Annotated in this window: 45 protein-coding genes, 9 tRNA genes and 1 rRNA gene (1 of these 55 running past the window's edge); 10 read left to right on the top strand and 45 right to left on the bottom strand. The window is 42.2% G+C overall.

Going from position 1 to position 57671, the window contains the following annotated elements:
• Window positions 1-9510, top strand: the end of a protein-coding gene (locus MPH60_RS25790) for a carboxypeptidase regulatory-like domain-containing protein (protein ID WP_241615879.1). It extends 11826 nt beyond the left edge of the window; only the last 9510 of its 21336 coding nucleotides appear in the window; the start codon falls outside the window, past its left edge; it ends in the stop codon at window positions 9508-9510.
• 210 nt (window positions 9511-9720) lie between these two features.
• Here the strand turns inward: MPH60_RS25790 and MPH60_RS25785 are convergent, their stop codons facing one another.
• From MPH60_RS25785 to MPH60_RS25745, 9 genes are all read right to left on the bottom strand, one after another.
• Complete coding sequence (locus MPH60_RS25785) at window positions 9721-10794, bottom strand: ABC transporter substrate-binding protein (RefSeq protein WP_241594186.1); 1074 nt, start codon at window positions 10792-10794, stop codon at window positions 9721-9723.
• Window positions 10791-11594 carry an ABC transporter permease gene (locus MPH60_RS25780; protein ID WP_241594184.1) on the bottom strand — a complete coding sequence of 268 codons (804 nt, stop codon included), beginning with the start codon at window positions 11592-11594 and terminating at the stop codon, window positions 10791-10793. Before MPH60_RS25780 ends, MPH60_RS25785 begins: the two co-directional genes overlap by 4 nt.
• A gap of 1 nt (window position 11595) precedes the next feature.
• Window positions 11596-12399 (bottom strand): ABC transporter permease, encoded by an 804-nt coding sequence (locus tag MPH60_RS25775; protein WP_101225717.1) that lies wholly within the window; start codon window positions 12397-12399, stop codon window positions 11596-11598.
• Window positions 12389-13498, bottom strand: coding sequence for an ABC transporter ATP-binding protein (locus MPH60_RS25770; protein WP_241594180.1), 1110 nt, complete (start codon window positions 13496-13498; stop codon window positions 12389-12391). The genes MPH60_RS25775 and MPH60_RS25770 overlap by 11 nt, the downstream gene beginning before the upstream one ends.
• Before the next feature lie 62 nt (window positions 13499-13560).
• Window positions 13561-14103, bottom strand: coding sequence for a helix-turn-helix domain-containing protein (locus MPH60_RS25765; RefSeq protein WP_241594178.1), 543 nt, complete (start codon window positions 14101-14103; stop codon window positions 13561-13563).
• A 169-nt stretch (window positions 14104-14272) separates the two neighbouring features.
• Window positions 14273-15658 (bottom strand): protoporphyrinogen oxidase, encoded by a 1386-nt coding sequence (locus tag MPH60_RS25760; RefSeq protein ID WP_241594176.1) that lies wholly within the window; start codon window positions 15656-15658, stop codon window positions 14273-14275.
• 169 nt (window positions 15659-15827) lie between these two features.
• On the bottom strand, window positions 15828-16340 hold the full coding sequence (locus MPH60_RS25755; protein ID WP_241594174.1) for a GNAT family N-acetyltransferase: 513 nt from the start codon (window positions 16338-16340) through the stop codon (window positions 15828-15830).
• 118 nt (window positions 16341-16458) lie between these two features.
• On the bottom strand, window positions 16459-18492 hold the full coding sequence (locus tag MPH60_RS25750; protein ID WP_241594173.1) for a Na+/H+ antiporter: 2034 nt from the start codon (window positions 18490-18492) through the stop codon (window positions 16459-16461).
• A 268-nt stretch (window positions 18493-18760) separates the two neighbouring features.
• Window positions 18761-19651 (bottom strand): diacylglycerol/lipid kinase family protein, encoded by an 891-nt coding sequence (locus MPH60_RS25745; RefSeq protein WP_241594168.1) that lies wholly within the window; start codon window positions 19649-19651, stop codon window positions 18761-18763.
• A 478-nt stretch (window positions 19652-20129) separates the two neighbouring features.
• On the opposite strand from MPH60_RS25745, the gene yhfH (MPH60_RS25740) reads away from it, so the two are divergent.
• Genes yhfH (MPH60_RS25740) through yhfH (MPH60_RS25720) form a run of 5 tightly spaced genes read left to right on the top strand, consistent with a single transcriptional unit; the run spans window position 20130 to window position 20948 of the window.
• Window positions 20130-20264: a protein YhfH gene (yhfH, locus tag MPH60_RS25740; RefSeq protein ID WP_137017534.1), complete on the top strand. Its 135-nt coding sequence runs from the start codon at window positions 20130-20132 to the stop codon at window positions 20262-20264.
• A gap of 43 nt (window positions 20265-20307) precedes the next feature.
• Window positions 20308-20445 carry a protein YhfH gene (gene yhfH, locus MPH60_RS25735; protein WP_241594166.1) on the top strand — a complete coding sequence of 46 codons (138 nt, stop codon included), beginning with the start codon at window positions 20308-20310 and terminating at the stop codon, window positions 20443-20445.
• Window positions 20446-20474: 29 nt separating this feature from the next.
• Window positions 20475-20612 (top strand): protein YhfH, encoded by a 138-nt coding sequence (gene yhfH / locus MPH60_RS25730; RefSeq protein ID WP_082196596.1) that lies wholly within the window; start codon window positions 20475-20477, stop codon window positions 20610-20612.
• A gap of 29 nt (window positions 20613-20641) precedes the next feature.
• Window positions 20642-20779: a protein YhfH gene (yhfH, locus tag MPH60_RS25725; protein WP_133352737.1), complete on the top strand. Its 138-nt coding sequence runs from the start codon at window positions 20642-20644 to the stop codon at window positions 20777-20779.
• Window positions 20780-20807: 28 nt separating this feature from the next.
• Complete coding sequence (gene yhfH / locus MPH60_RS25720; RefSeq protein WP_072274044.1) at window positions 20808-20948, top strand: protein YhfH; 141 nt, start codon at window positions 20808-20810, stop codon at window positions 20946-20948.
• Window positions 20949-21075: 127 nt separating this feature from the next.
• Here the strand turns inward: yhfH (MPH60_RS25720) and MPH60_RS25715 are convergent, their stop codons facing one another.
• The 16 genes from MPH60_RS25715 to MPH60_RS25640 all read right to left on the bottom strand — a co-directional run bounded on the left by MPH60_RS25715 (window position 21076) and on the right by MPH60_RS25640 (window position 40783).
• A complete protein-coding gene (locus tag MPH60_RS25715; protein ID WP_241594164.1) occupies window positions 21076-22710 on the bottom strand; it encodes a PucR family transcriptional regulator in 1635 nt (544 codons plus the stop codon).
• Between the two features lie 157 nt (window positions 22711-22867).
• Complete coding sequence (locus MPH60_RS25710; RefSeq protein WP_034304894.1) at window positions 22868-23086, bottom strand: hypothetical protein; 219 nt, start codon at window positions 23084-23086, stop codon at window positions 22868-22870.
• Window positions 23087-23102: 16 nt separating this feature from the next.
• Window positions 23103-24587, bottom strand: a complete 1485-nt coding sequence (locus tag MPH60_RS25705; protein ID WP_241594161.1) for an NCS1 family transporter — start codon at window positions 24585-24587, stop codon at window positions 23103-23105.
• Between the two features lie 42 nt (window positions 24588-24629).
• A complete protein-coding gene (gene hydA / locus MPH60_RS25700; protein WP_241594159.1) occupies window positions 24630-26048 on the bottom strand; it encodes a dihydropyrimidinase in 1419 nt (472 codons plus the stop codon).
• Window positions 26049-26062: 14 nt separating this feature from the next.
• The gene (gene preA / locus MPH60_RS25695) at window positions 26063-27349 is read right to left on the bottom strand and encodes an NAD-dependent dihydropyrimidine dehydrogenase subunit PreA (RefSeq protein ID WP_241594157.1); all 1287 of its coding nucleotides are present in this window, start codon (window positions 27347-27349) and stop codon (window positions 26063-26065) included.
• 26 nt (window positions 27350-27375) lie between these two features.
• Window positions 27376-28734 (bottom strand): NAD(P)-dependent oxidoreductase, encoded by a 1359-nt coding sequence (locus tag MPH60_RS25690; RefSeq protein WP_405390647.1) that lies wholly within the window; start codon window positions 28732-28734, stop codon window positions 27376-27378.
• 699 nt (window positions 28735-29433) lie between these two features.
• Window positions 29434-30699, bottom strand: coding sequence for a GTPase HflX (gene hflX, locus MPH60_RS25685; RefSeq protein WP_241594154.1), 1266 nt, complete (start codon window positions 30697-30699; stop codon window positions 29434-29436).
• A gap of 270 nt (window positions 30700-30969) precedes the next feature.
• Window positions 30970-33093, bottom strand: coding sequence for a heavy metal translocating P-type ATPase (locus MPH60_RS25680; RefSeq protein WP_241594152.1), 2124 nt, complete (start codon window positions 33091-33093; stop codon window positions 30970-30972).
• Window positions 33086-33457, bottom strand: a complete 372-nt coding sequence (locus tag MPH60_RS25675; RefSeq protein ID WP_241594151.1) for an ArsR/SmtB family transcription factor — start codon at window positions 33455-33457, stop codon at window positions 33086-33088. The genes MPH60_RS25680 and MPH60_RS25675 overlap by 8 nt, the downstream gene beginning before the upstream one ends.
• Before the next feature lie 473 nt (window positions 33458-33930).
• Window positions 33931-34131: a cold-shock protein gene (locus MPH60_RS25670; protein WP_034304915.1), complete on the bottom strand. Its 201-nt coding sequence runs from the start codon at window positions 34129-34131 to the stop codon at window positions 33931-33933.
• Window positions 34132-34450: 319 nt separating this feature from the next.
• On the bottom strand, window positions 34451-36145 hold the full coding sequence (locus MPH60_RS25665) for a methyl-accepting chemotaxis protein (RefSeq protein WP_241594147.1): 1695 nt from the start codon (window positions 36143-36145) through the stop codon (window positions 34451-34453).
• Between the two features lie 13 nt (window positions 36146-36158).
• Entirely contained in the window at window positions 36159-37328 is a 1170-nt protein-coding gene (locus tag MPH60_RS25660; RefSeq protein ID WP_241594145.1) for an ATP-grasp domain-containing protein, read from the bottom strand.
• 231 nt (window positions 37329-37559) lie between these two features.
• Complete coding sequence (locus tag MPH60_RS25655) at window positions 37560-38060, bottom strand: VanZ family protein (RefSeq protein ID WP_241594143.1); 501 nt, start codon at window positions 38058-38060, stop codon at window positions 37560-37562.
• Window positions 38057-38920, bottom strand: a complete 864-nt coding sequence (locus tag MPH60_RS25650; RefSeq protein WP_241594141.1) for a M15 family metallopeptidase — start codon at window positions 38918-38920, stop codon at window positions 38057-38059. Before MPH60_RS25650 ends, MPH60_RS25655 begins: the two co-directional genes overlap by 4 nt.
• An 83-nt stretch (window positions 38921-39003) precedes the next feature.
• A complete protein-coding gene (locus tag MPH60_RS25645; RefSeq protein ID WP_241594139.1) occupies window positions 39004-40092 on the bottom strand; it encodes a HAMP domain-containing sensor histidine kinase in 1089 nt (362 codons plus the stop codon).
• Entirely contained in the window at window positions 40085-40783 is a 699-nt protein-coding gene (locus MPH60_RS25640; protein ID WP_241594137.1) for a response regulator transcription factor, read from the bottom strand. The genes MPH60_RS25645 and MPH60_RS25640 overlap by 8 nt, the downstream gene beginning before the upstream one ends.
• A gap of 381 nt (window positions 40784-41164) precedes the next feature.
• Between MPH60_RS25640 and MPH60_RS25635 the strand changes: the two genes are divergently transcribed.
• The 3 genes from MPH60_RS25635 to MPH60_RS25625 are packed head-to-tail and all read left to right on the top strand — an operon-like array spanning window position 41165 to window position 44639.
• On the top strand, window positions 41165-42910 hold the full coding sequence (locus MPH60_RS25635; protein WP_405390409.1) for an ABC transporter ATP-binding protein: 1746 nt from the start codon (window positions 41165-41167) through the stop codon (window positions 42908-42910).
• Between the two features lie 23 nt (window positions 42911-42933).
• Window positions 42934-43608 carry a response regulator transcription factor gene (locus tag MPH60_RS25630; RefSeq protein ID WP_241594134.1) on the top strand — a complete coding sequence of 225 codons (675 nt, stop codon included), beginning with the start codon at window positions 42934-42936 and terminating at the stop codon, window positions 43606-43608.
• A complete protein-coding gene (locus MPH60_RS25625; protein ID WP_241594132.1) occupies window positions 43605-44639 on the top strand; it encodes a sensor histidine kinase in 1035 nt (344 codons plus the stop codon). Before MPH60_RS25630 ends, MPH60_RS25625 begins: the two co-directional genes overlap by 4 nt.
• Before the next feature lie 382 nt (window positions 44640-45021).
• Here MPH60_RS25625 and MPH60_RS25620 read toward each other — a convergent pair whose 3' ends face one another.
• The 9 genes from MPH60_RS25620 to sigW all read right to left on the bottom strand — a co-directional run bounded on the left by MPH60_RS25620 (window position 45022) and on the right by sigW (window position 54864).
• Window positions 45022-45882: a CPBP family intramembrane glutamic endopeptidase gene (locus MPH60_RS25620; protein WP_241594131.1), complete on the bottom strand. Its 861-nt coding sequence runs from the start codon at window positions 45880-45882 to the stop codon at window positions 45022-45024.
• Window positions 45883-45965: 83 nt separating this feature from the next.
• Window positions 45966-46514 carry a hypothetical protein gene (locus MPH60_RS25615; protein ID WP_241594130.1) on the bottom strand — a complete coding sequence of 183 codons (549 nt, stop codon included), beginning with the start codon at window positions 46512-46514 and terminating at the stop codon, window positions 45966-45968.
• A 356-nt stretch (window positions 46515-46870) separates the two neighbouring features.
• On the bottom strand, window positions 46871-47242 hold the full coding sequence (locus tag MPH60_RS25610) for an iron chaperone (protein ID WP_241594129.1): 372 nt from the start codon (window positions 47240-47242) through the stop codon (window positions 46871-46873).
• 352 nt (window positions 47243-47594) lie between these two features.
• On the bottom strand, window positions 47595-49397 hold the full coding sequence (gene glmS, locus MPH60_RS25605) for a glutamine--fructose-6-phosphate transaminase (isomerizing) (RefSeq protein WP_241594128.1): 1803 nt from the start codon (window positions 49395-49397) through the stop codon (window positions 47595-47597).
• A gap of 467 nt (window positions 49398-49864) precedes the next feature.
• Entirely contained in the window at window positions 49865-51214 is a 1350-nt protein-coding gene (gene glmM / locus MPH60_RS25600) for a phosphoglucosamine mutase (protein ID WP_101225662.1), read from the bottom strand.
• A 56-nt stretch (window positions 51215-51270) separates the two neighbouring features.
• Complete coding sequence (locus MPH60_RS25595) at window positions 51271-52635, bottom strand: CdaR family protein (protein WP_241594126.1); 1365 nt, start codon at window positions 52633-52635, stop codon at window positions 51271-51273.
• Window positions 52628-53452: a diadenylate cyclase CdaA gene (cdaA, locus tag MPH60_RS25590; protein WP_137020543.1), complete on the bottom strand. Its 825-nt coding sequence runs from the start codon at window positions 53450-53452 to the stop codon at window positions 52628-52630. Before cdaA ends, MPH60_RS25595 begins: the two co-directional genes overlap by 8 nt.
• A 208-nt stretch (window positions 53453-53660) precedes the next feature.
• A complete protein-coding gene (locus MPH60_RS25585; RefSeq protein ID WP_241594122.1) occupies window positions 53661-54284 on the bottom strand; it encodes an anti-sigma factor family protein in 624 nt (207 codons plus the stop codon).
• 16 nt (window positions 54285-54300) lie between these two features.
• Complete coding sequence (sigW, locus tag MPH60_RS25580) at window positions 54301-54864, bottom strand: RNA polymerase sigma factor SigW (protein ID WP_048685727.1); 564 nt, start codon at window positions 54862-54864, stop codon at window positions 54301-54303.
• Window positions 54865-55036: 172 nt separating this feature from the next.
• Between sigW and MPH60_RS25575 the strand changes: the two genes are divergently transcribed.
• Entirely contained in the window at window positions 55037-55222 is a 186-nt protein-coding gene (locus tag MPH60_RS25575) for an aspartyl-phosphate phosphatase Spo0E family protein (RefSeq protein WP_241594120.1), read from the top strand.
• Window positions 55223-55359: 137 nt separating this feature from the next.
• On the opposite strand, the gene rocF is transcribed toward MPH60_RS25575, so the two are convergent.
• From rocF to rrf, 11 genes are all read right to left on the bottom strand, one after another.
• Window positions 55360-56262, bottom strand: a complete 903-nt coding sequence (rocF, locus tag MPH60_RS25570) for an arginase (protein WP_241594119.1) — start codon at window positions 56260-56262, stop codon at window positions 55360-55362.
• Between the two features lie 209 nt (window positions 56263-56471).
• Window positions 56472-56547: transfer RNA gene (locus MPH60_RS25565), tRNA-Ala, on the bottom strand.
• 21 nt (window positions 56548-56568) lie between these two features.
• Window positions 56569-56640, bottom strand: a tRNA-Gly gene (locus MPH60_RS25560).
• Window positions 56641-56643: 3 nt separating this feature from the next.
• Window positions 56644-56718 (bottom strand) — tRNA-Gln (locus tag MPH60_RS25555).
• 104 nt (window positions 56719-56822) lie between these two features.
• Window positions 56823-56906: transfer RNA gene (locus tag MPH60_RS25550), tRNA-Tyr, on the bottom strand.
• Between the two features lie 18 nt (window positions 56907-56924).
• Window positions 56925-57000, bottom strand: a tRNA-Thr gene (locus MPH60_RS25545).
• Between the two features lie 15 nt (window positions 57001-57015).
• Window positions 57016-57091, bottom strand: a tRNA-Val gene (locus tag MPH60_RS25540).
• A 17-nt stretch (window positions 57092-57108) separates the two neighbouring features.
• Window positions 57109-57183, bottom strand: a tRNA-Glu gene (locus MPH60_RS25535).
• 31 nt (window positions 57184-57214) lie between these two features.
• Window positions 57215-57287: transfer RNA gene (locus MPH60_RS25530), tRNA-Thr, on the bottom strand.
• Window positions 57288-57290: 3 nt separating this feature from the next.
• A tRNA-Asn gene (locus tag MPH60_RS25525) sits at window positions 57291-57365 on the bottom strand.
• Window positions 57366-57410: 45 nt separating this feature from the next.
• Window positions 57411-57526: ribosomal RNA gene (gene rrf / locus MPH60_RS25520) — 5S ribosomal RNA — on the bottom strand.
• Window positions 57527-57671 lie beyond the last annotated feature (145 nt).

Here is a 57671-nt window from a genome sequence, read left to right as displayed (position 1 = left end):
CCCGGAACCTACACGGTTGTTGCATCTGCTCCTAATTTCGGTACAGCTCTTCAAGGAGTTACGGTTGTGGCTGCTCAGGAATTGACAGGAATCAATCTTGCCTTGCAGGCAAATCCGGGTTCAATCACCGGCCAGGTGACGAACTCCTCGACTGCAGCACCGATTGCCGGAGCGACAGTGGCCATTAGAAGTCTTCAGGGAAACAGCGGCGCTGTTGTTCAGTCGGTAAATACAGATCAATTCGGGAATTACCTGGCGCAAAATCTTGCTCCTGGAGTTTATTCCGTAACAGGAACGAAATCAGGTTTTGCTCAACAAACACAAACAATTACTGTAGCAAGCAACCAGTCAGCGGCGGCCAATTTCGTCCTGCTAGCAGACACAGGAAGCATTTCAGGAAACATCCGGGATGGGAATGGCAATCCAATCACAGGCGGAAATGTGTTTATTCGAGTGTTTGATAGTAATGGCATACTCATCAGATCCGTGACAGCGCAGTCTGATGGAACATACGGAATTCTGGACCTTGCACCTGGAACATACAATCTTGTTGCAGAAGCGCCAAGCTATTCAGCTAGTACCGTTACAACAGTGGTAGAAGCCAATCAGACAACAGCACTTGATATTCAGCTCGCCCCTAACCCTGCATCGGTGATCGGGCAAGTGCTGATCCAGGGAATGAATACACCTCTTCAAGGGGCTTTCGTGACGTCATCTGTAAATGGTCAGCTTATTGCCTCTACTGTTACAGACGTAAACGGAAATTTCCAGCTCACTAATTTGCCTCCTGGCAATGTTGAAATTGCTGTTTCACAGCCTGGATTTGCTCTGGATGTCCAAACCGTAAATCTGAATCCTGGAGAAACACAACAAATAACGGTATCCCTTGCCACTTTGCCAGGAACGATATCAGGGACGATTATCAATCAGCAGACATCCGTTCCTATTTCTGGTGCCGCTATCACCATCCGCCAGTTCTCCCCTGCCGGTCCAGTAGCGGGAACGGCTGTGACGGATGCCCAAGGGACATTTCTTGTTTCCGGTTTGCCGCCGGGTTCATATACAGTTGTTGCACATGCCGCGGCGTTTGGAACACAGGCAGCATCTTCTGTCGTTTTTGCCAACGAAGTGACCGATGTGTTGATTGGCCTTACCCCAACGCCTGGTACAATTCAGGGAACCGTACGCAGCACAGATGGAAATGTCCCGCTTCCCGGATCAACTGTGCGGGTCATTCGCCGGGACGGCACGCTTGTGGATGAGGCACTAACAGATGGATCAGGCTTTTACGTGATTGAAGGGCTGCCTGCGGACTCCTATACGCTCTTCGTCTTGAATGAAAGCTATCAAAATCTGGTAATCGGCTTTGATATTTTACCTGCACAAGTCACGGAAGTGGATGTGTTCCTTTCTCCAAATCCAGGAGTACTAACAGGCACTGTAACGGACCTATTCTCCGGCGGGCCGATTGCTGAAGCTGTTGTGCTAGTGTTCCCTTCTCAGGGAGTAACGGCAATAACTCAAACCGTGACAGATCAAAACGGTCAATTTTCAGTGACTGGGCTTGCTCCTGGGGAGTATAACATCGTGGCTTCAGCATCCAATTATTCAAGACGAGGGGCTGGTGCGGTCATATTCGCTGATCAAACAACGAATATCATCATCCAGCTTGCTCCTAATCCGGCCACGATCACTGGAACCATTACCGGACCAGGCGGCACTCCGCTGACAAATGCAACGATAAGAGTTCTGGATCAAAATGAGACGGTTCTCGGAACAGCAATCACAGATGAAAATGGTAATTATGCGATTGGTAACCTGTCTGCTGGAACGCTAACGATTATCGCATCCGCTCCTGATTTCGCTGCAGCTCTTACAGCTGTTACTGTCACACCTGGGCAGTTAATACCAAACGTTAATATTGAACTTACTCCGCTATTTGGAAGCATCAGCGGCCAGATCACAAATGCAAACACAGGAGAACCGATTGTCGGGGCCATTGCAGTTGTCCGCACAGTAGGCGGCACAAGTGTCATCATTGCTTCCGATACAACTGATGCTGCGGGCAAATATTTGATCAGAGGCCTTGCACCTGGTTCCTATTCTATTGTCGGAACAGCTCTAGGTTTTGGAGCCATTACAGTTGGCGCCATTGTTTCTGCAAATGTGACGGCCACAGCAAATATTGCTTTGCCCCCGGAAACAGGAATGGTTGCCGGCACTCTGACAGATGCTTCGGGAAATCCTGTCACAGGATCAAACATTGCTGTTCAAATATTCGATATTAACGGCATTCTTATAAAAACACTGCTTGCAGATTCTGACGGCACTTTTACCATTATCGATCTTGCCCCTGGAACATACCTTGTTAAAATTACGGCTCCTAACTATGCGACCGCAGTTGCCAGTGTGAATATTACAGCTAACCAGACAACTTCACTTCCTGTTGTCCTTACACCTAATCCGGCCACTATCACTGGTCTGGTAATAAACAAGGATACGTCGGCACCCCTTTCAGGTGTCATCATAACCGTAACTGACCTGAATGGACTCATCGCAGGAAATGCGATAAGCGATCAAAACGGGCAATTTACCATCCAAAACCTGCCTCCCAATACGGTTAATGTATCGGCAGCAGCTACAAAGCCTGGCTTCGGTACAACATCGGTATCTGTTCAGCTTGGACCTGGAGCGGTCAATAGTGTCACACTTGCTCTTTCCCCTGTTGCAGGTTCCTTAACCGGGACCGTAAGAAATGCACTGACAGGAGATACAGTATCTGGAGCGACGGTTCAGGTGTTTGATTTTACAAGAGCACTTGCAGCAACTGTTGTAACCGATCAGAATGGCCGGTATTTAGTGAATAATCTTGCACCTGGCAACGTCAGAGTTGTGGCATCCGCTTCCGGTTTAGGAACAGTGGTCCAGGAAACAGAAATCGCAGCCAATGTTCAAACCTTACTGGACTTTGATCTCATTCCGAACCCGGGAAGGATTTCTGGAACCATCATCAATCAGCAAACCGGACTGCCGCTTAGCGGAGTAAGCATCACGATAAGGCAATTTTCACCGACGGGCCCTGTTGCGGCAAGCTCAGCGACAGATGGAAATGGTGCTTTTACCATTCCGAACCTTGCACCTGGGTCTTATACCGTCCTTGCGAGTTATCCTGGTTTTGGAACACAGGCGGGTTCTACAACCGTTTCGTCCGGAGAGACATCTGTTATTCAACTTGCACTGCCTCCAAACCCGGGAACAATCCAAGGAATTGTCACAAATGCTGAGACTCAGCTTCCTTTAGTTAATACACTGATCCGTGTCGTTGATGTAAATGGTGTGCTGACATCTGTAGGCCAAACCGATTCAGGTGGCAGGTACAGTGTCCAAAATCTGCCGCCAGGCGCCTATACGATTACAGCCATAAACACCGAATATCAGCAGCAAACGGTTGGGGCAGCCATCGTTTCCGGTCAGACAGCAACACTGAATATCCAGCTATATCCGAATCCGGGGTCCATTACGGGAATTGTCACGAGCAGCCAGACTGGTCTTCCTCTTGCAGGCTCTTTTGTTCAGCTCTTCCCGTCTCAAGGTCTTCAGCCAATAGCGAGTGCGGTGACTGATTCTTTGGGTCAATACACGTTCAACGGGATAAGACCGGGCATCTACACGGTTACGGCTGATTTATCAAACTTTGGCAGAAGCACGGTAGGGGCAACGGTTTTCGCTAACGCACAAGCAACTTCCAACCTGGCTCTTACCCCAAATCCAGCTACGGTTTCGGGAACTGTAACTGATCTTAATGGTACACCGATTGCAAATGCGACAGTCAGATTGTTGAATGGAAATGAAACGGTTCTTGGTACTGGTATCACTAGTGAAGATGGAACCTACACCATTTCTGGTCTTCCGCCTTTTACGCTCAATATCATTGTTACGGCTAGCGGATTCAGCACTTCCATTGCAGCCATCACCCTTTCACCAGGGGAAGTTCAAACAGGCATAGACTTTTCACTTGCTGCAAATCCCGGTTCACTTACCGGCACTGTAACGGAAGTAACTACCGGTAATCCTCTCGCCGGAGCAAGTGTTGTTGTTCGAAATACATCTGGGATCATTGTGGCTTCCAGCTATACAAACACAGATGGGAGCTACACCATCCAAAATCTTGCACCAGGCCAGTACAGTACAGTCTTCACTGCAGAAGGATATGGGATTACCATTATTGGTGTGCAAATTGTATCGGATGCAACGATCCAATTGAATGCAGCTCTTTCTCCGCTAACCGGAAGCATTAGTGGAATTGTTCTTGACGAACAGGGGCAGCAAATTACCGGACAGAATATTCTTGTGAAAATCTTTAATGAAAATCTTGTTTTAATTGAAGCTTTAACTGCACAGGCTGACGGCACATTCCTTGTATTGGGTCTACTTCCAGGAACGTATCTTGTAAACGCCTCAGCACCTGGATATGGAGCGAATACGGTCAGTTCCATCGTTTTTGCAAATCAGGAAACAGCAACAACGGTCAATTTGGCCAGCTCTCCTGCCACGTTATCCGGTACAGTCGTTAATTCTGTAACAGGATCAGGAATTCCAGGCGCCTTCCTGACTGTAACCAGAACAAACGGCGTGATTATTGCAACTAGCTTCAGCGGCGAACAAGGGGCGTTCTCCTTCCCTACTTTGCCTCCTGGAACATATACACTCTCTGCCCAGGCTCAGGGTTTCGGAAATGAAGCTTTATCTGTCATTTTAAATGCGGGAGAAGTCACGAACACGATTCTATCCTTAGAGCAAATTACAGGCCGCGTTCTGGGCCAAGTGACAAACGCTGCAAATGCAGCTCCGATTGCAGGGGCAATTCTCCAGGTTTTTGATGAAAATCGAACACTGATTACAACGATTGTAACGGATGTTCAAGGAAACTTCTCTTTCCCGAATCTTGCACCAGGCCAATATACCGCAATCATCAATGCTAATAATTTCGGCAGCGAGCTTAGGGGATTTAAAATCAACCCTAATGCTGACACGGTTTTAGCTATTGATTTAACACCCAATCCAGGTGTTATTCAAGGCCGTGTAACGAATCCAGAAGGCAGCGCACCAATCCCAAGCGCAAGTGTGATTATCCGCGCTTTGAGTCCTGCAGGGCCAATCATTGCCACAACATTGACAGACAGCAATGGTTTTTATCAAGTAACAGGCCTGGCTCCAGGATCCTATAGCGTCATTTTCAGCGGTGCCCCTTCCTTTGGTTCTGAAATAGCTACGGTCGGACTTGATCCGGGCGAAACGGAAGCAGTCAATGCAACGCTGGCCACTCTCCCTGGCGCTGTTCAAGGTCAAGTGACAGACGAAGCAGGGGCTGGCATATCGGGCACGTTAGTTCAGTTATTTGACTTACAAGGCGCTCTTGTCAGAAGGGTTCAGACAGATGTTAACGGAAATTACTTGATTACAGGATTTACAGCAGGAAGCTATATTCTCTCTGTCATTCAGCAAAATTTCCAGTCAGCAACAGCTGGATTTGCCGTTCAGCCCGGGCAATCAACGGAGGTAAACTTCACCCTGCTTGCAAGTCCGGGGTCCATCAGCGGAGTTGTCCGGGATGCAGTTACAACTCAGCCTGTGCCTGGAGCAGTGGTCCAGCTTTACCCTAGCCAGAGCTTGGTACCAATTGCGTTTGCTGTTACTGATCAACAGGGATCATATACGTTTAATGGGCTCGAGCCAGGCAGCTACCTCGTAACTGCTGCAGAATTCAATTACTCAAGTGCATCAGCCGGCGCTACGGTGGTTTCCAATCAGCAGACACAGGCCGCACTATTCCTCCAGCCAAATCCTGCGTCACTTTCAGGGATTGTGACAGATGCTTTCGGTACGCCTATAAACAACGCCTCCGTCAAAGTGCTGGATCAGAATGAAACGGTTATTGGTTTTGCTGAAACAGGACCGGATGGGACTTATTTTATCGGCAACCTTCCATCTGGGAACTTTACCCTAGTAGGTTCGGCAGAAAATTTCCAATCGGTTCTTTCAGGAGTAACGCTTGCAACTGGAGAACAAAGGACCGAAGTCAACTTTGCCTTGGCAGCAAACCCTGGATCCATTACAGGTAGCATAACGGATGCTTTTGGAAATACTGTGACAGGTGGAGTCATTACTGTTCGGATAGCAGGCGCTGGAGGCATCATCATTGCGACAGCTGTAACCGATCCTGACGGTCAGTACACAATTGGAAATCTGCCGCCTGGATCCTACACCGTTACAGTGACGGCTCAAGGATTTGCAGTACGAACAGTTGGAGCTATCGTTCAGTCCGACACAACGACCACAGCAAATGTTTCCCTTACAGGCATCTTCGGCTCACTTGCAGGAGTGGTCCTTGATAATCTCGCGCAGCCTTTTGTAGGTACTGCCGTATCAGTCTCTCTATTTGACGAAAATGGAATACTCATCTTTACCGCAATAGCCCATTCAGACGGCAGTTTTGTCTTCCCGCAGGTTCCTCCTGGAAGCTATGTCATCACAGCATCTGCAAATGGATTTGTAACAGGGGTGATTGGGGCGGTCGTTACTGCTGACACTACAACAAACGTAACCATTCTATTACAGACTGGTCCAGCAACGATTACGGGGGTTATCACGAATAATGCGACTGGCGGTCCAGTTCAAGGGGCAATTGTTATTGCATCCACGACCGATGGTCAGGTTCTGGCCATTGCAGCCAGCGGAGCGGATGGTTCGTTCACAATTTCCAACCTGCTGCCTGGCACAGTGATCGTATCAGCAACCGCTCCAAATTTCGGAAATGATTCTAAGGTCGTTTTACTTCAAGCGAATACTGCGACTCAAACAACACTTGCCCTTAGTCCGAACCCTGGATTCCTGATAGGGACCGTGACAGACCGAAACTTGATTCCAATACCTGGTGCCGCCGTTCAAATCTATGATCTTACCAATGGACTTACAGCAAGTGTCCTGACAGACAGTTTCGGCCAATACAGGATTGAAGGACTGACACCGGGAACCTATCGTGCTGATTTCAATGCTTCCGGATTTGAAAGACTGACCGCCGGATCAGTCATAACTGCCGGTCAAACCACTCAACTGAATGTTCAGCTGGAGGATACGTTTGGTGTTGTGAACGGAACCGTTCTTAATGCACAAACACGATCACCAATACAGGGTGCAGCCGTTACCTTACGCTATCAAAGTCCATCTGGACCCATTTTCGCAACCGTCCTAACCGATAACAACGGACGCTTTAACATTCAGGGAGTCACTCAAGGCGAAGTATCCATTGTTGCAAATGCAGCAGGTTACGGGGCACAAGGACTTAGCGCAATCGTCTTTTCAGGTCAGACCGTCTCGTTTAACTTCCTGCTTCTGCAGCAGACAGCATCCATTCAGGGATTGATTACCAGCCTGGCAACGGGGGCACCGCTGCCCGACACAAGAATACGGGTTATTAACTCCTCAGGTGTAGTGGTCGTTACGACGCAAACGGACGATATTGGTCGCTACATCGTCCCTAATCTTGTCCCCGGAACGTACCAAGTGGTTGCCTTGAATCCGAACTTCCAGGCACAAACCCAAACCATTTCTCTAAATCCGGACGACATTGCTGCTGTTAACTTTGCTTTATTAGGGAACCCTGCTGACTTAACCGGGACGGTAATTGATGAAGAAACAAGGCAGCCGATTGTAGGTGCATTAGTTGAAGTATTTGATGAATTCGGAGTATCCATCGCCTTTGGACTCACTGATCAAAACGGGGAATATCTCATTCAAGGCATGCCTCAGGGAATCTTTACGGTTCGTGCGTCAGCACCTGGATACCTCTCTGAGACAGTGTCTGCAGACCTTGGCGCTGGGGAAAACGTCCTTAATTTAGAGCTTAGACGCGTGCCGGAGTCATCAAGCGTGATTGCGGGAACGGTCACGGACAGCATTTCCGGAGCACCTATTACAGGCGCTAGAATTGACCTGAATAATAGTCGCGGTGAGCTTATCGGATTTACATTTACAGACAGTAATGGACAATATTACTTCGAAGGACTGGAGCCAGACACTTATAACATTTCCGCAAGTGCAGAAGGCTACCTCGAAGCTCAGCTAACACTGACACTTGAAGCTGGTGAGTCCGATTTAAATGCAAACATCTCGCTGATCAGAGCTTCTGGATTGGGATCTATCCGAGGCCAGGTAAGGAATGCTAAAAACAACCTGCCAATTTCAGGTGCACGAGTTGAAATCCTGAATAGTCAAGGTGTCCTTGTTGCAGCAGTATCCACGGATTCGTCGGGATTCTTTGAGGTTCAGGGCCTGTTACCTGGCAGATATACAGTTAGGGCCTCTGCTTCATTATATATTACCGGCAGTACGGAAGCCGTTGTAACCGCCGGGGAAACGACGAATGTAACACTCCTTCTCACAATGGCTCTAGCAAGCTTAAGCGGCACAGTAACAGACAAAAAGAATGGAAAGCCGATTCCTTGCGCTTTGATTTCTGCATTCAATCAAGCTGTCAAATTGAATGTATTCGGCAAAACCGATGAAAATGGGAAATATATCATCACGGCACTCGTCCCAGGAACGTACACCGTTCGCGTAAGTGCAAAGGGATACCTTACCGAGACAGTTACCGTCACCCTTGAACCAGGGGAAAACCTTGTTCTTGATTTCCAGCTGAAACCGCTGAAGATCTCCAAAGGGGTCATCATAGGAAAAGTATATGATAAGTCAACGAAGAAGCCGATTAAGGGAGCTAAAGTCGAACTGCTCACATGTAACGGAAAGCTGATCACTTCCCAAAAAACAAACCAAAAAGGCAGCTATCATTTTAAAGATCTGCCGCAAGGAAAGTATATCCTCATCGTTCGCTCAAAAGGCTATCAAAAAGAAAAGAAAAAGGTGAATCTGCGTAATGGCCATTCCATTCTAGAGGTAAACTTCTATCTCAATGCGACGGATTATTTCGGAACCATTAAAGGAAAAGTAAAAGACGCTGATAATAAAAGTAAGATTTGCAATGCGCTGATTGAAGTATTTAATGAATCCGGAGAAAAAATCGCATCAACATATACTGATAACAAAGGAAAATATAAAATCAAAAACTTGCCGGAGGGCCGATTCGCTGTTCATGCATCTGCACCTGAATACCATTCACAAACATCTGCCCTTGTATCAGGGGAAAAACTTATCCTTGATTTCCAGTTAGTACCTCTGAGCATTTCCAAAAGGGTTATTACAGGTAAAGTATATGATGAGACAACGAAGAAGCCGATTAAGGGGGCTAAAGTCGAGCTGCTCACGAGTAACGGAATGCGAATCAGTTCCAAAAAAACAAACAAAAAAGGAATCTGCCATTTTAAAGATGTGCCGCAAGGAAAGTATATCCTGATAGTCCGTTCAAAAGGCTATCAAAAAGCGAAGAAAAAGATAAAGCTGGGTAAGGGCCATTCCATCCTAAAGGTATTATTCCATCTCAATGTGGCAGATTGATTCGGAACCATTACAGGAAAGTAAAAGAAGCTGATGATAAAAGCAAGATAAGCGAGGCGCTTGAAGCATGAATGATGGAAACAGCAAAGAAATATGGTGATTCAAAAAAATTACTGAAACATTAGGATCTGATCAAACAGGTGTGACGAACTTACAACGAAAAAGCATGGTGTACGGAGGGAATTCCTACACCATGCTTTTTTTCTTTTGTTATTTACGATGCATCTTGAATTCAAGGAAGAGTTCATTGTAATGGGCCAAGTTTTTCTTCCCAAGGTTTTCGTACACTTCCAGTTTCTTCGTCAGTTCAGGTGATGGATAGAAACGTTCATCCTTCACCACTTCTTCAGGCATATATTTCAGTGCTTCTTTATTAGGTGTCGAGTAACTTACATATTCAGCATTTTGTGCCGCAACTTCCGGGTCCAGCATGAAGTTGATGAACTGGTGAGCCGCATCGACATTTTTCGTTGTTTTCGGGATGACCATATTATCAAACCATAAATTGGACCCCTCTTTTGGAACAACGTATTGGAGATCTTCATTTTCAGCCATGATTTCAGAAGCAACTCCCGACCAAACAAGACCAATCGCCGCTTCCTGGGCTTCCAATAGCATGCGGCTTTCATCTCCGACTATCGCTTTAATATTCGGGGTGAGGGCATCAAGTTTGGATTTTGCCTCTTGAAGGTGTTCTTCATCTGTATCATTCAAGGAATAATTCAAAGAGTTCAGGCCCATGCCCATCACTTCTCTGGCCCCATCCGTCAAAAGGATTTCATTTTTTAAATCTGTATCCCATAAATCCGCCCAGGCCGTTATTTCCTTTCCACCGAGCATCTTGGAATTGTAAACAATTCCAACCGTTCCCCAGAAATACGGCACGGAATATTTATTCTCCGGATCGAATGGCAGATCGATGAATCGCTCATCGATATTTTTCAAATTCGGAAGCTTGGAATGATCCAAGGGAACAAGCAAGTCTTCTTGCCTCATCTTATCGATCATATACTCAGACGGAATGGCAATATCATAAGTCGTACCGCCTTGTTCGATCTTTGTCATCATGGCCTCATTCGAATCAAATGTCTCATAAATGACCTTTATGCCCGTCTCTTCTTCAAAACGTTCGATTAGATCGGTATCGATGTAATCGCCCCAATTATAGATGGTAAGCGTATTGCTGCTCGTAAATCCCTGTGATGAATTCAATCTTGAAATCGCATATAGAAGCAAAGCCGATACGAGGGAGATGATCAAAAACATTTGGACAAGCCTTTTCATCGTTTACCCCCCATTCCCGTTTGCCTTACACGTTGAGTTATAAAGTAATAAACGACAACTAACAGCAGTGTCACGACGAACAGCAGTGTCGACAGTGCATTGATATTCAATGAAATTCCACGGCGTGCCAATGAATAGATTTCCACAGAAAGAGTGGAGAAGCCATTACCGGTCACAAAGAAAGTAACCGCAAAATCATCAAGTGAATAAGTCAATGCCATAAAAAAACCAGCAAAGATACCAGGCAGGATGTATGGAAGGATGACCTTCGTTAATACATCCCACCGGCTTGCCCCTAAATCCCGTGCCGCATCAATTAAAGTAGGGCTCATTTCCTGAAGTTTCGGAAGGACCAGCAGCACAACGATCGGGATACTGAAGGCAATATGCGACAACAGTACCGAGTAGAATCCAAGCTTGATCCCGGCCATCGTGAATAAAATCAGGAAGGAAGCACCAATGATCACATCGGGACTGACAATCAATACATTATTCAATGACAATACCGTATTCTTAGCTTTGCTGCTCGCAAAGGAACGAATTCCAATTGCCCCTATCACCCCGATGATCGTTGCAATCAGGGCAGATAATAAAGCAATCACAAGTGTATTCAATACAATGATCAACAATCTTGTATCTTGGAACAACTCCTTGTACCACTCCATCGTGAACCCTTTAAAGTCATACATCGTTCCGCCGTTGTTAAAAGAGTAAAAGACTAAAAAGAAAATCGGTGCATAGAGTATGAGAAAAATCAAAACGAGAAACGCTTTTGATAGTGGTGATAATTTATAGCCCAATTTACACACCCTGCTTTCGGTTACCCGTTACAAACATAATCAGGAACATTATAATAATCAAAAATACCGCAATTGTGGAACCCATTCCCCAATCCTGTGTTACAAGGAAGTGCTGCTCGATAGCCGTACCTAGCGTAATGACGCGATTACCGGCAATCAGTCTTGTAAGCATGAACAATGAAAGTGCCGGGATGAAGACTACCTGGCATCCTGTCTTTACACCATCTATCGTCAATGGAAAAATGACTCGGCGGAATGTCATCCATCTTGACGCCCCCAAGTCATTGGCCGCATCCAGAAGGGTTGGATTCATTTTATCAAGCGCATTGAATATCGGTAAGATCATGAACGGGATGAAAATATAAACTGAAACGAATATGAAACTGAAATCGGTAAAGAGAATCTGCTGCTTTCCAATTCCTACTGCCTCCAGAAAACCATTCGCCACACCGTACGTGCCAAAGATCCCAATGAAGGCATAAGCCTTCAAAAGTAAATTGATCCAGGAAGGCACGATAATCAGCAAAAGCCACAACTGCTTATGCTTGGTTTTCGTTAACAAATATGCCGTCGGATAAGCGACTAAAAGGGATATCCCCGTAATCAGGAACGCATACCAAAATGAGCTTAAAGTCATTTTTAAATATACTGGCGTAAAGAACTTTTGATAGTTAATCAAAGATAGATTGCCTTCAATATCAAAAAAGGAATAGTAAAGGATCAACAAAATGGGTGCAATCACGAATAAAGCAATCCATAAGACATAGGGTATGAAGTAAATATTCCGGGATATTTTATTCTTCATGACTTTCCCCATCATGATACGCTTCCAGACGCTTATCGAATTCCTCTTCAGTTTCACCCAATCGCATGACATGGATAGATTCCGGATCGAAATACAGACCTATTTCATCTCCAACTGCCACTTTTCTCGTAGATTGGACAAGCCATTCATTTCCATCATGGTCATAACAGCTGATTTCATAATGAACTCCGCGAAATAGCTGGGAATCCACACGAACTTGCAGTTTCCCGCGATTGACGGAAGTAATCTCTAAATCTTCCGGGCGGATGACAATATCGACCGCCTCATTACTGTTCAATCCTTGGTCGACACATTCGAACTGTCTGCCGACGAATTCCACGAGGTAATCTTCAATCATTTTTCCTTTTACAATATTGGACTCGCCGATGAAATCGGCAACGAATCGATTCAGAGGTTCATCATAAATATCCGTAGGGGTCCCGGTTTGCTGAATTTTCCCTTTGTTAAGGACAAAAATCTCATCTGACATCGCTAATGCTTCCTCTTGGTCATGAGTGACGAAGATAAACGTGATTCCAAGCCTCTGTTGCAGCTCCCGCAATTCATATTGCATTTCTGTACGCAATTTCAAATCGAGGGCAGATAGCGGTTCATCAAGAAGGATGACTTCCGGTTCATTAACGATTGCCCTGGCAATCGCCACCCGTTGCCGCTGACCGCCGGACATTTCCCTTATCTCCCGCTTTTCATAACCCTCCAAATTAACAAAGCTGAGGGCTTCCTTCACCTTTATTTCAACTTCCGAGTTTTTCATTTTTTTGATCCGAAGACCAAATGCTACATTTTCAAACACATTTAAATGCGGAAAAAGTGCATAATCTTGAAATACCGTATTCACTTGCCTTTTATTGGCTGGCACATCATTGATCTTTTTTCCTTCAAAGTAAATATCACCTTTGGAGGCTTCCGTAAATCCGGCAATTAAACGAAGGATCGTAGTCTTCCCGCATCCGGAAGGACCCAAGAGCGTATAAAACTTCCCTCTCTCGATTTCAAAACTAACATTATCGAGAACTACCGTATCATCATCGAATTGCTTCGTAACCTGATCGAAGCGTATTATATTCCCGTTTGCCATAGCTTCTTCCCTCTCTCCATTCCCTTACTCATCAATCTTCAGCGATTGCATTTTTTTGAATTCTATAAGTATGATTCCGTCACCACGAGTAATAACTCGGAAGGACCTACAAAATCATTGATGATTTGATGTTCATCTGAAGCATGAAAATAAATCGATTCCCCTGCCTTGACGAAATACATATGTTTACCAAGCTTTACAATGACTCTTCCGCTTAATACATAACCGAATGTTTCCGACAAGGATGGTTCAAATTGTTTGAACTCCCCCTTTTCCTGGAGAGTCAGTCGAATAGGTTCCATTTCCTTCTCATTCGATTCAGGCACGAGCCACTGGATTTGATAACCGCGTTCTTCATCGATGAAAAACGTTTGTGCCTCTTCTTCATACACTACTTTTTGGACCTGATCCTCTTCATCGAAGAACTGCTTCGGTGTACAGCCAAGCACTTCTAAAATATTGAAAAGAGTTTCAATTGAAGGGGAACTAAGGTCCCTTTCCAACTGTGAAATATATCCTTTGCTTAAATCCGTTCTTTCCCCCAATTCTTCCTGGGTCAATCCTTTTTTCAAGCGAAGGTTCTTTATTTTTTTTCCAATTTGCATCACAATTTCCCTCAATCGGTTTACTTATAGTAAACCCATAGTAGATAAAGTTTTATATAAGTAAACTTTCAGTTTAATTTTACGAATATCATTATACATGAAATGCCGGAAACTTCAAACGGAATATCCAGTCATGATAAAAAAGGACCGCCACCTGGCAGTCCCCCTTTTACAACTTCAGACATATTTCTTGTGCTTTCTTTTCCCCATCTGCAATGCAGTCCGGGATTCCGACACCATTGTATGAACAGCCCGCAAGTAAAACATTCGGATAATTCTTGGAGATTTTCGCCTCCAAGGATTGAACGATTTGAGGATGTTTAATATGGTAGTTCGGCATATTTTCATGCCATTTCGTCACTTCACTCGTAATTGGATCCCCAGAAATACTTAGGCTGTTTTCAATGTCGCATAAAGCCACGGAGATTAATTCCTGGTTTGTAAGTGACCGTAATCGTTCATAGTCCGGACTTGAGCTTTTATAAAAAAGCCTTACCAAAAGCTGACTGTTTTCAGAAGTATGCTCCCATTTCCGGCTAGTCCAGGTACATGCATTGCAGATCAAATCACTATTATCACCTGCAATGAAACCTGTCCCGTCTTTAGGAAGCATGCTGTCCGGGATATCGAATCCAAGATAAACGCTAATCATCGAACTATTGATCAAGCCGTCGAAGTCCTCATCCAACTCCCGATCCGCCAATAATTTCTGGGCAACAGTATGCGGTGTACTCAACACGATAAAGTCCGTTTCGAGCGTTTCACCGTTTGCCAATGAAATGATATAACCCTCAGCATTTCTTCCAATTCCAGCTACACGGACCCCTTTTAAAATCTCGACCATATCGAGGCTTTCCTCAATTCGTTCAACCAATGTTGATAAGCCATTTTTAAACGAAAGGAACTTCTTATTTCCCTTGCTTTGGTATTTCTGCTTATTTTCCGATAGACCTCGTATTATACTGCCATATTGATTTTTATAATCCAGCATCTCTGGCAGTGTTTTGGCAATGGTCAATTTATTTAATTTTCCTGAGTAAACACCCGAAAGGACAGGCGATATCTGTTTTTGCACCAATTCCTTGCCTAAGAAGCTTTCAAGAAATAAACCGATGGAGTCATTTTTGGTAAACGTCTCATTTTTTGTATAGAAATCCTTTAAGGCGTCGACCTTTCCTTGGGCTGAAACCAGATCACTTTTCGCCAGCGACTCCAGGCTCATTGGTATTCCGAATAGGGCATCTTCGGGGATTCCCTTCAGCATCCCGTCTGTATGGATGAATGATTTTCCCGTTGCATTATAGACAACTTGATCCTCCAGGTTCAATTCCTTAAGGAATGGTTGTATATTTTGTTTCCTGGCGACAATCGAATCGGCACCCGCTTCAATTTTAAAAGGACCTTCGTGCACAGTCCTTATTTTACCGCCAAGCTCTTCATTTCCTTCTATTAATATCAATCGTACCGAGAGACTCCTCGCTTTAACTGTTTTTTGTAAATAATACATGGTTGATAAACCGGTAATGCCCCCACCTACGACTACGACTGTTTTCATTAGGACTACACCTCGATTAACGAATTTTGCATTAAGTAAAGTGTACCATAAGGCAGCGGGATTATTAAAAGCAGCCCTTCTAAATCACGGGTTTAATAATGAAACCTGTAACAAATTGGACAAAAAAAGACCTCCCCTTTTGGAAAAGTCTACAAGCCAACAATATTTCTTATTCCATATCCTTGTTTAGCGTATCTAATCTGCATTCCATTATCTCCATCAACCCGCTTCTGCCTTCCTTCTGAATCCCTGTATCCTGAAACCCCGATTTCTCATAAAGCATTTTTGCAATCACGTTCATGACGTCCACTGCCAGGATGATCGAATCCTTGTTTGGAAAAACCCCTTTTGCGAATTCCGGAAGGATTTGCAAGGCTTTCTTCGCAATCCCTTTGCCCTGATGCTTTTGATCAACAAGAAATCCACGAAGTAATATCGCTTTTTCATCGATGGTGAAAGGGGCGATGTTTTCGCCAATGTGTAAAACGAAAAAGCCAACAGGGATACCATCGGCCAATATTACAATAGGGTTCCTGTCGCAATCTTCCCGGCAATATTCCAGTGACTCTTCCGGCAAAGCTGAAAAAGGGGTTTGTGTACCCGGTAAATAAAACTGGGAAAGCTGGTGAAGATGTTCCGGTAAATATGGCGTTAAGGTGATGGTCTCGATTTCCTTTTCCATTAAGTACAGCCCCTTTCATCAATTATTGGATACATTAAAAATTCGATACCCGGTCCGATATCCCTTCACAAACCGGAAGGAGCACTGCCCAATATATCGGCAGTGCTCCTTCTGTTAATCAGTGTGTATTTTCATTGATTGTCAGTGCTTCCCGTAAATTGATTTGCTGGCGGAGTATGTTGGCAACATCACGGGAGATTTGTCGTTTTTCAAACATATCCTGCACTTCGTCCCGTTCTGCCTGGATCGCTTTATAGAACAGCTCTCTTTCATATTCGACCATTTTACTCGGGGTACGGCCTCTATTTTCACGTTTGCATTTTAAAATCAACACTTTATACTCGTCTATGATCATCGAGGATGTCTTATGATTATCAGACGTAATCCCGGCTTGTATCTCTTGGATGGCAGCTTTATACATCCTGATTTTAAGATCCCTGACCTTTTCCAATCTCTCAAGATTGATTTTTCTTATTTCACTTTTATTAGGGAAAAATAATTTTAAAACCCTTAGCATACTTCTTCTGAAAAGCGTTACTGACCTGAAAAAACGGAACTTCAGTCGATTTGTTACGGCGCCTTCCATACGCTGGATGTATTCCTTGCATATATACGCCGTTTCCCGGTCCACTTTTTCATCCTTAATAAGTTTATCCAGGAATCTTTGCTCTGCTTCAAGGGCCTTGAAGCGAAGATCCTTCTCTTCTTCCCTTAATGCAGCCGGTTCTTTCTCCTGTTCTACATAGGACAGTTCATTGATCTTGGTACAGTATCTGGAAATGATCGATAAAGCCGCTTCCCGGTTTTCATCTGTCATTTGGGACTCAATCACCCGAATAGCGGCTTGATGTGAGTGAATGGCAGCAGCTTTCGTTTTGTCAGCCTGCTTGTCCACCACTTCCTCTTCTTCTGACCGTGCCACGATTGGCAGAAATACACTCGCAACAATCAGTGTCAGCAATATGACACCCGCAGCAATGAAAATGATCAACGAACGCTCAGGAAATGGACTTCCATCTGCCAACACATATGGAATCGAGAACGAACCCGCTAACGTTACAGCTCCTCGAACACCGGAAATGGTAATGATTCCAGCAGCTTTGAAGTCTGGTTTTTGGGCTCCCGCTTTTTTCGTCATCCAGCCAATCGACCAAGCAGCCGTAAGCCAAATGAATCGTAAAGCGAAGAGGAAGAGTGTAATGATCACGATATAAAGAATCACTTGCCCATTATTGAATGCTGGATCTTGAAAAATAGTTTTCGCAACGCTTGGGATTTGCAAGCCAAGCAAAACGAATACAAGACCATTCAATACATATAAAATGACGGACCATGTACTCTTTGAAACGACTTGAAGTTCTACAGTTGGTGATATTTCCCGATCCCGTTCAATGGCATGGACAATTCCCCCAGCCACGACCGCCAAAATCCCAGAAAGGTGGAAATGTTCCACAGCGAGGAAAATAATAAAAGGAGTTAGGATTTGAATCAGCATATGCATCGTGACATCTTCCATCCCTAAGCGGCGAAGAAATACACGAAGCCTGATAATGATGAAAGCTAGTATCGCTCCACCTACAAACCCACCAATTGCAATCCATATGAAACTGAAGGTTGCGTCGACTAAGGAGAAAACACCGGTGACTGTAGCTGCAACGGCAAACTTAAAGGCAACTAAACCTGAGGCATCATTCATTAGCCCTTCGCCTTCGAGAAGGTGCATGATGCTCTTCGGTAACTTGACCCGACTCGCCAAAGCGCTTACGGCCACTACATCCGTAGGTGACAAAATGGCTGCTAAAGCGAACGCTGCCGGCAATGGTATCGAAGGGATCATCCAATTAATTAAATACCCGCCTGCCCAAACCGTTATGAATACCAGGCCTAGTGCAAGCATCAGAATGGGTGCTCTCAACTTCCAAAGTGCTGTTCGTGGTACATTTTTGCCATCATTGAATAATAGGGGTGCAATGAATAATAGCAAAAATAATTCCGTCTCCATCTCAACATGCATACCCAGGGGTAAAAGTGCCAATATGACACCCAGTGCTATTTGTATTAATGGTACAGGTATAAAGGGTATAAAATGGTTAATTACATTAGACACTCCAATCAATATAAGAAGTGCTAATATAACAAGAAAAAACTCCATACAAACATCAAACTTCCTCTCTCATCTATAATCATAACTATAAGCGTAACATATTTATACCCAGTCATTCATGCATTAACTATTCTAACCTTGAATCCTCCTGAATAATGATACCTTTTATAAAAGCGAAGGAGCTTACGTTGTGCACGATGAACATCACAAATCAACTCCAGCAATAAACCTTGGGTAACCGCATAGAAAAAAGCTGATTGGCTAACCCATAATCAGCTTTACCACATGATGAATGACAATGAACCCACATAACAAGTTATTTAGTTCCCGGGACAAAGAGACGAAGATGTTTGTGCAGTACATTTGCCTGGAAAGGAAGAAGAATGCCTTCATCTCCATCGATATTGACTGCAAGTTCCTCTGATGTAGTTAAATGGAGCTTGGAAGTTTTAATATATTCAACTTCGTCATTCCCCATGATCTCCCCCCTAATCAAACTGGGAATGATCTTGACGATGAGAGGAAGAGATAAATCCTTAATGATGAATGTGTGCAGCTTTCCATCATTCACTTCCGCCTCTGGTGCTAGTTGTTCGAAACCGCCGACAGAGTTAGTCATTGTTGCAATTAGTAAATGAGCCTCGCCCATCCACTTTCCCTGATCATGTTCAACCGTTAAAGGAAACGGAGTCTTTTTAATGATCGCTTTTGCTCCTTCAATGAAATATGCAAAAGACCCAAGACGGGTTTTTTGTTCAACGGTAACATTATAGGTGGCCTCGGCGATTGCCCCTACTGCCAATACATTCATGAAGTAACGGTCATTGATCTTCCCTATGTCCGATTCCTTAATATGCATATCCTTCAATATCTCGATGGCAGCATTGGGATTCAGTGGTATTCCCAAAGATCTAGCGAAATCATTGATGGTTCCTAGAGGAACGATTCCAAAAGTAGGCCGATGCTGCTGCTCGCCCAAACCATTCACTATCTCGTTCACCGTTCCATCCCCACCCATGGAAATGACAGCATCGAACCTTTCTGCACAGGCCTCCTTAGCAAAACCCGTAGCATCCCCTTCTCCTTCCGTTTTACGAACGCATACCTCATCAAAAATTTCACCAAGTGCCTTTTCCGCTTTCGGTAAAATCTTCCCTGCCTTTTCCTTGCCTGAAGATGGATTGACGATAATCATTGCTTTAGACATATGCTCCCCCCATTATTTGTACTTCTACTAGCAAGTTACCTCTTTACTGATGTATTAAAACCACACAGACAGGAACTTACACATAATCGCTGCCGCTTGAATTTTGCTGACATTTTAGAACAAGCTCTTACATGTTACATCGACTGTGAAACAGGCTTTCATTGATCACTGATCTTCCTGTTTCTCATCTGTTACATTAATGCCTATCACAACTAGCTGAAAATTGTCTGTCCGTATCGCTCCCTCTTTGTTTTTTCGTTTTATAAAAGCGTTATTTCTTCCATTTCCTACTTGCCGTGAAGAAAAATTCAAAAATAAACAGATGAGGATTCCCTTACCTATAAGGTTTTTAGACAATCAGTGAAAAAAATTTCAAATTTTCTGTAAAATACCTATACATTTTCCAAATTCGGGTATATACTGTATTATAACAACAAGCAAACAACAAAAACTGTACTATAAAGAGGGGGAGCGAGACATGCAAGCAAATCAATCAGATTTACTCATAATCGATTCATTTAAACATTGCCCGGAATGTGGTGAAACACATGTGGACCACTCAGATTCCTATCTGATGGAATGCGATCGCTGCCTTTCCAAACGTGAAGAATAAAGCGATCGGAAAATATATCTACCATTAAAAGGAGGAAATCATCATGCAAATGAAAAAATCCATTGAGTTTTTTAACAATATCCCTGCAAAACATTGCCCTGAGTGCGGTGAACATATTACTGAGCATGCTGAATCCTACTTAATGGAATGTGATCGCTGCCTTTCCAAACGCGAAGACTGATTAAACCAAATCAAAAAGGAGGAACCATCATGCAAACGATAAATCCACTGGAATTCTTCAGGACACTGCCGCCTAAACAATGTACGGAATGCGGCACCCATATCACTGAACAAGCTGAATCTTACCTAATGGAATGTGACCACTGCCTTTCCAAACGTGAAGACTGATTAAACCATATCAAAAAGGAGGAGTCATCATGCAAACCAAAAACCCTTTGGAATTCTTCAGGACACTGCCGCCTAAACAATGTACGGAGTGCGGAACCCATATCATTGAACAAGCTGAATCTTACCTAATGGAATGTGATCACTGCCTTTCCAAACACGAAGACTGATTAAACCAAATCATAAGGAGGAGTCATCATGCAAACTAAAAACCCTTTGGAATTCTTCAGGACATTGCCGCCTAAACAATGTACGGAATGCGGCACCCATATCATTGAACAAGCTGAATCCTACCTCTTGGAATGTGACCGCTGCCTTTCCAAAAAAGATGAATATTAATAAAAGATGCTGACATCAAGAAGCTATATAGGCCATTTTGATGTCAGCATTAACCTTGTCATCTGCCTCCCTTTCCTTGCATTCAAAAAAGGATGTCCCCTGGACACCCTTCAGTCTTACTTATTTTTTATCTTCCAATATATTTGTCTACATATTTCCCTCTGATCTTCCTGCTGCTGTATTGTAAGAAGTCCAATGCAAAAATCATGAATTCAAGGCCCAGACGCTTATCTGAACGCATAAAATCAGAACCTAGCAGTTTCTCCAATTTTTCAAGCCTATGATATAACGTTTGCCGGACAATGAATAGCTGTTTCGACGTTTCCTGTTTAGAACCGTTACAAGCTAGGTAGGTCTTTAAGGTAGGCATTAACTCACCATTGTTTTGCTTGTCATATTCAATGACAGGACCTAAATATTCGTACACCGTTTCCTCTAGATTACCATGCTTATTTAAGAGCGAAATCATGCGATGCATATGTAAGTCCTGATAAAAGATGCTCCTGCTATCCTCTGGCAACGTATCCTGAAGCAGCAAAGTTTCACGGGCCGTTTCATAACTTTTATAAATCTCACTTAATCTTTGAACATGCTTTCCAAAACCAATGGAAAGCAGACCCATACGATTACGCCCGCTTACATCCATTTTCATGATTCGATCCACCGCACTTGTAACCCTTGATTTCCAATCTTCAGATGGACGGCTATCACCCAAAATAAAAACAAGATGCTGATGCACTTCCATGGAAAATATCTGAAAGCCGTACTGTTCAAAAATTGTTCTAAACATTATCTTAAAATAGGTTCCATCTAACTTTGTGGAACCTTTATCATACTTTGGGTGTTGTTTGCATATGCAAACGATTCCGCCATCCATCTGCATTTTCGGATCAATATAGGATAGCCTCTCCCGGATTGCTTCATCACTATATTCACCTTCAATCCAATTTGTAAGCCATTTACTTTCTTCCGACATCTTCTTTTCTTCTATATAGATCTCCCTTAATAGATGCTGAGCCAATGCTGTAGCCGTTCGATCCAAGATCAGTGAATCAAAATCAGTCAACTCCCTGCCGTTGCTGCAAATGAGCAGTTCTGCATAATTTTCACCTAGCACTTGAATCGGCTGTCCAAGAACGGTTTTATCCATTTTCCGCTTCTCTTCGTATATGTCCGCCATCATTTGATAGGTCGTTTTTTTCTTTATTTTTGGAATGCTGGCTATATCATTTTCATTAAAGATAAGAATAACCTGTACATTTAAATAGCTGTGGAGAAATTTTAGAATTGGTTCATAATGGTCAATTTCGAGGAGATTTTTATTTAACTGCTGGGAGTAGTTTTCTAAGTTGGAGATCATCTGATATTGTTTATTGATGATAAGGGAATGTATATCCTGCGTGATTTCTACGAAAGGGACTTCTTCATGAAATAGGATGATAGGGAATTGCCGTTCATTTGCGAGATCAATGGCACATTGCGGCACTGCCGTGGTGTTGGCGCCAATCTCTATACAGAGTCCAGCTGCATTGCATTCCATTAACTGTCTTAAGTAGGATAGAAATGTGTCATCGCAGTCTTTCCACCCTAAACCGGTAGTCAGTATCAGTTCGTTTCCATTTAACAAATGGCTGATTTGGGTGACTTCCATGCAGTGGACCCACTTCACTTGACGCTTTATCCCACTGCTACCTGCAATTATATCCGTCAGATTAAAATGCTTGCGTGTTAGAATTTCCTCGATTGTAATCGATGTATTCATCCAGCCACATCCTTTTATAAAACTGCTTTAAAATCTATTATAAACGGACAACCCTTAAATCTCCAGACACTTGTCAGAAAATCTAACGTCAAAATTCTACAAAAAACTCGAACAAAAAGGACCCATTCGTGAGGAATAGGCCCGGTCCATAACTATTTCAATTCAATTTTTTTTTGAAAAGCAATGTAGAGAAGTATTTCCTTCCTTCCGGGGTTTTGATGTTCAATTGCTTCCATTCCTGCTTCGTTCCTTCAATCAGTTCAAAATCGAGAAAGGCTCCACTTAAACTTTCGGAAACCCGGGTGATTCGATATCCTCTTTCAAGTAAAAAATCGATTTGTTCCCTTTCTAAGCGATACTCTTGATATTCGGACATTTCCATTCCCCCTTTTTCAAACGTTTTCCTTGCCGGTCGAAGCCGTAAAAACCATCTCTTCCTCCAGTTCCGGACCTTTCCTAATTATCCAATCCCTGCCAACGGAAATGCCTAAATATTTCTCATCGCTCGGATCAATGATTTCAGCTTGTTCATATCGCTTGAACCACCAATACTTAGCTAATATAAAATAACTGGCACCGCCGAGAAGAAAGCCAATAATAAACGAATAATTTGAAAAAATCGTTGCACCGATTCCTCCAATCACCCAAGAAATGATTCCTGCCCAATTCACTCCATTCAAGTATTTATACTGGCCTTCACTTTCATAGAGTTCTTGTACATTCACTCTCCGTTTACGAAGGAAATAGTAATCCGCTACCAGGATGCCGACAATGGATGCCAGGATTCCGCCTATTATTAATAAAACTTCTATGATGATGCCGAACAGGCTCCATGGCTGAACTACTATCCCAATCACCCCCGCTACAACGACTCCCGCCCAAAATGGCATTTTAGGACCCATGACATTGGAGAAAATGGTAGCTGCGGGAATGACATTGGCCGTAGTATTCGTCGACCATTGAGCGAATACGATCATGATCAAAAGGACGCCGAGGGCAATTCCACTTGCTGATCCCTGTATGGCAACTACAGGATCATAATTGGAAACAGCCATATAAGAAACCGCTCCGATAATCACCATGAACGTCTGAGTGATGGGATAGGTGATAATATTCCCAATTATTTGCCCCTTATTGCGCTTGAACCAATTTTTTTCATTTTTTGGTGCCTTTATATATCGGGAAAGCGTGGGCATATCTGCAGTCAGCGTGCCCCAAAATCCCATATTTGCCATAATGACGACCATGAATGCCGTTGCAGCGGCCCCGCCAGTGACCGGACTTTCAATCCAGGACCATACATCTCTTCCTTGGGCTACAGCCTGATCGGATAGGGTGAAATACATCCAGCCGGAAATTAAAATGATGACGGGCGCCGCCAAGTCGGCGAATCGTTCTATCGACTTTATTCCCATTGCCGTGTTGACTAATTGTAAAACGGCAAAAATGAGGAAGCAGATAAACCAATTATCAAACTCAAAAAGAGTTGTGAAGATAGCGTTCATTGCAGTGGCTCCAAAGTAAGTATTTAGCCCGAACCAGCATGAGGCTACAAAACCGCGTACAACCGAAGGGATGTGGGTGCCTATCGTACCGAACGGCGCCCTCATATAAACTGGGAATGATATTCCATGTTCAACACCAATATCCCCTGTCATTGTCATCAAAAAGCCGAGAACCACACAGGCAATGACCGTTGCAAGAACGACCCAGCCTAAGGATAAACTTTGGACACCGTTCCCACCGATTGCGAAGGCAGCCAATACTACAGCCATGCCCACCCAAATGAAACCAAATCCGGCTGCACTTATGTTTTTCTCACTATGAGGTATAGGCAGCAAATCGGGAGACTTTAAATAATCTTTCTTCTCACCCATAGAAAATCCCCCTAATTTAATTTGCAAGATTCCTTACCGAAGTTAGACTGGAAGCTTTTTCCCTGTATCCGGCTTCAGCGCCGCATTATATTTTGCCCGTTTCAGGAATTGCCCTTTTCCAGCTTCGCCCACAAATTGTTTGTCTTTAATGACGAATTGACCTCTCGATAAAACGGACACCGGTTCACCTGTAATTTCCATACCTTCAAACGCATTATAATCTACAGCCATGTGATGGGTTTCTGCAGAAATGGCCCTTTCAACTTTCGGGTCAAAAATGACAATATCAGCATCCGAACCTACTGCTATCGTCCCTTTCTTCGGGAATAATCCAAATAGCTTGGCGGCACGCGTAGATGTCATGTCGACGAATTGATTCAAGGTAATACGCTCTTTCATGACCCCTTCAGAAAAGAGGATACTCATGCGATCCTCAATCGTTGGCCCGCCGTTCGGTATTTTCGTGAAATCTTCACGTCCAAGTTCCTTCTGTCCCTTAAAATCAAAAGAGCATTGATCGGAGCCGATCGTTTGCAGCTGGCCCATTTTCAAAGCATTCCATAGTACTTCCTGGTTTTTCTTCTCTCTTAACGGCGGGGACCATACATATTTAGATCCCTCGAAATGGGGCTTTTCAAGATAAGACTGGTCAAGAACCAGATATTGCGGACAAGTCTCCCCCCAAATATCCACCCCTTTATTTCTTGCCTCGGTGATCTTTTCAACCGCATCTTCACAGGTGACATGAACGACATAGAGCTGGCCATTTGCCATTTCCGTCAGTTTGGCGGCCCGTCCAGTCGCTTCCCCTTCAAGCTCCGGCGGCCTTGTTAATGCATGGTAAATTGGATCCGTGTTCCCTTCAGCCAGCGCCTGCTTCGTAAGATAATCGATGACATCGCCATTTTCAGCATGAACCATGACAAGTGCGCCAAGTTCCTTTGCTTGCAACAGTGTGCGGTATAGCGTGGCATCATCAGCTTGAAAAACATTCTTGTAAGCCATGAACACTTTAAAGGAAGAAATCCCTTCATTATCGATGATACTTGGCAACTCAGCCAATACATCATCATTAATCTCACTGATCATTAAATGAAAACCATAATCTATGGCCGCTTTTTCATTGGCCTTTTCATGCCATGTTTCTATCGCTTTCTTTAACGGCACCCCTTTTTCGGTCAGACAAAAGTCGATGATCGTTGTCGTGCCTCCATATGCAGCAGCAATCGTACCCGTTTCATAATCATCCTTCGTCGTTGTCCCTCCAAACGGCATGTCGAGATGGGTATGCGGATCAATGCCCCCCGGAAAAATATAAGCGCCTTTTGCATCAATGATTTCAGCCCCGTCAGCCGGCAGGTCCTTGCCAATCATTGCAATCTTCTCATTTTCAATCAATATATCCGCTTGATACGTATCTGCAGCCGTTGCAATCGTTCCATTTTTAATGATTTTCTTCATATTAGACCCCTCCATCATTTTACGAAATCAACTCTTTCACTGCTTATGCCCCCAAGGAACGATTGGCGTTCATTCCACGTCATTGGCGGTAATTCATTTGTCAATTCGATCATATCGATTGCCCCATCGGCCGGACAGACGATCGAGCATAGATTACAGCCTACGCAATCTTCTTCGCGCACTCTCAAAAAGGAGCTGCCTGACGTGTCCTTTAACATATCTATACATTGATGAGAAGTATCTTCACACGCAATATGGCATTTATTGCAGTTAATGCACACATCATTATTAATGCGCGCAACGACCTTATAATTAAGATCTAAATTCCCCCAGTCGGAATAGCGCGGTACGGACTTACCGACAATTTCCATCACGGAGGATATCCCTTTTTCATCAAGGTAATTGGAAAGTCCATCAATCAAGTCTTCTACTATTCTAAAACCGTGATGCATGGCAGCCGTACAAATTTGAACTCCAGTCGAACCCATCAATAAAAATTCCACCGTATCCTGCCAATTTGAAATGCCGCCTATTCCGGAAATGGGAACATTGATCTTATTATTCCTTGCACACTCTGCCACCATATTCAAAGCGATCGGCTTCACGGCGGGACCACAATACCCTCCGTGAGCCCCCTTGCCGCCTACATGGGGAATCGTATTCCATGAATGGATATCCACTCCTGCCAAGCTGTTGATCGTATTGATCATGCTTATTGCATCCGCACCGCCGCGCACCGCCGCTTCAGCCGTAACCGTAATGTCGGTTATATTCGGTGTAAGCTTGACGATGACGGGTTTGGATGCAGCTTCCTTCGCCCAGTATGTTTGCTTTTCCACAAGTTCGGGAACCTGTCCCGAAGCAGCTCCCATCCCACGCTCTGCCATACCGTGCGGGCAGCCAAAGTTCAATTCATAACCATCGACCCCTACATCTTCTATACGCTTGATGATTTCATGCCACTTTCCCTGTTGTGGCTCCACCATCACCGATGCAATGATTGCATGATCCGGGAATCTCTTCTTCGTTTCATATATTTCTTTCAGATTCACTTCAAGAGGACGATCCGTAATCAATTCTATATTGTTGAACCCGGCCACTCTCTGTCCATTAAAGCTGACCGCTGCAAAACGTGATGAAACATTCAGGATGGGATCGCCCAATGTTTTCCAAACAGCTCCACCCCAGCCAGCTTCAAATGCGCGCTGGACTTGATAACCCGAATTAGTAGGTGGTGCTGAAGCAAGCCAAAAAGGATTGGGAGATTTAATACCTGCAAGATCAATTGATAAATCAGCCATGATAAGCCTCCTATTTTTCATAGTTATTAAGCAATATCCTCCGCTTCGCAATTCAAAATCGAGTCAATTTCATAGGCTGTCTTTTTCCCTTGCTGGGCAGCTGAAACAACCATTGCCTCACCTTGGCCTTTTCCGAAGATCACGTCACCGCATGCAAAGATCTTATCATGCGATGTCTTATAGGAATCACCCTCCAATGTAACGACACCATCATCATGTTTAATGCCGAACTGTTCAATCAATCCTATATACCTGGATTGGCCTATAGCACGAATGACCCCATCGACCGGAATGACGAACTCCGATCCGGAAATTGGGACTGGACGGCGCCGCCCATCTTCCCCTGCCTCGCTAAGCACCATCTTCACGCACTCGATGCCCGTAACCTGACCGCTTTCATCCGAGAGGATCCTGGAGGGGGCAGTCAGCCAGTGAAACCCGACACCTTCTTGTTTGGCAAACTCATATTCAAAATCATAGGCTGTCATTTCCTTTTGGGTACGACGATAAATAATGCTCACCTGTTCAGCGCCCAGACGTACAGAACAGGTCGCGGCATCGATCGCCGTGTTTCCAGCTCCTATTACCGCCATCTTCTTCCCAATGAATTTATCCGTGATAGCCCCTGTTTTCGTTGCTTTCACGAAATCGATTGCATCATAAACTTCAGCCAAATCCTCCCCTTCAATTCCAAGCTTAGGAACATCGGACATGCCGATCGCTAAAATGACCGCATCATAGTCGGCAGTCAGCTGATTTGCGGAAATATGCACTCCGACCCGTGTATTCGTTTTAATATCTACATCCAAACTCTTTACTTGTTCAACTTCCCAATAAGAAATGCTCTGAGGCAAACGGAATGATACAATCCCATAAGTATTTAATCCGCCTGGATTCTTTTCAGCTTCGAAAATGGTTACACTGTAGCCAAGCAAGGCTAACTCCCTTGCTGCAGACAAACCCGCCGGACCGCTTCCTACAATGGCAACTTTTTTGCCATTCTTCTTCCCGGCCTTGAATAGGGCTTGTTTATTTTGGATGGCCCAATCTGTGGAATAACGCTGGAGATTGCCAATCATGATTGGCTTTGTAGAATGGTTCAGGACACATGCTCCCTCACATAACTCTTCAGTCGGACATACCCGCGCACAGCTGGCACCGACAGGATTGGCCGTCATGATCGTCTTGGCCGACCCTTTAAAATTACCTGAAGCTATCTTCTTAATAAAACCTGGAATATCTATTCCGGTCGGACAGGCTTGGATACATGGGGCATCATAGCAGTATAAACATCGATTCGATTCTTCCAAAGCTTCCCTTGGAGATAAACCCCTCTCCGCTTCCTGAAAGTTAATCTCTAGACCACCTTTTAACGGGCTCGTCATACTCATCCACTATTTCTCCTTCCAAACATTTATTTTTGAAAAATAAAAAGGGAGGAATTGCATGCATTTCTCTCTACTGTCCTCATATTTAAACGATTGAAAGCATTGCCAACATGTTTTCCGTCCATTTATTCAACTAACAGTCATGGCGATTTCCCAGCCAAAATTCTCTCGTTTTGTTTATTTCTCTCACTGGTCACGCCTCGATCCCTGCTTCCTTCTAACACGAAAAGCCCCCCCTACTAATCTTAAAAACTCAAAACCTGATTATAAATCAGAGAATTGAGTATTCTTTATTTTATAATGTTGAAAAGCAAGTTACATTATACAAAGTGTAAAGCATTTCCAGATGCTAGATATGCAATATGTAATATTCATGTTATATTTCCTAACAATATGTGATAAACATCGTCATTTTTCTACATTCAAAATTACTTTTCAACATACTTACTGATATTATTTGAATGATTTGTTCCAAAACCTACTTATCAACACTTTGTCCACATAAAAAAAAAGCCCAGAAACTCAATTCAAGGTTTCCTGGGCCTTTTCGCTTTTATCCACAACTTATTCACATATTGTATGCCAGTAACCTCTTTGTTTTTGCGGAATAGAAGCATTTCAATAAAAGTTATCCACATCCAGAAAACAACTTTTCCACTTATCAACAAACCGTGAACAACTTATCAACAGGCAGGCTCATTCCGGATGAATAACGTATCGTTTATATTTCTCATAATCCGTTTTCTTGCACTCAAGCTTAATTAGATATCCGTTTGCCTCATATTCCGTTTCCGTTATGTGACCATTTTCATTGAAATAGGAAACCAGCTGCCCTTGATCATACGGAATCAGCATTTCACAGTGAGTATAGTCAACAAAAATATGCTTGCGAATTTGATCGATCAATTCCTCGATGCCGACTTTGTTTTTTGCAGACATATATACAGAGTCACGATTCACCTTAGGGATTTCCAAATCAGTAAGGTCCGCTTTGTTATAGGCAAAAATCGTCGGAATCCCTTTAATGCCTATCTCATTTAAAGTTTTATCCGTTATCTCTATTTGCTGCTCATGATTTGGATTGGAAAAATCGACAACATGGATCAACAAATCCGCTTCTACCACTTCTTCTAGTGTTGATCGGAATGCTTTCACGAGATGATGGGGCAATTTAGACACAAATCCCACCGTATCAGTCAATAAAAATTCCTTATTATCCGGCAGCGGAATGTTTCGGACGGATGTTTCAAGCGTAGCGAACAGCATATCCTTCTCAAACACCTGCTTCTCTGCTGTTGGATGGAACATCTCGATCAAAGCATTCATGATCGAGGATTTACCTGCATTGGTATAACCCACCAAGGATACGACAGGGATGGCATTCTTTTTCCGCTGTTTCCTCTGCGTTTGCCGGTGTGCAACAAGGTCTTCCAGTTCCTTATTCAATACACTTATATTTTCCTCGATCCTCCTGCGGTCAAGCTCTAACTGCTTTTCACCTGCACCTTTGTTTGTACCGACCCCGCCACTCTGACGCCCTAATGATTCCCTCAAACCTACAAGACGCGGGAGCATATACTGCAGCTTCGCCACTTCTACCTGAAGCTGTGCTTCCTTCGTTTTCGCCCGATGCGCGAAGATGTCCAGAATCAAGATTGTCCGGTCAATCACCTTGCAATCCATGTCCCTCTCCAGATTACGAAGTTGCGAAGGGGAGAGCTGATCATTAAAAATGACGACATTGGCTTCTTTATACTCTACGAGATTTTTTACCTCCTCGATCTTCCCGGTACCGATAAAATGTGATGAGTTCACCCGATGTAAATTTTGTGTGATGGTCCCTGCAACCTCCACCTCGCATGCTTCCGTTAAATTGGCCAATTCCTCCATAGAATACTCAAAATCCTTTGAACCGTTGAGATTAACTCCAACCAAGATTGCCCTTTGCTGTAATTCCATCATTTCAAATCCCTTCCGTACATACCTTACTCCCTATATTATATTAAACAAACCTATCATGCTGCCTGAAGCCAGCCACATTGTAGCATACCAGACATCGCTTGCATAACGATTGCTGCCAAAGCAAAGTGTTTCCATTGAACCTCCTTTTACTTTCAACAAAAAACTAAGAGGACCGATACTTTTTTCAAAGTTTCACATGAAACATTTGGAAAGCTCATAAAGAAAAGCTCCCTGGTGCACCTTAAGATGCACCAGGGAGCCCATATTATTCTATTCTTTTATTCTCAATAACCTAAGACTGTTCAAGGTAACTAATAACGTCGCACCCATATCGGCAAAAATCGCCATCCAAAGTGTTAACCAGCCCGGTGCTATCAATAATAAGGCCAGGATTTTAATCACCAATGAAAACGTGATGTTCTGCTTTATGATTTTTAATGTTTTGCGGCTTAAGCGGATTGTATAAGGCAGCTTCGATAAGTCATCACCCATTAAGGCAATATCGGCAGTTTCAAGGGCCGTATCCGTGCCCGCCCCGCCCATTGCGATTCCTACCGTGGCAGCTGCCAAGGCCGGAGCATCATTGACACCATCGCCCACCATGGCCACTCGATCATATTTTTGTTTCCATCGTTTGATGATGGTCAATTTATCCTGCGGCAATAGCTCCGCCTCAATCTCATGAACGCCGGCTGCCGCTCCAATTGCTTTTGCTGTTCCAATATTATCGCCAGTCAGCATGATCGTTTTTTCAATGCCCAATTCATGCAGTTTCCGAATCGCTTCCTTACTGCTTTCCCTTATTTCATCTGACACTGCGATCAGTGCCAGGAGCTTCACTTGATCACCAAGCATCATCACCGTTTTCCCTGTATTTTGAAAGCCGCTGATTAATTTAAGCACATCCTCAGAGAAAACTATACCTGGCTCTTCTTCAAAAAGATGGGGCTTACCAATGTAATAGATTTCTTGATTGATTTTCCCTTTTATGCCTTTACCGGTGATCGCAGTAAAATCCTCTACCAATAAAGATTGATAGTCCACATCGTGGTTTTCCGCCTTTTGAAGAATGGCCTTGGCAAGGGGGTGCTGTGATCTGCTTTCTAAAGCAGCAGCGATAGCCAGCACGTCCTGTTCATTCAACACATCAGATAACACCTTGAAATCAGTCACTTCAGGTACGCCCTTTGTTAAAGTACCCGTTTTGTCAAACGCGATCGCCTTTAAGGCCCCTGCTTCCTCCAAATGGACCCCGCCTTTAATCAGCACACCATGTTTCGCAGCATTTCCGATAGCTGTCACGATGGCGATGGGCGTAGAAATGACCAAAGCACAAGGACAGCCGACAACCAGTACAGCCAATCCCCGGTAAATCCATTCACTCCAATCCCCGTTCATCACAATCGGGGGTAATACGGCAATGGCCAAGGCAATGAGCATGATGGCCGGCGTATAGAATTTTGCGAATTTATCCACGAAGGCTTGGGAAGGGGCCTTTTCGGCCTGTGCTTCTTCAACAAGGTGGATGATTTTTGCAATCGTCGTATCCTCGACCCGCTTCGTGACCTCCACTTCGAGCAGCCCTTCACCATTTAAGGTTCCGGCAAACACTTCACCCTCAACCGTTTTAAAAACCGGCTCGGATTCCCCAGTAATGGCTGCTTGATTAAGTGTCGAGGCCCCTTTCATGATCCGGCCATCCATTGCAAGCTTTTGACCCGGTTTAACGATCATGATGTCGCCCACTTCAATCTCATCAACAGCAACCATCATTTCGTGATGCCCTCTCAGGATCAAGGCTTCTTTAGGCGCGATGTTCATTAATGATTCGATGGAATTACGGGCTTTATCCATCGAATATTTTTCCAATGCTTCACTTATCGCAAATAGAATGACGACGGTAGCGCCCTCGCCCCATTCACCAAGCACTGCCGCTCCGATGATGGCAACCGTCATAAGGGTATGCATATCAAAGCGAAGCCTTACAAGGTTTTTCAATCCATTGACAAATAATGAATATCCTCCAACTATGATTGCAGCTGCATAACCGATTACCGGCATGATGCTTCCATCAGCATATCGATTATCCAATATCCAGCTGACCAGCAATAGGATAACCGAAAACACCACTTTAATATTTTCTTTTTGCTTCCAAAATGGTTCCTTTTGCGTTACCTGTTCCTGTTCACCGCGGATCTTCAGGTTATCAAAGGATCCCGCCTTTTCAATCTCTTCAATGGTCGCGCTGCCCTGTACCGAAATCTTCGACGCCCCAAAGTTGATTTTGGCGTCATTCACACCCTCTAGTTCACGGACATTATTCTCAAATTTAGCCGCACAATTCGTGCAGGATAGACCCTGGATACGATATGTTTTCATTGGGGAATCAGCCATCGGCCCTTACCTCCTGCTGATGTTCTAACGCAATGAGAATCAATTGCTTTATATGGTGATCATCCAAAGAATAAAAAGCCAACTTTCCTTCTTTTCGGTATTTTACGATTGCGTGTTTGTAAAGGGTCCGAAGATGATGTGACGTTGTTGCCATCGAAGCACCAATGATATTGGCCAGATCGCACACACACAATTCCTCGTCCGTACAGAGCGCATAAGCTATCTTCGCCCTATTTTCATCGCCTATAACTTTAAACAGCTTCGACATGCTGGATATATCCACCTGGCTCATTTCCTCTTGAATGCGATTAACCTTCAGTTCATCATGCAGGTGGACATCACATATATCTTTCAGTTCCGCCATCTTCTCACACCCCTCATTCAAATCTTCGTTTGATTATAATATAACACAATTTCCTGAATATTCAAATCCATATTTGAATGTATTGGATCTTTTCCCCTTCCTCCAAGTTAGTGAAAGTGTCCTATATGTCTTTATATGTGGTCCATCGTTTTTTTGTTTCAGTCCCCTGGAAATTTGCTGAGATGTTCTCTTTCCTATCTTCAGGCGAAAAAAAGAAGGGACATAAATTCCTTTACGTCCCTTCAATCCAATGATTTCAGTAATTACCTATGGATGCCTTGAAAAGTATAATATATTTAATTTAGTATTTTTTAGAAAAACTATGATATACTTAGTCAAACCTTTTTAAGCGTTTTACTTTACTTGTACCATTTACCCTGCTTATCGTTGAGCAGGGTTTTTTGTTATGTATTTTCACAAAACAAAAAAAGACAGACCCTATAACAAGGATCCGTCTTTTTTTGTTTGTGAAATTATGCTTTTTGAACGTTAGAAGCTTGAGGTCCGCGTTGTCCTTGTTCTACTTCAAAAGTAACTTCTTGACCTTCGTCTAAAGATTTGAAACCTTCGCTTTGGATAGCTGAGAAATGTACGAATACGTCGTCTCCGTTTTCGCGTTCGATGAATCCAAAACCTTTTTCTGCGTTAAACCATTTTACTTTACCTTGTTCCATTGTTGTTGCCTCCTAGTGCATCTAAGCACAATGTATTACTATCCTTGCTCTAAGTCATCATCGAAAACGAAAAGTAGTACTTTTAGTATCCTTAGTACCGAACAAAAATAATTAAGACTAAGCATAACATTAAATGGTAGCGATTGCAAATGGTTTGGATAAACTTTTTTCCAGCAATTTTTAATACTCTCTCAATTCGATGAAAAAATTAGCAGTAACGAAAGTGATTCTATCTATTACACATGACCTCTTACTTGCATTCATCCACACAAAAACCTCCCGTTATAACGAAAGGTTTTTTGTTGTTTACATCAAATATTTATTTTTCGGTAATGAACTTCTCTACCATTTCTTCTAAAATCGCCGATTCATTTGCTAAATCTTGATTTTGTTCCTTCAATCCAGTCATTATTGTACTTTGTTGAATGGCAGCTGCCGAGATTTGCTCCGTTGTTGCGACTCCTTCTTCTGATATCGCCGCAATTTCCTGAATGGATGCCAGGCTTTCATCCGAAGACTCATTGATTTTTTTCGAATGGGCGGCTAATTGTTCCGTGCCTTTCAGCAATTTCTCTACGGAATCAAATATCTTATTGAAAATCTCGCCATTGTTTTCCACTAAGGAAACACCATTTAATATATCCTGAAAACTCTCATCATTATTTTGAATGACTTTGGCTGTTTGTTCATTAATCCGCATAATGGATTCTGAAATGATATCGATGGATTCATCTGTTTGCACAGCCAATTTTTGCACCTCTTGAGCGACTACGGCAAACCCTCTGCCCGCGTCCCCCGCCCGTGCCGCTTCAATGGAAGCATTCAGGGATAGCAGGTTCGTTTGAGAAGCAATCACCCTTATTAAACCAATCACTTCATTTATCTTCACTACATCCTCTTCCAGGCTCACCAAATTGGCTTTGGTCGCTTGGCCGTTTTCCATGATTTTATCCATCTGGCTCGTTACATCTTGCACTTGCTTACTTCCTTGTTCAGCAAGTGTATTCGTATGCGTCGTAAATTCATTCATTTCATTCGTTTGCTCGTTCATCAAACGGATTATATCCGATAAGTCACTGATCATGTTGGAAATTCGGTCAATATGATGGGCACGTTCTTCCGAAGCTTTTGCTTCTTCCGTTGTCCCCGTCACGATCTGGCCATAGGATTCCACCATCTCTTCAAAGGATCGCTGAATGGACACTGTCGTTTGATTCATCGTTTGGGCATGTTCACGGACATTCTGGATAATATGCGCCAAACTTAATCTCATATCTTCGAATCCATTTGACAGATCGCCAATCTCATCCTGTCTGCCAACGGGAATCGATTTACTTAAGTCCCCTTTTGCCATTTCATTCGTGTATCCAACAAGTTCATTGACGGGTCCCGAAATCTTTTTCCCGATGACAACGGCGCATAACACACCTAATATAATGGCACTTGCCAGAAATAAGATATTATAAAATATCATTGTGCTTTTCAATTCATCAATGAATTTTGCATCCATATCGATTCCGACAATCGCATCCGTTCCTTCGATTGGCGTAAAGTATGACTTGTGTGTACCCCACTTATCTTTATATATTTCACTTAATACATCTTCTTTTCCATTTATCGATTTTGCCTGTTCCGGCGTGAAGGGGGATTCCACCATGTAGTCCTCGCTGCCGTTCAAGGCTACAATCATGTCGGAATCGTTCTCCCGCATCAAAACATAAACATATTCGATTCCCTTTTTATCTTTAACAAAGGCATCCAACTCCCGCTTAATCTCTTCTCCCCGTACCGAAGCCTTGTTTATCAACGTGGGATTGAGGCTGGCTGCCAAACTATGGGCATTTTCGGAAAGACGATCATCGAATTGCGGAAGGACATTCTCATTGATCATTTTATTTGTAATATAGGAAAAGCAAAGGCCCATGGCCCCTGCGAAAAGTACGAAAGGAATAATATAAAACAAGAATAGTTTTGCCAATAGAGATTTTTTAGGATTCAGCTTTGAAAATCTCATTTCCATGCCCCCCTTAGTTGAAAACCAGGTGTTTTATAGTCAAATATGGTATTAAATCCAAATGAAGCAATTTGAGATTTTTATTCAAATCCTCACTTCTATAAAAGATGATGGCCATGCTCCGGTCATTTTGGAAAGGAAGCTGTCTATATTCCAAGACATGTTCGAATTCATGACAAAGTCCTTCATGATCAATACGTGCAACATCTTCCAGATTGATTTCCAGTGGCACCTCTGCAAAGAAAAAGCTATATATATGATCGTCCATCTCTTCCAATATCCGATTCCAATCCGGTTTCGTTCCTGAAAAATAGTGTTCATACATATTCATTCCATAGGCATGGTAACCTAGATCCGTTGTACCAGCCCCGGCAAAACGCAAGGGATTGATTTCGATGGGTATCACCCTGTCTCCTTTTTTGCGAATTTCAAAGTGTACCGGGTAATTCCTAAGGGGAAGGACCGTTTGGATATTCTTCATGAACTTCAGTGCATCATGATAGATTTCATTAATGGCCAACTTCGAAGTATAATAAATTCGATCGGAAGTATCGTAATCATCCTTGAATAGGCGCTTAAAGACATTCAAGATGACCGGTTCACCATCTTGATTGTAATAACCATCAATGGCATACTCTTCACCCTGAATCCACTCTTCTATTAAAACGGTCTGGGAACCGATCACCTCTGAATCATATAATCCATCCGAATGAAGTAAATCCGCTTTAAGCTGGTTCACGGCTATATCCCAATCCTGCTCATTCTTGACTTTGTGCACCCCTACACTTGAATAGCCAATATTGGGTTTGATAACTACCGGAAACGGTATTTGACTTTTATCCAGGTCACTTATCATGGATAAATCAATATCTTGGAAATAAAAATCAGGATATAAAGATTTCGTCAAATTTCGTACCTGACTCTTATCCTTCAATAACTTTGACCAAATGTATTCATTACTATTCGGTTGAAAATGACCTAATAATGTTATGCCATTTTCAGAGTTTGTAAGAATTCTTTTGTCCATATCCATGGACTTGAAAAATTCTGTATCCTTTTGAATGTTTAGCTTTTCTGATGTTAATCTGTCTCCCCATTGCCCTTGTTCCAGCACTGGAATTTGCTTTTCCTCTAACACCTTTAGAAGAATTGGCGACACAATGGACTCATTCAAAATAATCATTTTTTCCACCTAACTTATACTGTTTTTTGTATCTCCATATTTAATCGGTTAAAACCGGTAAGTTTTTAGCTTATATAGGTATTTATCATTAAAAATGCATGAAAAATCAAGATATCACTATATCTTTTTACCTATTTCAACTAAAGCTGAAAATTATTTGAGGACAAGTGAAAAGCCCGGATCTAGCCCCGGGCTCTCCTTTTTCCTATGCTCATGTTAAAGGAACTCCTTCTACAATAATACTTGATGGTTTTTCGATTTGATGCCGAACTTGAATAGGGCATACCCTAGCATTCCGCCAACCGTATTTAATAGAAGATCATCCACATCAAAGATGCCGATATTAAAGACGGCCTGAGAGACTTCGAAACAAAGACTTACTATAATGGAAATACAGCATACCCTCTTTAGGTTTATATACCCCTTTCCAATAACGAGGGGTAGAAAAATACCAAAAGGAATGAATAATGCGATGTTTCCTAGCAAATTGAATATATTGTGATATGTACTATTTTGGACAGCATTCACTATTTCATTAAGCGGTATGAAATTACCGATCAATAATAATCTATCCTTTATATTTGCTGGGTTTTTTAGATTACTTTGAAGCTGTTCCAGAAGAAAAGTTATATCAATATGGCCAAACTTAAATAAAATCACTTTGGTTAGCAAAAATATATAACTAGCAAACAAAGCTGGAATAATGATATCCTGTATTATTATTTTCTTCATTTCTCTTGCCCATCGGAAAAAGCAGTCACGATGACTCCACCCATATTATCTCCAGATACTTCATACGCGTTGGCCTGTATCTTAACCGTCCTTTTTGAGGATACAGGATAATAAGAGACTTCATATTCCACACCCGTTATGGTTCCCCTAATTTTCTTTTTCTCTTTTATATAAGTAAGGTATTCTTCCAAAGTAAAATTCTTTTTCTGCATGACTCTACTATGGGGGAGACCAACATAGCGGAAATGCCATGGCTCATATTCAATTCCTGTAATAGCCTTTTTATTTTCCGGATAACGTAAAATAAAACCGTACTTCGAAGCATTCTTTTGCAGCCACCTTCCTTCCGGGGCTTCATTCATACCTGATAATTCGGAGCCTATATCAAGTGATAACCCTAAGTTGTGCTCACTATAGCCAGCCGGTAAAGCAAATGCAGACCCCTTTTGTTGATAGAGCTGACTTTGCTCCTCTTCATTCCGATACCCGCTGCTAATCATGAAATGACGGACATTATCTTTTTCAGCCGCACGAACCATTTTCAAGAATTGCTCTGCCACACCCTGTGACAGGCGAATCCTTTCGTCCAACAGACCATATCCCTCTATTAGTTCTTTGTGTTGGAATAGATTAACCACATCAGATTTGATCCCTCCCCGATGTACAGGATGCTCCTTATTGACCAATAACAAATTCCCTTCGTAAACCTGATCCTTAGCTATTTCTAACGTTACACTCTCCTTCGGAACCCTTAGACCATGTCTCCCATCAATCATTTGAAAATCACCGTCAGATTTATATTCGGTTACTTCACGTGCAAACAGTAAAAATAAAACAAACAAAAAAACCCACTTCTTCATGAACAATCCTCCTTACCTTCTTTCTATAGGTTAGGAAAAATAGTTTAAAAAAATAGTGGGCAAATTATAAAATTTTTCTTAAATCACTGCGGTAATCGCACTTCAAATAGAGTCTGAATGGAATCGCTTTTAACGGATATCGTTCCATTATGCTGTTCGACAATATTTTTTACGATGAATAAACCGAGACCCGTGCTTCCATCTTTATGGGACCGCGCCTTATCATTTGTGTAGAACATATCAAAAACATAAGGCAGTTCACCCTCAGGTATGCACGTTCCATAGTTGATAACTTGCACCACAACCTCCCCTTTATCAGTGAAACCAAGGATATCCACGAACTGGCCATCGTTTCCATAACGTACGGCATTGGTCAATAAGTTTTCGAATACACGTGCCAATAGGTCGCCATCACCTGAAATATCTAAATGCGATGGAAGAGTCAATCTTGCACTCAAGTGGTTTTTTTCGAAGAGTGGATATAGTTCTTCACTTAATTGAATGAGCAATTCACTTAAGTTGAGGTTTTTTTTCTCTAATGGAAGCATGCCATAGTTCATTCTGGTTATTTCAAAAAGTTCCTCTATAAGTTTCTCTAAACGTTGGGATTTCGTATAAGCAATCTTCGTAAAATGCCTGATTCGTTCTGCAGGTAAATCTTCTTCTCGAAGGATAAAGTCCAAATATCCCAAAACGGAAGTTAGAGGTGTACGTAAATCATGGGCCAGGTTCAGAACCAATTGATCCTTACTGCTTTCTGCAAAATCGCCTCTTTCTACGGCTTCTTGTAATTTCTCACTTGCCCGGTTAATATCTTCCGCTATATCCTGGAACTCATCCTTTGATAAGATATCGACTCTGCTTTTAAAGTCACCATTTGCGAGATCATTGATTCCATTGGAAATCTTATTAAAGTATGTCGCATAAGGTTTTGTAAGAAAAAAGAAGAATAGTATCGAAAGTGGGATAAAAATGATTAAAAAGAAGTTTAGATCTCCATATATATTCATGATCAAACGCAAACGGAACAATGGATCCTCGACCTTTACATTCGCATGATAATAAAGTTGAAGGCCTTTATATATCAGGAAGGTAATGGTTCCGGCTATCAACATACTCAATGCAAGCAATACAATCATTTTAGCCCGGAAGCTTCGTAACATGTCAGCCATTGAATTTATATCCCACTCCCCAAACTGTCGTGATGAACTTGTTTTTATTTTTGTCCTCGCCAAGCTTTTTCCTTAGCGTACGAATATGAACCATGACAGTATTATTGCCCATTTCATAATACGCTTCGCCCCATACATTCTGAAAAATACTTTCCGCACTATATACTTTTTGGGAATGACCGGCTAAGAGAACCAATATGTCGAATTCCTTCGGAGTAAGCTCGATGACTTCATCATATAGTATCACTTTGCGCTGATCCGGATAAATGGTCAAGCCGCCGACTTCCAATATAGATTCGTTTTCGTTTGAGGGTTGATTCAACTGCATTGCCCGTCGCAACTGCGCATTCACGCGTGCGACCAATTCCATTGGGTTGAAAGGCTTGGTCATATAATCGTCCGCCCCCATCACCAATCCAGAGATTTTATCGAGATCGGAACTTTTTGCACTAAGAAAAATGATAGGCATTTGATATTTCTCTCTAATTTGACGGGTAACTTCATAGCCATTCAACTCTGGCATCATGATATCCAAAATGGCCAAATCTATCTTCTGATCGCTAATAACACGAATGGCCTCTTTCCCATCCGATACCTTAATATAGTTATACCCCTCTTTCTCCAAATGCAAAGCGACCAGGTCTGCAATTTCCACCTCATCATCAGCTATCAATATAGTAATCCGCTTCATCTGTATCTTACTCCCTTTTACATATTCCCATTACTATAATTGTACTCCATTCCATTCCGATTTTCCAAATGGCTACTGGTGACCCATCATAACTGATATGCCTTGCCATTAACCATGAATTTCATATCCCTTCACCTTCATCGTCCCCTGAAAACTTCAGGCCAATTTTTTTATTGTATCTTAATAAGAAAAAGCCACACACTATTGATCAGCTTTAACATTTCATCTTTTTAAAACTTTTTCATTCAGCAACAGTGACGGTAGTATTAAAGAAAAGGTTCACCAGAATTTTCGTGGAATAACTCAGAATAGTTCATATTCAATTCATAACTTCTTTATATACTTCTCTGTAATGAAAACCAAGAAAGGATGTATGTACATATGTCAGAAGCAAAAAATCAAAAAGGATGGCGCCAGTTCATTCGGTTGGTTCAACAAACGAAGCCTTCCAAACTGATGATAGGGCTTGCTTTAGCATTAAGCCTGGGTACAACAGGTGTAGGTTTAATGGTCCCTCTATTCACAAAAAATCTAATTAATGATTTTTCAATCCGTTCACTAAACACTGAACGGATCACACTTCTCGTTCTTGCCATCATCGTTCAAGCATTGGCCAGTGGATTTTCCATCTATTTATTAAATCGGATCGGTCAATCCGTCGTGGCCGGTATCCGCGATCAACTATGGAAAAAATTACTCATATTACCCGTGAGTTATTTTGATGAACATCCATCGGGAGAAACAGTCAGCCGAATGACAAATGATACAACTGTTGTGAAGGGATTAATCTCTGAACACCTCTCAAATTTCGTTACTGGAATCATTTCCATCGTAGGCTCCATGATCGTGTTATTCGTACTGGATTGGAAAATGACATTATTGATGTTCACTGCCATTCCACTCTCTGTTTTGATAGTAATGCCATTAGGGAAAAAAATGCATAAAATTTCAAAAGGGATGCAGGACGAGACAGCAAGCTTCACCGCAGTCCTTCAACAGGTGCTAACGGAAATACGCCTTGTAAAAGCTTCGAATGCAGAAGCTTTGGAATATCAAAATGGAAAAAAAGGCATCCATAAATTATTTCAATTCGGATTAAAAGAGGCAAAAATCCAAGCATTGATTGCGCCGCTTATGAGTTTTGTGATGATGGCATTACTCGTGCTGATTTTAGGTTATGGTGGAATGCGCGTTTCTTCAGGAGCCCTGACAGCTGGAGCTCTAGTTGCATTCATCATGTATCTTTTCCAAATAATCATGCCAATGGCTCAATTAGCCAGTTTCTTTACACAATTCCAAAAAGCAACGGGTGCAACAGAGCGCATCATTTCCATTCTGGATTCAGTGGAGGAAGAAGATGCGATGCAGCCCGTTCAAAATATAGGTCAATCAATCAGCGTGGAGAACCTGAACTATAGTTATAATAATGGAGAACAGGTACTTAAAGATATAAGCTTTAACGTTGAAGCCGGAAAGGTCACGGCAATTGTCGGCCCAAGCGGCAGCGGAAAAACGACCCTTTTTTCGTTATTCGAGCGTTTCTACAAACCACAGCAAGGGTCCATATCCATAGGCGGGAAAAACATAAATGATTTCACACTGCTTTCATGGAGAAGCCAGATTGGATATGTTTCACAAGAGAGCCCGATTGTATCAGGTACAATTCGAGATAATATTTGTTATGGCATCGAACGGGATATAACCGATGAAGAATTAAATGAAGTGGCTAAAATGGCGTATGCAGATCAGTTCATTTCTGATTTGCCGAACGGATATGATACAGCGGTTGGTGAAAGGGGCATGAAATTATCAGGCGGTCAAAGACAAAGGATCGCGATCGCTCGTGCGTTTTTAAGAAACCCTAGAATATTAATGCTTGATGAAGCTACCTCCAGCCTAGACAGCAAATCAGAAAAAGTGGTTCAACAGGCGTTAAATGATTTAATGAAAGGCCGAACAACAATAGTGATTGCCCACCGCCTATCGACCGTTATCGGTTCAGATCAAATCATCTTCCTTGAAAAAGGCAAAATAACAGGCAGCGGTACACATAAAGAGCTATATAATACGCACTCATTATATCGCGAATTTGCCGAACAGCAGTTACACAAACTTGAATTGGCCTAATTCACCGAAAGGATGGAAGAAGGATGACAAAGATATTGATAGTCGATGATGATGCACATATTCGCGAACTTATAAACCTGTTGTTAAGAAAAGAAGGATTCGATTTATATGAAGCCTCGGATGGACTGCAAGCATTGAAAGTAATGGAGAAAGTGAAAATCGATTTGGCAGTCATCGACATTATGATGCCTAACATGGATGGATGGCAATTATGCAAGGAGTTACGGGAATTTAGTGATATCCCCATTTTAATGCTGACTGCAAAAGGGGAAACAACACAGAAGGTAAAAGGTTTCGGGCTTGGGGCAGATGATTATCTTGTAAAGCCATTTGAACCGATCGAATTGGTTCTGAGAATAAAGGCCTTACTAAAACGCTATAAAATCACTATTTCACAAACATTAAATATCGGCGAATTAAAGATGAATCGCAACACACATGAAATTTTATTCAAAGGACTGGAATATACGATTCCCTTAAAAGAATTCGAATTGTTGTTTAAATTAGCAAGCTATCCTGGAAAAACTTTTTCCAGGGAAGATCTTATCGAAGACATTTGGGGCTATGATTATGAAGGTGATGAACGAACTGTCGATGTTCATATTAAAAGAGTGCGAGAACGATTTCCAGAATCGGAATTCCCCTACCGGATTAAAACGATTTGGGGATTGGGCTACCGTTTGGAGATAACGAGATGAGAAGCAATCAATTTTTCAAACAAATGTTTGGCACGCTGTTTTTTGTTACGTTTATTTCAATTTGCTTTTCCGCCGGATATTTTATCATTGAACTATTGCCCTTAAGGTTAACCGATTATGTTCAGTTTCTGGCCACTATCCTGACAAGCATCGCAATTATGATATCCATCGGTTATCTTATCCGCGCTATCCACCATAATAAACGGGTAAATATTTACCTCGAGATCATAGATGCCTTAAGGAAAATAGCAAATGGCGATTATAATGTACAATTGGACTTTAAAACGGAAAAGAGAAACGAAATGACGGATATCATTAACCACTTCAATCACATGGCCAAGCAATTGAAGCAAATGGAAGAAATGCGGCAGGAATTCATCTCTAACGTCTCACACGAAATACAGTCGCCCCTTACCTCCATTGTAGGTTTTGCTCAAGCTCTTCAATTTAATAAGCTGACAATCGAAGAACGAAATCATTATCTTCATATAATTGAGACAGAGAGCCGGAGATTATCTAAATTAAGTGATAACCTCCTAAAGCTTACATCCCTTGAATCCGAGCATCATCCTTTTGAAAGGACAGATTTCCGGCTGGATCAGCAAATACGAACCATTATTTTGGCTTGTGAACCCGCTTGGTTGGAAAAAGAACTCGAATTGGATATATCCTTAGAAAAAGTTCCAATAGTTGCAGACCAGGATTTAATGAGCCAAGTATGGACAAATTTAATACACAATAGCATCAAATTCACCCGCCATCGCGGAAAGATCACGATTCGATTACAACAGATTGATAGCCTGGCATCCATAACGATATCCGACAATGGAATCGGCATTTCCGAAACTGACCAGTTCCACATATTCGAGCGATTCTATAAAGCCGACCTGGCAAGGGAACGCTCAAAAAGCGGCAGCGGTCTAGGCCTATCCATCGTGAAAAGAATTATAGAGATGCATGAAGGGACCATATCCGTGAAAAGTGAACTCGGAAAGGGAACGACTTTTACCGTTCTGCTTCCTATTTCGTGAAGGGTTTTGTAAATGTTAAAAACCTTTTTATAATAAAGGGTAATCATTAATGCTCCTGTATTGTTAACAACACTGCCCGTTCGTTGATGATTATCCCCTTTAATGTCAAAGCTTCTGCGTAAATCCAGGATTGTCATCAAGCAACTTTTCGAGTTGAACTATAACAAAGTAACTGGTTTATAGGATTGAAATAAGAATTCGATAATTTTAATCAGATTAATAACACTTATATTATAATCATTGGGGCGTATCGATGGAATCAAATCGGTTTCGATACCCAACGGTTAACAAACCAGCAAGAATTGTTGTGTCAATAAATATGGACATCGATTTAAATGTTATCGTTATATATTAGGTTCCTTTGAATACCTTTAATTAAAATTTATTTTATTGTCAGGAAAAGAACATACATCAAAAACAACAAAATAATATATCTATCAAAGAATTTAACTTTTTCACTTTGAAAATGACTATTTTTTCTTACTTTCATAAATAAGAAAGTTAATATAGATAGAAAAAGTATCATACCACTTATGGAAGTAATTGGGGACACCATTACCTTAAAATAAGTTTCAGTAACCTTATCCGGGAAATGCATGATGATTCTCATTATTTCATTCACTAAAAAGTGAAAAAAAATAGCCGGAACGATACTTCCAGTATAGATGGTTAATAGTGCAAGAGAAATACCCATTACAAATGCAAAAAACAAATTTCCCACCGTCATATGATACATGCCAAAAATAAGGGCACTTATAATTATGGCCGATTTTATGTTCACTCTCTGATATTGTTTTAATAATATACCTCTAAAAAGAATTTCTTCACTAATTGCCACTGAAAAGCCAATCATGATAATGCTGTAAAAACTTATGTTTTTACTACTCTCCATAAGAGTACTAACAATTTTTTCAGCAGTTAGCCATTCGCCCGTTAGTAGATAATGTTGGATCCTACCAAAAAAAACAGTTAGCATGTGAGCTATACCACCCATTAAAATACCAAGAAGAATATATTTTATATGTACCTTTTTAAGCATAATGCTTGATAAGGTTATTTTTTTCTTTTTTAAGAAAAGAAAAAGCACATAGATAATAACCAGTTTACTTATAAAGAAAAATAATTGTTTGTTTATTTGCAAAAAAAGTTCTTGTAATGTAAGTTGGGCAAAAGGAAAAATAATCATAATTAGTATTGTTATATATAATATAAAGCGATGTGTTTGCTTAATATCAGTATCCATTCTTACCCCTTTGTGATACGATATTTTCAATTTTCAAAGAAATCCCTTTTTAGAATAAGGGTTTGTATTTGCACTATTGTAACTTATTTTGTTGCTACTTTTTTATATTTAATGTAGGTTTCATTTCTTTGTTCTGATTTTATCAAATTACCAGTTGGACTATATGTTTTTAGAGTTCCGGTCAATTTCCATGTTTCTTTGTATTGGTTCCATTTTTTTGTTGCCGAATATACCTTTTCTCCGCCACCAGAAACAACTAATTTACCAGCTATCTCCACCTTGAAGGTAAGGTTAAAACTCCAGTTTGTAGTATCAGTCACTTTTTTGTGAAAGACACTTGATTGTCGTTTATCTGTGGCTGTTTTCCAAGTATACCGATTACAAGTAGCACACACTGGAGAAATACCAATTCTATTATTCGTCATTTCTCCTGTGTTTTCATCTACAAGTATAGGTATTTCTTGACCTAAAAGTACATCAGAGCCTGATAGAGTTGTATATTCTGTCAGAAACTCACCTGATTGGCTTTCCTCTTCTAATTCAGTTGGAGAACTTGCAAAGGTTGATATGGGATAAAACCCAAACAAAAATACAGGAATTATTAATATAAAAAGGTATAGTAACTTCTTCATTTCTTCACCCCACCTAATATTTTTTCCTTAGATACACCCCTTATGAATTTTTGATTTAATATCTTAAGTAGTTTGGTTGTAATATTTGTATATTTCGATTTTATCAAAACCAATAGCACAGGGAGTTCCAAATATGGAACTCCCTGTGCTTTTTTTGAACTTTAAACTATTTATAAATCGCAACCTTAAAGGTGAGGTCATAAGGACCGAGGAATCTGCCTTTTTGCCTAGGGAGTTAGATCAGACGGTAGATATGTAATATAACCTCAGGACCACCCACATCGTTTCACTTAACAGAACCTCGAATAATGGTCACTTTAATAGAGGGTCAGCTCACCCTTTATAATCAGCTTTTTTTATTTCCGCCAAAAAGTTGAACAGTCTGCCTTATCCAAGATGTTAAAATCAATCATTTTTTCAAGTAATGAGTAATCAACCGGACCGTCCCACTTGATACGTACCAACTGCTTGGTGTGATCATAGCCAGCCTGCACGATTTCATCAGAGAAATGATCGATCCCTGCCTTTTCAGGGGCAACGGCCAAATGATGTTTGGATACGCTAAAGCCAATGATATATGTGTCATGATCGGTAAACATAGGCTGATTCCATGCGATTTTCGGCATTAAATTTGGAAACTTCTTAGATACCCATGCCAATACTTCTTCCGTTCGGTCCCTATGTAGCGGGTTATCAATATTCGCTAAAAACTCTGCAAAGACTTCCATGTCATCTCTCCTAAATTAAAAAATTTTTATGAAGACTTCATTTTCAGCATCAGCTAAATTTAATGCCAATATGGGGCTCTTTCAACAATGCACCATAGGAGGATCATTACATTGCTCTAATGGATGCCGTAATTACCTACCGATGGATTTGATAGATTGCATTAAACAACTTTATCGTCACTGTACATCGTTTATTCTTAGCCTGCTTTAAACGACTTATCAACCTGAGAGCTTTTCGTCATTTTAAACATAATAAATACCCCTTTGGCTAATCATAGCCAAAGGGGTAAAGCGGTGCAACTTTTTATAAACCGTTGATCTTTATTTAGATCTACATTGCATTCATTCCAACTTACTCAACCGTTACACTTTTCGCAAGATTACGCGGTTTATCCACGTCACATTCGCGGTGCAAGGCTGCGTAGTAAGCAATGAGCTGCAGCGGGATAACAGAGATAAGGGGTGTTAATAGTTCATTCACTTCCGGGATGACGAAACGGTCATCCTCTTCTTCAAGCCCCTTCATGGAAATGATGCAAGGGTTGGCGCCTCGGGCAACCACTTCCTTCACATTACCACGGATGCTTAAGTTGACGCCTGCTTGCGTAGCAAGTGCTATGACAGGTGTACCTTCTTCAATCAAGGCGATCGTTCCATGTTTAAGCTCTCCGCCAGCAAAGCCTTCCGCCTGGATGTATGAAATCTCCTTCAGCTTAAGGGCGCCTTCAAGCACAACATAGTAGTCAAGGGAACGGCCGATGAAGAAGCAGTTTCTCGTAACGGACAAATATTCACGGGCAATGTCTTCCATCTCTTCTTTCGAATCACATAGGGCTTCCATTGCTGTAGCAACGATTCCAAGCTCTTTTACAAGGTCGAAACCATACTCCATCTTACGGAATTGGCCAGTTACATTTGCCAAAATCGACAGGACTGCCACTTGAGCTGTGTAGGCCTTTGTGGAGGCAACGGCAATTTCAGGGCCAGCATGCAGCAAGAGCGTATAATCCGCTTCACGTGACAATGTAGAGCCAGGTACGTTCGTGATGGTCAGGGCTTTATGTCCAAGCGCTTTGATGGCCACTAACACGGCACGGCTATCTGCAGTTTCACCACTTTGTGAAATGAAGATGAATAACGGTTTTTTCGATAATAACGGCATATTGTAAGTGAATTCCGATGCTACATGGACCTCAACCGGAATTTCAGTCATTTTTTCGATGAATTGCTTACCAATCAACCCTGCATGATAGCTGGTTCCGCAAGCGATGATATAAATACGGTCAGCCTCACTTACGGCTTCAGTAATGTTATAATCGATTGCAAGTTTACCTTCTTCATTTTGGTATGCTTGAATGATTTTACGTATGACAGCTGGCTGCTCGTCGACTTCCTTGAGCATATAGTGCGGATACGTACCTTTTTCGATATCACTTGCATCCAGTTCAGCAGTGTACGGAGCACGCATGACTTCTTCGTTGGAAAGGTTCTTGATCGTTACCTTTTCTTTTGTCACGATAACCATTTCCTTATCCATCAGTTCAAGGAATTGATCTGTGACTTGCAGCATCGCCATTGCATCCGAAGCGACAACGTTAAAGTCATTTCCGACACCGATCAGCAGCGGGCTTTTATTTTTTGCGACTAAGATGGTTTCATCATTTTCAGCATCCAATAGGGCAATCGCATATGAACCCTCTAATAGAGTGAGTGTTTGACGGAATGCCTCTTCCACTTCCATGCCCTCGTTCACGAACTTCTCGATGAGTTGAACGATGACTTCTGTATCCGTTTCACTTTTAAAGGCAACATCCTTCAAATATTCACGTTTTAGAATCGCATAGTTTTCAATGACCCCATTATGAACTAAAGTCAATCGACCTGAATTACTTTGGTGAGGATGGGCATTTTCACGGCTTGGCACACCATGGGTGGCCCAGCGTGTATGTCCTATTCCAGTATGCGCCATAGTATTTTCATCCACGGCTCCACGTAGGTCCGCGATTCTTCCTTTTTCCTTAAAGATTGTAACGCCTGCTTCATTTCTCACAGCAATCCCTGAAGAGTCATAACCGCGATATTCAAGTTTTTCAAGACCTTTTAATAAAATTTCCTTAGCATCGTTAAGTCCAATATATCCAACAATTCCACACATAATTTCTGTTCCTCCAACCGATTCGAGGGAACAGGAATGCACGGGGGCATCCCTGCCCCCTCATCTCTGATATATATTTTTTATAAAGGAAATGCCTTAAAGCACTTTTTCCCTTTGTGCATTTCCAACCCTTTGTGCAGTAAGTTGCCCTACTGTTTTAAGATTGGAATTACTGCGGCTGTGCACTTCAGCCGGGAGGTATCCGCCGATCATTCGATAAACCTCCTCCTCGTCAACTAAGCCATTTCTCGTCCAGACTTAGTTCAGGCGCTTTTTTGAATCCGTTTCTCCTTGCCTGCCCTCCTTTTTAAAACAACCATTTTTAAGAAAATGAGTTGTAAATCAGGATAATCATACCTTAAACAAGGGACATAGGTCAATTCTTTATTATCAAGACCTGTGAAAAAGAACTTCTTTATAAAAATATGCATAAAAGGAAATTTCGTTCCTTTTATGCATAGGATTGGTTATTCGTTTATTCCCATTTCCGCTCTTACAACTGCTACGATGCGATCTACATAATTCGTGCATTCCTCAACTGTCGGTGCTTCAGCCATAACACGGACTAGCGGTTCAGTACCGGATGGTCTCACCAAAATACGGCCATTTCCGTTCATTTCCCCTTCAACAGCTTTGATGACTTCCTGTACCTTTTCATTATCGGTCACAGCGTGTTTATCGGTAACTCTGACATTGATCAGCGTTTGTGGATATTTCTTCATCTCGCCAGCAAGCTCCGATAAGGTTTTTTGGGTATCGCTCATGATGTTCACAAGCTGTAAGCCCGTCAATAAGCCATCACCTGTCGTGTTATAGTCCAGGAAGATGATATGTCCGGATTGTTCACCGCCAAGGTTATAGCCGCCTTTTCGCATCTCCTCGACCACATAGCGATCCCCCACTGCCGTCTGGGCACTTTGTATGCCATGCTCTTCAAGACCTTTATAAAAGCCAAGGTTGCTCATGATCGTAGAAACCACTGTTCCCTGTTTCAGACGGTTATTTTCTTTCAAGTATTTCGCACAGATATACATGATTTGGTCGCCGTCCACTATATTTCCTTTTTCATCTATGGCAATGACACGGTCTCCGTCACCATCGAAAGCAAGTCCAACATCCGCACCTTTTTCTTTTAAGAATTCAGCAAGTGCTTCAGGATGGGTGGAACCTACCTTATCATTAATATTCAAGCCATTGGGCGATGCCCCCATTGTTGAGATGTCTGCATCAAGATCTGCAAACAAATGCATGGCCAAGGCAGATGTCGCCCCATGTGCACAATCAAGAGCAACATGAATGCCTGTAAAGTCTTCATCCACTGATTGCTTCAAGTACTGGAGGTACTTTTGCCCTCCTTCGAAATAATCGTTCAAATGGCCTAAATCTCCGCCAACCGGGCGTGGAAGTTCATCCTTTTCCATATCTAATAGTGCTTCAATTTCCGCTTCTTGATCATCGGATAACTTAAACCCATCCGGTCCAAAGAATTTAATGCCATTATCCGCTACCGGGTTATGCGAAGCGGAAATCATGACACCTGCTTCAGCACTTAAGGCCTTTGTTAAATAGGCAACTCCTGGTGTCGAAATGACCCCAAGGCGCATCACTTCAGCCCCAATGGATAAAAGACCGGCAACAAGCGCACCTTCCAGCATTTCACCTGAAATACGAGTATCGCGCCCTATCAGCACTTTTGGTTTTTCTGTATTTCTAGTAAGGACATAGCCACCAAAACGGCCTAGTTTAAATGCCAACTCCGGTGTTAATTCGCTATTCGCTATACCCCTTACTCCGTCTGTTCCAAAATATTTACCCATCTTTATCGCTCCTTCTTCGAATCGTTACTGAATTAAATGATGATGTTAAAGCAAGGTCATGTCTCTTCGTCTTTTTGTGTGATGGTTACCGAAATCGTTTTAGAATCCAGTTCCCAGTCCATTCCCTCAGGTACTGATACCGCCAAATCCACATCATGCGTACCTTCATCTAAATTACTCACATCTACTGTAAGATTAATGTCGTCTTTAGTTATTTTCTTCAAATCGTCCGCCTCACCAAGCAAAGTGATGCTAGTTACATCGGATTCCAATTCGGCATCTTGGTCATCCTGTATGCCCACAGGCACAATTTGTATATTGTTGAAAGTTTTAGACTCAATGGCAGCCGTTTCATCTTTTTCTTTTTCTTCCTCTTCTTCAACTACTTGCTCTTCTTGTTTTTGTTCAGTTTCCTGTTCTTCCTCTTTTACGACTGGCTCTGCACTCTCTTCATCCACATCCACTTTCTCGGTACGAATCTTGACCTTTGCCTTACCCAAGGACATTTTTTGTACACTCTCCGGTTTATTAAGATCGAGTTCCAGTTCTGTATCACCATCGATTTTCGAGATATTTACAGGAAGATTTATTTCATCAATTTTCTCCAGATCCGATTCCGAACCGAATAAGGTGACCTCTTTTGGGTCGACACTCATGCTTGTGATCCGGATGCCATCCTTTGCCTTGCCAGTTTGCTTCGGTTCTATCGAAACCGTCTTGGAAGGAATGCTCACTTTTAAGGAAACGGCAACTGAAGATGGCTCGATCGTCACATCCAGCTTATTCAAGTCCCTGTCCAAGGCTTTAACGGTTGCCTTACCGTTCACCGTTTCGCTAAGTCCCTTACTTATTTCAAGGTTTGCCTTTACATATGAAATTTGTTCAATCGCATCTTTAGCACCCGTTATTTTGACAGTTTTCGGGCTGACTGTTGGCTGACCAGCGGTATATCCCTCTTCAAGTAAAGAGCTATTATACTCGGCTTCAACGGAGAATTCCTTCGTCACCCGTTCCTGAACGTTGACTTCGGCATATTCCGGATCGATCGTCGCCACTAGCTTTTCATTCAAGTCACTTATTTTAAATGTGACAGTTCTGTCCCCCATTGAGATTGCAGGATCAGACAGGTCTACATACACTTTAAAGTCCCTTTGGTTTTTCGCATTTATCAAGAGGCTTTTTGCTCCCTTAAGCGTAACATCAACCGTCTCCGGCACTCCGCTCACCACTAGATTCTCACGGTCATAGTAGACTTCAACCGGAACATTTTCAATAGTCTCCGTACTGATTTCAGGGGCTGTCGATAAACCAAGCGATTTTTTATCCGACTCCATCTCAAAGTTAATGGAAATGAATAAAAGTGCTGCCAAGGCAAAAGCTACGATTCTCATAAACCAAGCGCTATTGGTGAATTTATCCATTCTTTTTCCCCCTCCAGTTAAAGATGCTTGAGGAAGTTGATTTGATGTTTTCCACTACCAGTTCACTTGTAAGCATGGCCTTAAATGATTCTTGATTCAAATCCCGGTAAAGTTCCCCGTTTTTAGTGACGGATATCCCTCCCGTTTCTTCTGAAACGACAATCGTAAGACTATCCGTAACTTCACTCATGCCTATGGCTGCCCTATGCCGTGTGCCAAGTTCCTTTGATATGAATGGACTCTCTGATAATGGCAAATAGCAGGCTGCAGCCGCCACCTGGTTATTTTGCAAAATAACTGCGCCATCATGGAGCGGCGTATTAGGGATGAAGATATTAATGAGCAGTTCTGAAGAAATATAGGATTTTAGGGGGATCCCCGTTTCAACATAATCCCCAAGCTCTGTACCTTTTTCTATCGTAATCAAGGCTCCTATACGCCTTTTTGCCATATAGGTGGACGCCTTTAGGATTTCTTCGACTAAACGCTCTTGCTGATTCTCTTCTGGAACGGTGCCCCTTGCAAAGAGCTTCCCGCGTCCTAATTGTTCAAGTGCCCTTCTCAGTTCAGGTTGAAAAATGACGAGAATCGCCAATACTCCCCAATTCATGACTTGTGCCATTAACCATCCGAGTGTATTGAAACCAAACAGGTTGCTTAAGCTTTTTACAATGACAATTACAAAAATTCCTTTTAGCAGCTGAATAGCCTTCGTGCCTCGAATAATAGTTAACAATTTATATATCACAAACCATACAAGGAGAATATCAATGAAATTTACTACATAGTCCCAAACAGTCAAATTGGTTAAAGACATGTTGTTTCCTCCAGTCAGTATTACTCCAAATACCAATTACAATCTACAATAACCTTAATAGTATACCATTTTTTAAATGATACATCTAAAAACTAGTGTGAGAAATTTACATAGGAAAAACGAATCATGAAAAATGGTTCCCCTTTACTTTAAAAAATAAAGCTGAGCGAAGTCACCGTAAATGAAAAACGGTGCCCTCTCCCAGCTTCTATTCCTTATTCTCCTCTTTAGCAGGAACCAACGAGGTTGCAGTGTCCTTTACTTTATACCACATCCACTCAAAAGCTTGGTCAATAACATGGATGCTCCCAGTCACATTCCCTGCCTTAGACATATATTCATGCCCATTTATGACTGTCACATCTCCCTCTACTTCACCATCTATTTGAATGTTACCATTTTGAACTACCACATTTCCCTTGATTGTCTCACCCTCAGGCACAATCACCGTTTCACCATCGACCACTAAGTTAGGCTGCTTTGACACTGAAAAATGTTCGTCCTGATTATAAGTGGAAAAAACAGATCCTGTCATCAATATGATGAACATCGCTGCCGCTGTCATGAAGGGATGGCTTTTGAACCAACGTTTGGCACCTGTTGTTTTCGTTTCCTTTGGCAATTGAGCCATAACCTTTGCTGTAAAGTCATCCGGGGCCTTTATATGGGAAGTGCTTTGTACAAGAGCGACCGCCTTTTTCATTTCATGAAAGTAATCCCGGCATTCAGCACAGGTATGCAAGTGCTCCCGTAAAACTTCTTTATGCTCCGGTTTGATGTCCTCATCTAAATAATCATGCATATATTCAATGATTTCCTCATGGCAGTTCATTTTTCTCACCTTCTTTTTATAAATGGCGTAGTTGTTTACGCAAGGCTTCCCGACCGCGATGTATCCTCGTCTTAACCGTACCGACCGGCAAATCGAGTATTTCACTGATTTCCTTTAATGATAACTCTTCAATATACTTCAATACGATTACCGATCGGTATTTCTCGGGCAATTTCATTATTTCCACTTGAATCGTTTCCTGCAGTTCTAAAGATTCAACTTCTTCCTCGGGTTTCGCCATATCCGATGCAATTTGGGAATACATATTCAATCCCTCTGTTCCGGCCACCTCTGCATCCAGATAGTAGTCCGGTTTTTTCTTGCGAAGCCGGTCAATACAAAGATTGGTCGCAATTCGATATAACCATGTAGAAAATTTCATTGTTATATTGAAACTCCGAATATTCACGTAGGCCCTTACAAAGGCCTCTTGTGCCAAATCTTCCGCTTCTTGCCTGTTTCCGAGCATCCTGAAACATATTTGGAAAACTTTGTCCTTGTAAATTTCGACAATTTCCCCAAATGCATTATGGTCTCCCTTTAATACTTGATTAATTCTCTCTTTAATGAGTGCATCCATTTTCCGGTATTACCCCCGCTCATGCGGCTATACGATTACTACGAATCGTAAGCTAAAAGGTTTCAAAAATTTAATACATTAATTTTAACAAAGTTTTACATTTTATGTTTAAGAAAAAAAAAACAGGGCTATATAGTAAGAAATTGTAAAATTCAAGGGAGTGATTCTCTATATGACTGCTGAACAAATTTTAGATCATATTGAACAATACAGACAGAAAATGATGTTTTTGGCTTCCCGTTCTTCGATGGTGGATAATGAAGTTGTTGAAGTTAGCAGCAAATTGGATTCTTTAATCATCCAATACATCCATTTAACTAAAAATGGAGATCCTACAGACAGACGTGCTCTCAAGTGAATACGGATATACGATTTCATCCATCAATCTATAACTATGTTCCTGTTACATACACCCTGAAAATAAACCTACGCCTTCTAGCATATAAAAAACAGTAACCCATTACAAGTCGGTTACTGTTTCTTTTATTTTTCCAGTTATAATAATTTTTCTCCAAATAGCGAACCCATTAGGGCGACAGCAACGATCGCCGTTTTATTTCGCTCATCTAAAATGGGATTCACCTCTACGAATTCAGCTGATGTAATCAAGTTGGATTCCGCAAGCATTTCCATGGCCAAATGACTTTCCCGATAGCTTATACCACCAATCACCGGTGTCCCCACTCCGGGTGCATCTGCCGGGTCAACACCATCCAAATCCAATGAAAGGTGGACGCCATCCGTTCTTTTCCTTAGGTACTCAATGCACTCTTCCATGACCCGTGTCATTCCCAAACGGTCGATCTCATGCATCGTGAATACCTTAATCCCTTTCTCACGGATAAGTTCTTTTTCCCCTTCATCCAATGACCTTGCCCCAATAATTACGATGTTTTCCGGTTTCACTTTGGGAGCAAAACCATGGAGATTGATTAGGTCAGGATGTCCAAGCCCGATACTGACAGCCAGGGGCATACCGTGTATATTCCCGGATGGCGAAGTATCTTCCGTATTTAAATCCCCGTGTGCGTCGTACCAAATCACTCCTAAATTTTCATAGTGCTTTGCGACTCCTGCCAATGTTCCTATGGCTATCGAATGATCGCCTCCCAATACAAGCGGGAAGGAGCCTCCTTCTATTATTTCATCAACTTTTGTTGCAAGCAGGGTGTTACCCTTTGCCACAAGCTGTAAGTTTTTTAGATTTGTCCCAGGCTCATCTGCATTTTCAGGTCGCCCTACAATTATATCCCCTAAATCCTCTACTTCTATATTCAAACTTTCAAGCCGCTCGACAATCTCTGCGCAGCGAATGGCGCTAGGTCCCATATCCACCCCTCGCCTTGCTTGACCAAGGTCCATAGGCAACCCGATGACGGAAATTTTCTGAATAGACATACAATTCCCCCTTTCCACCATTTTATATTGTATATGCCGATTGGTTCAACTCGACATTTCCATGTATAAAGATGCACGTTTTCCTATCACATATGTTTTGGGTGAAAAAAGATCTTTCTTGCGATTAGTATACCCAACTATCCCTTGAACAAAAAAAAGTCTTAAGCCAGTTTTGGCTTAAGACGTAAGTTTTTGGTGTATGTAGTTGATGGTGGAGCCTAGCGGGATCGAACCGCTGACCTCCTGCGTGCAAGGCAGGCGCTCTCCCAGCTGAGCTAAGGCCCCTAAGGGATATGAAATATATTAAGCGGAAGACGGGATTCGAACCCGCGACCCCAACCTTGGCAAGGTTGTATTCTACCACTGAACTACTTCCGCAAATGGCTGGGCTAGAAGGGATCGAACCTTCGCATGACGGAATCAAAATCCGTTGCCTTACCGCTTGGCTATAGCCCAATATATGATATGCAATGATTAATATTCAACAAAATAAAAAGGTGGTAATCATATAATTCCCCAATAAAGAGAATATATAACTGATCCACAGGATTTTATTAAAATGGTGGAGGGGGGCAGATTCGAACTGCCGAACCCAAAGGAGCGGATTTACAGTCCGCCGCGTTTAGCCACTTCGCTACCCCTCCGCAATATATGGTTGTAAATGGTGCCGGCAAGAGGACTTGAACCCCCAACCTACTGATTACAAGTCAGTTGCTCTACCAGTTGAGCTACACCGGCAAGTAAAGAATAAAATGGTGGAGGATGACGGGATCGAACCGCCGACCCTCTGCTTGTAAGGCAGATGCTCTCCCAGCTGAGCTAATCCTCCGGATTAATGATTTAAAATGGTGACCCGTACGGGATTCGAACCCGTGTTACCGCCGTGAAAGGGCGGTGTCTTAACCGCTTGACCAACGGGCCGAACTGTTTTGTGTTCATAGATAGATTGGGAAGCTCCCAAGCGGATTCGAACCGCTGACCTCTTCCTTACCATGGAAGTGCTCTACCTACTGAGCTATGGAAGCATATGGCTCCGCAGGTAGGACTCGAACCTACGACCGTTCGGTTAACAGCCGAATGCTCTACCACTGAGCTACTGCGGAATAATATAATGTTTCCTAAAACCCATTTAAAGATTTAAATGAACAGCCTGGCAACGTCCTACTCTCACAGGGGGAAACCCCCAACTACCATCGGCGCTGAAGAACTTAACTTCCGTGTTCGGAATGGGTACGGGTGTGACCTCTTCGCCATCATTGCCAGACTATATTCATTTTTGAAGAATTTTCATTCCTTCAAAACTAGATAATAAGAAGGTATTTCATTTTTCAAAAAGCGTTGGTTAAGTCCTCGATCTATTAGTATCAGTCAGCTCCACATGTCACCATGCTTCCACCTCTGACCTATCA

It is taken from the genome of Peribacillus sp. Aquil_B1 (genome assembly GCF_022603275.1).
Taxonomy (GTDB): domain Bacteria; phylum Bacillota; class Bacilli; order Bacillales; family DSM-1321; genus Peribacillus.
The sequence above is the reverse complement of the archived record's forward strand: the minus strand, read 5'-3'. Positions and strand labels throughout refer to the sequence as shown.

Coding starts and splice junctions, on each gene's coding strand:
- MPH60_RS25785 (WP_241594186.1), bottom strand. CDS start 10,794: ATGAAAAGGCTTGTCCAAATGTTTTTGATCATCTCCCTCGTATCGGCT.
- MPH60_RS25775 (WP_101225717.1), bottom strand. CDS start 12,399: ATGAAGAATAAAATATCCCGGAATATTTACTTCATACCCTATGTCTTA.
- MPH60_RS25770 (WP_241594180.1), bottom strand. CDS start 13,498: ATGGCAAACGGGAATATAATACGCTTCGATCAGGTTACGAAGCAATTC.
- MPH60_RS25765 (WP_241594178.1), bottom strand. CDS start 14,103: ATGCAAATTGGAAAAAAAATAAAGAACCTTCGCTTGAAAAAAGGATTG.
- MPH60_RS25760 (WP_241594176.1), bottom strand. CDS start 15,658: ATGAAAACAGTCGTAGTCGTAGGTGGGGGCATTACCGGTTTATCAACC.
- MPH60_RS25755 (WP_241594174.1), bottom strand. CDS start 16,340: ATGGAAAAGGAAATCGAGACCATCACCTTAACGCCATATTTACCGGAA.
- MPH60_RS25750 (WP_241594173.1), bottom strand. CDS start 18,492: ATGGAGTTTTTTCTTGTTATATTAGCACTTCTTATATTGATTGGAGTG.
- MPH60_RS25745 (WP_241594168.1), bottom strand. CDS start 19,651: ATGTCTAAAGCAATGATTATCGTCAATCCATCTTCAGGCAAGGAAAAG.
- yhfH (WP_137017534.1), top strand. CDS start 20,130: ATGCAAGCAAATCAATCAGATTTACTCATAATCGATTCATTTAAACAT.
- yhfH (WP_241594166.1), top strand. CDS start 20,308: ATGCAAATGAAAAAATCCATTGAGTTTTTTAACAATATCCCTGCAAAA.
- yhfH (WP_082196596.1), top strand. CDS start 20,475: ATGCAAACGATAAATCCACTGGAATTCTTCAGGACACTGCCGCCTAAA.
- yhfH (WP_133352737.1), top strand. CDS start 20,642: ATGCAAACCAAAAACCCTTTGGAATTCTTCAGGACACTGCCGCCTAAA.
- yhfH (WP_072274044.1), top strand. CDS start 20,808: ATGCAAACTAAAAACCCTTTGGAATTCTTCAGGACATTGCCGCCTAAA.
- MPH60_RS25715 (WP_241594164.1), bottom strand. CDS start 22,710: ATGAATACATCGATTACAATCGAGGAAATTCTAACACGCAAGCATTTT.
- MPH60_RS25710 (WP_034304894.1), bottom strand. CDS start 23,086: ATGTCCGAATATCAAGAGTATCGCTTAGAAAGGGAACAAATCGATTTT.
- MPH60_RS25705 (WP_241594161.1), bottom strand. CDS start 24,587: ATGGGTGAGAAGAAAGATTATTTAAAGTCTCCCGATTTGCTGCCTATA.
- hydA (WP_241594159.1), bottom strand. CDS start 26,048: ATGAAGAAAATCATTAAAAATGGAACGATTGCAACGGCTGCAGATACG.
- preA (WP_241594157.1), bottom strand. CDS start 27,349: ATGGCTGATTTATCAATTGATCTTGCAGGTATTAAATCTCCCAATCCT.
- MPH60_RS25690 (WP_405390647.1), bottom strand. CDS start 28,734: ATGACGAGCCCGTTAAAAGGTGGTCTAGAGATTAACTTTCAGGAAGCG.
- hflX (WP_241594154.1), bottom strand. CDS start 30,699: ATGATGGAATTACAGCAAAGGGCAATCTTGGTTGGAGTTAATCTCAAC.
- MPH60_RS25680 (WP_241594152.1), bottom strand. CDS start 33,093: ATGGCTGATTCCCCAATGAAAACATATCGTATCCAGGGTCTATCCTGC.
- MPH60_RS25675 (WP_241594151.1), bottom strand. CDS start 33,457: ATGGCGGAACTGAAAGATATATGTGATGTCCACCTGCATGATGAACTG.
- MPH60_RS25670 (WP_034304915.1), bottom strand. CDS start 34,131: ATGGAACAAGGTAAAGTAAAATGGTTTAACGCAGAAAAAGGTTTTGGA.
- MPH60_RS25665 (WP_241594147.1), bottom strand. CDS start 36,145: ATGAGATTTTCAAAGCTGAATCCTAAAAAATCTCTATTGGCAAAACTA.
- MPH60_RS25660 (WP_241594145.1), bottom strand. CDS start 37,328: ATGATTATTTTGAATGAGTCCATTGTGTCGCCAATTCTTCTAAAGGTG.
- MPH60_RS25655 (WP_241594143.1), bottom strand. CDS start 38,060: ATGAAGAAAATAATAATACAGGATATCATTATTCCAGCTTTGTTTGCT.
- MPH60_RS25650 (WP_241594141.1), bottom strand. CDS start 38,920: ATGAAGAAGTGGGTTTTTTTGTTTGTTTTATTTTTACTGTTTGCACGT.
- MPH60_RS25645 (WP_241594139.1), bottom strand. CDS start 40,092: ATGGCTGACATGTTACGAAGCTTCCGGGCTAAAATGATTGTATTGCTT.
- MPH60_RS25640 (WP_241594137.1), bottom strand. CDS start 40,783: ATGAAGCGGATTACTATATTGATAGCTGATGATGAGGTGGAAATTGCA.
- MPH60_RS25635 (WP_405390409.1), top strand. CDS start 41,165: ATGTCAGAAGCAAAAAATCAAAAAGGATGGCGCCAGTTCATTCGGTTG.
- MPH60_RS25630 (WP_241594134.1), top strand. CDS start 42,934: ATGACAAAGATATTGATAGTCGATGATGATGCACATATTCGCGAACTT.
- MPH60_RS25625 (WP_241594132.1), top strand. CDS start 43,605: ATGAGAAGCAATCAATTTTTCAAACAAATGTTTGGCACGCTGTTTTTT.
- MPH60_RS25620 (WP_241594131.1), bottom strand. CDS start 45,882: ATGGATACTGATATTAAGCAAACACATCGCTTTATATTATATATAACA.
- MPH60_RS25615 (WP_241594130.1), bottom strand. CDS start 46,514: ATGAAGAAGTTACTATACCTTTTTATATTAATAATTCCTGTATTTTTG.
- MPH60_RS25610 (WP_241594129.1), bottom strand. CDS start 47,242: ATGGAAGTCTTTGCAGAGTTTTTAGCGAATATTGATAACCCGCTACAT.
- glmS (WP_241594128.1), bottom strand. CDS start 49,397: ATGTGTGGAATTGTTGGATATATTGGACTTAACGATGCTAAGGAAATT.
- glmM (WP_101225662.1), bottom strand. CDS start 51,214: ATGGGTAAATATTTTGGAACAGACGGAGTAAGGGGTATAGCGAATAGC.
- MPH60_RS25595 (WP_241594126.1), bottom strand. CDS start 52,635: ATGGATAAATTCACCAATAGCGCTTGGTTTATGAGAATCGTAGCTTTT.
- cdaA (WP_137020543.1), bottom strand. CDS start 53,452: ATGTCTTTAACCAATTTGACTGTTTGGGACTATGTAGTAAATTTCATT.
- MPH60_RS25585 (WP_241594122.1), bottom strand. CDS start 54,284: ATGAACTGCCATGAGGAAATCATTGAATATATGCATGATTATTTAGAT.
- sigW (WP_048685727.1), bottom strand. CDS start 54,864: ATGGATGCACTCATTAAAGAGAGAATTAATCAAGTATTAAAGGGAGAC.
- MPH60_RS25575 (WP_241594120.1), top strand. CDS start 55,037: ATGACTGCTGAACAAATTTTAGATCATATTGAACAATACAGACAGAAA.
- rocF (WP_241594119.1), bottom strand. CDS start 56,262: ATGTCTATTCAGAAAATTTCCGTCATCGGGTTGCCTATGGACCTTGGT.